Genomic DNA, 51,803 nt, shown 5'->3' with positions numbered 1-51,803 from the left:
ATCGACCCATTGAATCAATGACTTAATAAATCTAATTTGTTAAGCACTTTTCCAATCAGTCAGGTGGTCCGTCTCTTGTTAAAGAGAGCATGACCTTTTGTGCATCCGAAGATGCTTCTCTGCCTGAATCCGGTAAGTGCCCACACAGTTTGCTTGGCTTGGTATATTGTTAAAGAACGTTCGCTTTCTTACTCAAGGAGTGTGAAGCGGGATGCGTATTCTACGCTATCCGTGGTTCAGGTCAAGATCCTTTTGGATCTTTTTTTGTGATTTTCATCACAGCTTCTTAAGACTTGAACCGCCGTCATCACTTGGTGACAACGGCGGCGAATTATAAGGATCATGAGCAACGGCGCAAGATCTTTTTTTGCTTTTTTTATCGTTTGGTTTATTTTTACTCAAATTGAACAAAGTTTAGCTATAGATTGTCCAAAAAGACTGCTAATGTTCAAATTCGTCAAATTATTAATATTATAAGACAGTATTAAATCGGGGTGCGCCTATGAAAGTTTTACCAACTTTATTGGCTGCGAGTGTATGTATGTCATGCGCTACTTACGCGGCAGACTCTGCCATCGTTGAGATTACTGACACACAAAACTACGTGTTAGACCAAGAAAATCAACGCCTAGCAGATACATATGCAAGGATGCTTCGTTATTACGACCAACGCAACTTCTCATCAGTAAGAGCGGTTCGTGTGCTAATGGGAAATTATCCTCACCACGTTGAGCCGATACTTTACGCAGCGTTTGAACGCTATCCAAACCACTATCGTCATATTATTAAAGCCGCAATTGATGCCGAGCCGGCTTTTACACGCGAAATTATATCAATGGCATTGAGCTTAAAAGTTGCAGATCCTGCTGATATCGTGCGAATTGCTGTTGAAGCCGAACCCAGCTACGCCGATACAATCGTAGCAACCGTTGATGAAATGGATCCGACGCAGTTTGCTAACGTAGTCCGCGTTGCAGTGTTAACTGAACCACAAACCGCTGATGGTATTTTGCGCTCAAATCGAGATGCGGAAATTGGTAAGCTTGAATCTATTTTACACACTGTCCTATCGTCAGCTCCGACTTTAGGTTCTTATTTGGTAGATACCATAAGTGACTTGATTGGCTTCTCAAAAACTGAGGTTGCGCCACAAAATAAAAATAAACGAGCTATCCAATTAATTCGTTCCGCTTACAACTCGGGCGGATTGGACAAAAGCGAAGTTCAAGTGTTAGCAGCTAAACATGAGTTAAGCGACGAAGAAATCAAATTGATTTTGGGAAACTAACCTTTGACGTTATTTCTAAAGAGTTAAGTATCTAGTACCTAAATTATTAGATCAAAAAAGCCGCTCAATTGAGCGGCTTTTTAATGTAGCTCGTAAAAGCTACTTATTCCTCTACTGCAACTTCTTCAGTCTCAGTAGCGTCTACTTCTGGACGGTCAACAAGTTCAACATATGCCATAGGCGCATTGTCACCGGCGCGGAAACCACACTTCATGATACGAGTGTAACCACCAGCGCGTTCTTGATAACGCGGACCTAATTCATTGAACAGCTTACCAACAACTTCTTGGTCGCGAGTGCGTGCAAAAGCCATACGGCGGTTTGCTACGCTATCTTGCTTCGCTAATGTGATTAGCGGCTCGATAACACGACGCAGTTCTTTAGCTTTTGGCAAAGTGGTTTTAATCACTTCGTGACGAACCAGTGAGCTTGCCATATTGCTGAACATCGCTTTACGATGACTGCTGTTGCGGTTGAGTTGACGACCACTCTTACGATGGCGCATACCTATACCCTTCTCAGTAAATCTCTGTAAAAGATAACTTAGTCGCGATCAACTAAGCTTGCTGGTGGCCAGTTTTCTAGGCGCATGCCTAGTGACAAACCACGTGATGCAAGCACGTCTTTGATCTCTGTGAGCGATTTCTTACCCAAGTTTGGAGTTTTTAACAACTCAACTTCGGTACGCTGCACTAAGTCACCAATGTACTGAATAGCTTCTGCTTTCAAACAGTTCGCAGAACGCACAGTTAATTCCAAATCGTCTACCGGACGTAATAAAATCGGATCGAATTCCGGCTTCTCTTCTTTCTCTTCTGGCTCGCTCATGTCACGCAATTCAACAAAGGCTTCAAGCTGTTGAGCTAGAATCGTTGCTGCGCGACGAATCGCTTCTTCTGGATCTAACGTGCCGTTAGTCTCCATATCAATAACCAGTTTGTCCAAGTCAGTGCGCTGCTCAACACGTGCTGAATCAACACTGTAGGCAATACGCTCTACCGGACTGAAAGAAGCGTCTACAAGTAGAAGACCGAGCGGACGCTCTTCATCGTCAGCAGACTGACGTGCCGAGGCTGGAACATAACCACGACCACGCTCTACCTTGATTGACATTTCAATCTCGGTGTCACCTGTTAAAGTACAGATGAGGTGCTCAGGGTTAAGGATTTCGATATCACCATCATGCGTGATATCGCCAGCCTTGACAGGGCCCGCTCCGGATTTTTTCAAGGTCAGAATCGCTTCATCTTTGCCTTCCATGACTACCGCTAAACCTTTAAGGTTTAACAGGATCTCGATGATGTCTTCCTGAACACCCTCTTTGCTGCTGTATTCGTGTTGAACACCGTCAATTTTAACTTCAGTCACTGCCACACCTGGCATTGATGAAAGTAAAATACGGCGCAACGCGTTGCCCAGCGTGTGACCAAAGCCACGCTCAAGAGGCTCCAACGTCACTTTAGCGTGAGTCGGGCTAATTTGTTCGATATCGACTAGCCTTGGCTTTAGGAATTCGGTAACAGAACCCTGCATTGTGTCCTCTCTTTATGCTTAAGCTTTACTTAGAGTAAAGCTCTACGATCAACTGTTCGTTAATTTCAGCAGACAAATCTGCACGCTCTGGAAGACGCTTAAACTGACCTTCCATTTTAGTGCTGTCTACTTCCAACCATACTGGCTTCTCGCGTTGTTCTGCAAGTTCCAGCGCGGCTGCGATACGTGCCTGCTTTTTAGCTTTTTCGCGAACAGACACAACGTCTTCCGGACGTACTTTGTACGAAGGAATGTTGACTACCTGACCGTTCACTACTACTGCTTTGTGGCTTACCAACTGACGCGCTTCAGCACGAGTTGACGCGAAGCCCATACGGTACACCACGTTGTCTAGGCGTTGCTCAAGCAATTGCAGCAGGTTCTCACCAGTGTTGCCCTTAATACGAGCAGCTTCTTTGTAATAGTTACGGAATTGCTTTTCTAGTACGCCGTAAATACGACGAACCTTTTGCTTTTCACGTAACTGTAAACCGTAATCAGACAAACGGCCACGACGTGCACCGTGCTGACCCGGAGCGCTTTCGAGTTTACATTTCGTATCGATTGCGCGTACGCCGCTTTTTAGGAACAAGTCTGTTCCTTCGCGACGACTCAGTTTGAGTTTTGGACCCAAATATCTAGCCATGTTCTTTCTCCAACTATCGTATAGCGCCTATTAAACGCGACGTTTCTTAGGCGGACGACATCCGTTGTGAGGAATAGGAGTCACATCAGTAATGTTCGTGATGCGATAACCTACAGCGTTCAACGCACGAATCGATGATTCGCGACCAGGACCTGGGCCCTTTACGAACACTTCTAGGTTTTTCAAACCATATTCCTTCGCCATTTCACCCGCGCGCTCAGCAGCAACCTGTGCAGCAAATGGGGTTGATTTACGTGAACCACGGAAACCAGAACCACCTGCAGTTGCCCATGCTAACGCGTTACCTTGACGGTCAGTGATGGTCACAATGGTGTTATTGAAAGATGCATGGATGTGGGCCATGCCATCAGCGACTTGCTTTTTAACGCGCTTACGAGTACGAGTTGGTTGTTTAGCCATTTCTCAACTCCCTACTTCTTAATTGGTTTACGCGGACCTTTACGGGTGCGCGCATTAGTTTTAGTGCGCTGTCCACGTAGAGGCAAGCCACGACGATGACGAAGACCACGGTAACATCCGAGATCCATCAAGCGTTTGATATTCATTGATACTTCACGGCGAAGATCGCCTTCCACAGTAAATTTCGCTACTGCGTCACGAAGTACATCGAGTTTTTCTTCTGACAAAGAGCCGATTTTGGTATCTTCCGGCAGATCGATCGAAGCTAAGATAGCTTTAGAACGAGTACGGCCGATACCGTAAATCGCAGTCAAGGCAATGACTGCATGCTTATTGTCAGGAACGTTAATGCCAGCGATACGGGCCACTAACACGTCTCCTATAGTTTATGGGTGACCGGATTTGAAAAGCCCGTTAGGATACTCAACCAGTCGCCAATTTGCAAACATATCAAAGCCGCAGCCAAAAAAATATTTTTTGGCCGCGGACTTCTTCTTCGAATTAACCTTGCCGTTGCTTGTGCTTAGGGTCACTGCAAATTACACGCACAACACCGTTGCGCTTAATAACTTTGCAGTTACGGCAGATTTTCTTCACGGAAGCACGAACTTTCATTGCTACACTCCGTAATTATCCAACCTTAGCGGCCGAAGCCTTTAAGGTTAGCTTTCTTGAGGACAGAATCATATTGATGAGACATCAAATGAGTCTGCACCTGCGCCATAAAGTCCATGATAACAACTACGATAATTAAAAGCGACGTACCACCAAAATAGAATTGTACGTTCCAAGCAATCATCATGAACTCAGGAACCAAACAGACAAAGGTAATGTACAACGCGCCTGCAAGCGTCAATCGAGTCATTACTTTATCAATGTAACGAGAAGTTTGCTCACCTGGACGAATACCAGGGATAAACGCTCCCGACTTCTTCAAGTTGTCTGCTGTTTCGCGAGGGTTAAATACCAACGCGGTGTAGAAGAAACAGAAGAAGATAATTGCCGCAGCATAAAGCATTACGTACAAAGGTTGACCCGGAGACAATGTCAACGAGACCTCTTGTAAGAAGTTTGCTACCGCACCTTCGCCTTGGCCGAACCAAGTGGCGATAGTGCCTGGGAACAAAATAATGCTTGATGCAAAAATCGGTGGAATTACACCGGCCATATTAACTTTCAATGGCAAGTGCGTGCTCTGCGCTGCAAAAACCTTACGGCCTTGTTGACGCTTCGCGTAGTTTACCAGAATACGGCGTTGGCCGCGCTCTACAAACACTACGAAGTACGTTACAGCCAGAACAATAACACCGATTAGCAATAACAATAATAAATGTAAATCACCTTGACGAGCTTGCTCAGCCGTCTGGCCAATGGCCGACGGTAGACCCGCTACAATACCGGTGAAGATCAGAATAGAGATACCGTTTCCAATTCCACGCTCGGTAATCTGTTCGCCTAACCACATTAAGAACATGGTACCGGTTACTAAGCTAACCACTGCTGTGAAATAGAACCCAAAGCTTGGGTCAATAACAAGACCCGGCATTAGGCTTGGTAAGCCAGTAGCTATACCAATTGATTGGAAAGTTGCGAGTACTAATGTACCCCAACGCGTATATTGGCTGATCTTACGACGTCCACTTTCGCCTTCTTTTTTCAGCTCAGCTAAACGAGGATGAACCACGCTCGCTAATTGCATGATAATTGAAGCCGAAATGTACGGCATAATACCAAGCGCAAATACCGACGCCCGCTCAAGAGCACCACCGCTAAACATGTTAAACATGGCGACGATAGTGTCTTTTTGTTGGTCGAATAATTGCGCCAATACCGCGGCATCTATACCAGGAATCGGCACAAAGGAGCCCGCACGGAACACGATTAACGCGCCGAGTACGAACAGCAGTCGACGTTTAAGCTCCGACGTGCCACCTTGAGCTCTGTTAGATTCCAATCCTGGTTTAGCCATGTGCCCTATCCTTCGATTTTGCCGCCAGCGGCTTCAATAGCTTCGCGGGCGCCTTTGGTGACCTTGATGCCTTGCACTGTAACTTTACGGCTGATTTCGCCCGACTTGATGACTTTTACAGTCAACACGTCGTGACGAATCACGCCAGCTTCTTTTAATGAAGCTAGAGTTACAGTATCACCAGCAACTTTTGCAATCTCTGCCAGGTTTACTTCAGCAGTCGTAAACGACTTACGTGAAGTAAAGCCAAACTTTGGCAAACGGCGTTGGATTGGCATTTGGCCGCCTTCAAAACCTGAACGGATTGAACCGCCAGAGCGTGAAGTTTGACCTTTATGACCACGTCCACCAGTTTTACCAAGGCCAGAGCCGATACCACGGCCGAGACGCTTTTTGCTAGTTTTCGCACCAGGTGCAGGGGAGATAGTATTTAAGTACATGTCTTAGTCCTCCACCTTTACCATGTAAGTGACTTGGTTCACCATGCCGCGGACGGCTGGAGTATCTTCCAGCTCGACCGTGTGACCAATGCGGCGCAGACCAAGACCACGAAGTGTAGCTTTATGTTTCGGCAAACGACCGATTGAGCTACGCGTCTGGGTTACTTTGATTGTCTTTTTCGCCATTGCTCACTACCCCAAAATTTCATCAACGCTCAATCCACGTTTAGCCGCTACTTGCTCAGGCGACTTCATACCGTGAAGTGCCTTAATAGTGGCACGAACAACGTTGATTGGGTTGGTTGAACCATATGCTTTTGACAGCACGTTGTGTACACCTGCTACTTCAAGTACTGCACGCATCGCGCCACCGGCGATGATACCTGTACCTTCAGAGGCTGGTTGCATAAATACCTGTGAACCTGAGTGACGGCCTTTAACAGGGTGCTGCAAGGTATCACCTTTCAGCTGCACGGTTACCATATTGCGACGTGCTTTTTCCATTGCTTTTTGAATAGCAGCTGGGACTTCACGTGCTTTACCATAACCGAAACCCACTTTACCTTGACCATCACCAACCACAGTCAGTGCAGTGAAGCTAAAGATACGACCACCTTTAACAACCTTCGCTACACGATTTACTGTGATCAGCTTTTCTTGCAGGTCACTTTGTTGAGCTTCTACATTTGCATTTGCCATGTTCGTCTCCTAGAACTGAAGTCCAGCTTCACGAGCAGCGTCAGCCAAAGCGGCAACACGACCGTGATAACGGAAACCACTGCGATCGAATGCAACGCTTTTAACGCCTTTTTCAATCGCCCGTTCAGCGATCAGCTTACCAACTGCTTTAGCTGCTTCTACGTTACCAGCAGATTTAAACTGCTCACGCATAGCTTTTTCTACAGTTGATGCTGAAGCAAGTACTTCAGAACCGTTCGATGCAATTAGCTGAGCGTAAATGTGCCGTGGTGTACGGTGAACGACCAGGCGGTTTGCACCCAACTCTTGCATTTTCTTACGAGGGCGCGTTGCGCGACGTAAGCGAGCTGTTTTCTTGTCCATAGTCTTACCTTACTTTTTCTTGGCTTCTTTACGGCGCACTTGCTCATCGGCGTAACGTACACCTTTGCCTTTGTATGGCTCAGGTTTACGGTATGCGCGAATGTTAGCGGCAACTTGACCAACTAACTGCTTATCGACACCTTTAACGACTACTTCAGTTTGTGCTGGGACTTCGATAGTAATTCCCTGAGGAATATCGAACTCAATTGGGTGTGAGAAACCCAGCGACAGATTCAATTTAGAACCTGCAGTGTTAGCCCGATAACCAACGCCAACTAGCTGTAATTTTCTCTCATAACCCTGCGCAACACCAACCACCATGTTTTGTAGTAACGCACGTGCTGTACCTGCTTGCGCAGTAGCGTTTGCAACGCCTTCACGTGGAATAGTACGGATAACGTTGTCTTCTTTAACAACTTCAACCGCTTCGTTAACTACACGGCTCAATGAGCCTTTGGCACCTTTGATTGTTACTTCCTGGCCATTTAGCGTAACTTCAACGCCAGCAGGAATGGCAATCGGTGCTTTAGCAACTCGTGACATTTCCTAACTCCTCGTTACGCTACGTAACCAATAACTTCACCGCCAAGACCCGCTTTGCGAGCGGCACGATCAGTCATTAGGCCTTTAGAAGTTGAGACAACTGCGACACCTAAACCACCCATAACTTTAGGTAGTTCGTTGCGTTTCTTATAGATACGCAAACCAGGGCGACTTACGCGCTCAATTGATTCGATAACAGGCTTACCTTCAAAGTATTTCAATGTAACTTCTAGTTCAGTTTTCACTTCACCAGAAACACTGAAATCCGCGATATAACCTTCTTCTTTCAGAACTTGGGCAATAGCCACTTTCTGTTTAGAAGCAGGCATGCGCACGGCAACTTTGTTAGCACCCTGAGCGTTGCGGATGCGTGTGAACATATCCGCAATTGGATCTTGCATGCTCATATTTGCTTTCTCCCGTGACTCGTGGCTTACCAGCTAGCTTTTTTCAAGCCAGGAATTTCACCGCGCATCGCTTTCTCACGTACTTTGATACGGCTCATGCCGAACTTACGTAGGAAACCGTGTGGGCGGCCCGTTACGCGGCAGCGATTACGCTGACGGCTTGGGCTCGAATCACGAGGAAGACTTTGCAATTTAAGCACGGCTTCCCAACGCTCTTCGTCCGAAGTGCTCGGATCGCTGATCACATTTTTCAGTGCGATGCGTTTTTCTGCGTATTTAGCTGCTAGCTTTTGACGCTTCAGCTCACGCATTTTCATTGACTCTTTTGCCATAACTCTACACCTTACTTCTTGAACGGGAAGTTAAAGGCAGCGAGCAAAGCGCGAGCTTCGTCATCAGTGCCTGCAGTAGTGGTGATAGTGATGTCAAGACCACGAACCTTATCAACTTTATCAAAGTCGATTTCAGGGAAGATGATCTGTTCACGCACGCCCATACTGTAATTTCCCCGACCGTCGAAAGATTTCGGGTTCAAACCGCGGAAATCGCGAATACGTGGAATTGCAATCATGATTAAACGTTGCAAAAAGTCCCACATACGCTCGCCACGCAGAGTCACTTTACAGCCAATTGGGTAGCCTTCACGGATTTTGAAGCCAGCGACAGATTTACGAGCTACAGTGCGTACTGGACGCTGACCAGAAATAGCTTCTAGGTCGGTTACTGCGTTGTCGAGAATCTTTTTGTCTGCCAGAGCTTCACCCACACCCATATTGAGTGTGATTTTTTCAATCCGAGGGACTTGCATGACGCTGTTGTAGCCGAACTGTTTAACCAGTTCAGGAACTACTGATTCTTTGTAAAAATCATGCAGTTTCGCCATCGTAAAACTCCAAATTAAAAATTAAATGATTGCGTTGTTAGACTTGAAGAAACGAACTTTTTTGCCGTCTTCAGTCTTGAAACCAACACGATCTGCTTTACCAGTCTCTGGGTTGTAAACCGCAACGTTAGAAACGTGAATTGCTGCTTCCTGCTCCACGATACCGCCAGCTACGCCCAATGCAGGGTTTGGCTTTTGGTGTTTCTTAACGATGTTTACGCCTTCAACGAATACACGATTCGAAGCGGTATCGACTTTCAGCACTTTACCGCGCTTACCCTTGTCTTTACCTGCCAGGACTACTACTTCATCATCACGTTTGATTTTTGCCGCCATATCTGGACTCCTTAAAGTACTTCTGGTGCCAGAGAAACAATCTTCATGAACTGCTCAGAGCGCAATTCACGAGTCACTGGTCCAAAGATACGAGTGCCAATCGGTTGCTTGTTATTGTTCAACAAAACAGCCGCGTTGCGGTCAAAACGGATGACTGACCCGTCTTGACGACGGACGCCTTTCTTGGTGCGAACGACCACCGCATTCACAACATCACCTTTCTTCACTTTACCGCGAGGAATCGCTTCTTTAACAGAAACTTTGATGATATCGCCAATGTTTGCGTAACGGCGGTGCGAGCCACCCAGAACCTTAATACATTGTACGCTGCGTGCGCCGCTGTTATCAGCCACGTCCAGAGTAGTTTGCATTTGGATCATTGCAGTGCTCCGCTTTATGTAAAAAACAGACCCTCTCGGGTCGCTGTTGTCCAGTTACTCGCCAATACCCTTTCAAATACAGCTCGAAAGAATTTAGAGAATAAAAGACTTCCCCTTATAAAAAGGGCGGCGAATTGTAACAGATAAAATTTTCAGATGGTAGTGCGATGTAAGAAATAAACTAAGAAAGTTTATTTCTATGTGCAGAAGGATTCTCGAGCAAGGATATTCGATAGGAGAACTTGGTTTCACCGCTTCAAACACGAGCGACAATTTTAACACATAGTGCAAACTAAAATCACTAAATTACTGTACTTATTTATGAGATCAGATATTTCGAATAGCACGATAATTGGCTATGTTACAGCGTCGATTCAATTGGCAAGCACATGAGCTAAGTGGTAAATTCTTTAACATATTCGACTGTAAATTAAATTTTCTCGCTTAAGGGTACACATGAGTCTAGCCATAATTGTGTTAATACCGTTCATTGCCGCTGTATTGCCTTTACTTGCGCGCCAACGTTCACGATTGATGATTACGACCCTCACCGCGACTGCAACCGCTACGAGCTTCGGTCTATTGCTAGCCTTAGCGCCCGCAGTGCTTAATGGCGAGACGCCACAATTTTTCGCTACTTGGCTGCCAAGCCTTGGCTTGGATTTCAGCTTACGACTTGATGGTCTTTCGCTGCTTTTTGCGACATTAATTTTGGGAATTGGTCTACTCATCATCATTTACGCCCACTATTATCTCAGTGAGAATGATGATAGCGGTCGTTTTTTCGCATGCATGTTGTTGTTTATGGGCTCAATGCTCGGCATCGTCACATCCGACAATCTCATTTTATTATGGATGTTCTGGGAATTAACGAGCATTTCTTCCTTCTTACTTATCGGCTACTGGTTCCATCAAAGCAATGCACGGCGTGGCGCGCGAATGGCGCTAGCGATAACAGGGGCCGGTGGTCTTGCCTTGTTGGCCGGTATTTTGCTAATCGGAAACATTGCCGGTAGCTATCAACTTGAAGCTATTTTTGCTGCAGCCGACGAGATTCGTTCTCACAGCCTTTACTTACCAGCTTTGCTTCTTGTGCTTTTAGGGGCGTTTACCAAATCTGCGCAATTTCCGTTTCAATTTTGGCTACCCCACGCTATGGCTGCGCCAACACCAGTAAGTGCATACTTGCACTCAGCGACCATGGTTAAGGCGGGAATATTTTTATTGGCGCGACTATATCCAGTTTTAGGTAGCACTCCAGAGTGGTTTACCATTGTTACTTTAACTGGCTTAGCGACCATGCTGTTTGGCGCGTATTTCGCACTGTTTAAAACTGACTTAAAAGGATTGCTAGCGTTTTCAACAATAAGCCACTTAGGGTTGATTACCATGTTGTTAGGCTTAGGAACAGCCGGCGCATTATTAGCAGCATTATTTCATATTCTTAATCACGCGACGTTCAAGGCCGGCCTATTTATGATAGCCGGCATCATTGATCACGAAACCGGAAGTCGCGATCTACGAAAACTAAGTGGGCTGAGGAAGGCTCTGCCGTTTACCATGGTATTGGCTGTGATCACGTCTGCCTCAATGGCCGGCGTGCCTCTGTTTAACGGTTTCCTATCGAAAGAAATGTTATTTGTAGAGTCAACCGAACAACACCTGTTCGGCGGCTTGTCATGGCTAGTTCCGGTGTTAGCAACCATTGGCGCTATGCTGTCAGTTGCTTATTCAATTCGCTTCGTGCACGGCGTGTTTTTCGACAAGGTTGCTACTAACCTACCAAAGCAGCCACATGAGCCGCCTCTAATGATGCGTGCTCCTGTCATTCTTCTAGCAATGCTATGCGTGGCAGTGGGTATAGCGCCGATGTTCTTTGCAGCTGATATACTCTCTGCAGCGATGACGATAGTAAGCCCTTACTCGTTTGAAGTTGATATTGCTATTTGGCATGGTTTTAATTTGCCGTTATTAATGAGTGCTCTTGCGCTCATTGGTGGTGTTGCCATTTATGCTAACCGCGACGAATTACTATCGTTTAGTCGACAGTTTGAACACCACGATGCCAAGGATGTTTTTGCGCGAATTGTCAAAACTGTAACGAATACCTCAGATAACCTTATGAACCGTATTGAAACAGGTTCTCTGCAACGCTACATAGCCGCCATGTTAGGCATCACAATAATTTTTGTACTACCTGAGCTGTATAATATTGTGCAGCTCGACGGTGGCCGCGAACATATGCCAGTCAATGCCGTCAGCATTGTCGGCGCCATTATTGTCGTTTTAGCCGCAATCGGCACCGCCGCTTTTCATCACCAGCGCCTAACCTCGTTGATGATGTTGTCGGTTGTTGGTCTTATGGTCTCGTTAATATTTATCCACTTTTCCGCGCCCGACTTAGCAATGACACAGTTAGTGGTTGAAGTTGTAAGTATTATTCTGATGATATTAGCGTTGTTTTTTATGCCACAACGCATACCAAAGGCATCAAGTGGTGGCCGTGTCGCTCGAGACATACTGCTAGCTGGTTTTGTCGGCGGTATTGTTGGTAGCCTCAACTATGCAATATTAACTCGACCCGCTAATAGTATTTCGGAATTCTTCTTAGCTAATTCCGTGTCCGGAGGCGGTGGAACAAATGTGGTTAACGTTATCCTCGTTGATTTTCGTGGCTTTGATACCTTAGGAGAAATAACCGTTTTAGCTATTGCTGCTGCAGGTATTCACAAGCTACTTAATAATTTGCGGCCGTTTATGCCATCCAGTGATGTCGACGGTAGACCATGGCATCGTGTGAAACATCCACTATTGGTGCAAACCGTTTCACAGGCTATTCTACCGCTAGCGCTGATGGTATCTGTTTATATATTCCTGCGTGGTCATAATCTTCCTGGCGGAGGATTTATTGCAGGGCTGATTACTGCTGCAGCAATGATCTTACAGTATATGGCGAACGGCGTAGACTGGGTTAAACATCGTTTTGATTATAACTATCAAACGCTTGCATCAGTGGGCGTCATGATAGCGCTGTTCACGGGGCTGGGTAGCTGGGTCTTTGGCAAAAATTTCCTAACTTCATGGTTCACCCACGTGCATTGGCCAATTGTTGGCGAATTTGAAATTGCCACTGCAATTTTGTTTGACTTGGGTGTCTATTTAACAGTTATTGGCGCTACCTTAATGATTCTAGCCAACTTTGGTCAAATGACGACTCGTCACCGCCCACGTCAGGAGAAGCACTAATGGAAGCTCTTTACGCAACAACCGTCGGTATGCTCACCGCATGTAGTATTTATTTGATACTGCGCGGCCGGTCCTTCCCTATTGTTATTGGCATTACGATGCTGTCGTATGCGGTTAATTTATTCCTATTTTCAACGGGCCGCTTAGTAATGAATGAATTACCTATTATTGGCAATCAAGCCAGCTACACCGACCCACTCCCACAAGCGCTTGTTCTTACAGCAATTGTTATCGGATTTGCTATGACCGCTTACTCAATTATATTGGCCGTACGGGTTCGTGGAGAACTAGGCACCGATGAAGTAAATGAGCCGGACTCTAGCGATGCGGAGGGGCAACGTTAATGTTATCTCAGCATCTAGTCATACTGCCGCTACTAATTCCAATGGTAACGGCGCTTCTGCAACTTTTGCCTTGGGGAGAAAGCCCACAGCGCTATCGTCGCGCGCTTGGCATGCTCTCGTGCACTTTGTTAATTGTGTGCGCCACATTTTTACTTATCTCGTCAGCTTCGTCACCGCTAGTGTACGCTTTAGGCAGCTGGCAAGCCCCATTTGGCATTGTGCTAGTTGCCGACGGCTTATCTTCTCTGATGGTGCTATTGACAGCAGTGCTGGCATTCCCGGTATTGTGGTTTGCCTGTTACGGCGAAGATAACTTAGGCTCGCATTTTCAAGCGCTATTTCAGTTTCAATTGCTTGGTATTATTGGCGCATTTTTAACAGGCGACTTGTTTAATCTGTTCGTGTTTTTTGAAGTACTACTTATTTCTAGCTATGCATTATTGATGCACGGCGGTGGCAAGTTGAAATTAAGAGCCACCTTACATTACGTACTTTTAAATTTAACCGGCTCTGCCGTTTTCTTAATTTCCTTAGGCGTGCTCTACGGCATTACTGGCACCCTAAACATGGCCGATTTAGCCTTAAAAATTGCTACGCTAGAAGGCGATAATGCAAGTATTGCAAGAGCCGGCGGCTTGTTACTTCTTATTGTTTTCGCTTTAAAAGCCGCATTACTTCCTCTCTACTTCTGGTTACCTCAAGCCTATGCCATGACTACCGGCACGGTCGCTGCATTGTTCGCGATTATGACTAAAGTTGGTATTTACGCGATTATTCGGGTATTTACCTTGATATTTGGTGATGATTCGGGGGCAGCAGCCTTGCTAGGTTACGATTGGTTGTGGTGGCTTGGCCTCGGTACTCTTGCTATTGGTGCCATTGGTGTGCTCGGCAGTCGCGATTTACGTCTCGTTATTTCCTATTTGGTGGTGATATCTGTAGGGACCATGCTTACCGTATTCAGTATGAACTCAGAGCGCTCTATTTCCGCCGTAATGTATTACATGCTGCACTCCACTTTAATTACCGCTGCGTTATTTCTGCTTGTTGACGTGATAGCCAAGCAACGCGGTAAAACAGCATCGCGCATTATTAAAGGGCGTCGTATGGCGCAGCATGCAGCCCTAGGCATCATGTTTTTCATTGCGGCCATTGCAATTATTGGCATGCCACCATTTTCAGGCTTTATTGGGAAACTACTTATCCTTGAAGCGGCTCGCACGGGAGCACAAGTTGCCTTGCTTTGGCCACTGGTGTTAGGAAGCACATTTTTAGTGATGGTTGCCTTATCGCGAGCAGGGAGCCGCATGTTTTGGCACACATTTGAGGGCAAGCCTGGCGATGTCACTCATCCGCAAGGCCAACTCATTCCAATTGGTATGCTGTTAGCAGCTATTATCGGCATTACCGTGTTTGCCGACGTTATTAATCAATTTGTCGAACGTATAGCCTATGATGCTATGCACCCTGCCGCTTATATCGAAGCTGTATTGGGAGGGCCTGATGTTAAATAAAATACTACCGGCACCTTTTTTAAGCCTATTTTTGCTCGTTTTTTGGCTGTTACTGCAAAATACCATTAGCGCGGGGCTGCTCATCCTAGGCGTCATTTTAGCCATTCTCATACCGCTATATACCAATAGAGGCAGGGATTTCCCTGCGACCATCTACCGTCCGTTTAAAGTGGTTGAGTATTTTGTATTGCTGCTGATCGATATTCTTATCTCTAATTTGAACATCGCTGCAATTATTCTTATGCCGTCACGAAAAATTAAGCCGGCACTTATTGAATTCCCACTAGATATTGTCGGTGAAGTACCAATAACGGTGCTGGCAAGCACCATTAGTTTAACGCCTGGAACCATTACCGCAGAAATTCGACGTGATGGCCGAGCATTGCTCATTCATGCACTTAACGTACATGACCCTGATAAACTGATCCAATCGATTAAGCAGCGTTACGAAATGCGATTAAAGGAGATATTCAAATGCTAACCTTTGCCGTGCAGTTTGCGTTTGTAATTTTTTGTATCGCGCTACTATTAAACTTATGGCGATTGTTCCGCGGGCCTGATTTACCAGACCGCATACTAGCGCTAGATACAATTTATATAAATTCATTAGCATTACTCGCTCTTTTTGGCATTTGGCACAGCACCCCGTTCTATTTTGAAGCGGCATTATTAATTGCCATGTTAGGGTTTATTGGCACCGTCGCCGCAGCGAAGTTTCTGCTTCGCGGTGACATTATCGAGTAACGTAGAGGTACAATATTGTGACACAACTTCCTAGTTGGGCTGAGTGGCTTGTATCTAGCTTAATTATTATCGGCGCGTTATTCGCGTTGGTCGGTTCTATCGGTTTAGCACGGTTGCCGGACTTTATGGCGCGTTTACACGCCCCGACAAAAAGCACAACACTTGGTGTCGGGGGCGTTATTTTAGGCTCCATTGTTTACTTTTCAGTGTCGTCAACGTTTTCGTTCCACGAACTGCTGATCACTATATTTTTGTTTTTAACGGCACCAATTAGTGCGCACCTGCTTGCTAAAGCGGGCTTACACCTTGAACTGCGGCGCGTTGAGAACACCCGCGACTTGCGCAGTCAACCGCGTCAATATTCAGATGAAGATGATTAGCGATTCCTTCTTGAGAGGTCATGTATTGATCAAGCTGAACATACAGAACTTTGATTTTATTGGTTAGCTCGTCTATCGCGTTGAGTTGTGTGTTTGAGTGGAAACTGTCAGTGACCAAAGCCTGAGGGTAATCTATTCTTGCGGTCTGTAATGTATGTGTTTCAACTGCTCCCACCCGCGTACCAGCATTCACAATCAGCTCATCATTGATGCCAATTTGACCAACGTTATTGATGTTATAATTATTCATATCAAGCGCCGTGGTAATACTCGTATTAATAAATCGAGCTATTAACGATGGTGGAATCGCTGTATCACTCATAGGGCTTAAATCGACGTCTAACGTTGCAGCTTGGTTTCCAGTTACATAGGGTACCAGCCCTCGTGCAAGCGTTTTTTTCTCATCTATAGTCACCTCAGTTAAACGAACTCGGAATCCTTCTGGAATTCTAAATCCATCAATAAATGAGGGCTCACTCTGCAGTCCAAATTCATTACGAACGTCGACCAGATCATCTGGCCATTGCCCCCTAACTCGGTAATATTGAATCACTGCTTGCTGCCAATGCCACCACGTCATATGTTTATATCTTAGTTTTTGCGCACTTAAACCTGCCTCTGAAGGCAGCCAAGCGATAACAGCAAGCCCCAATAGAGCAGACAATACAGCAACAATAGGTAAGGCAATTCCACGATTATTCTTCATGACCGTTGGCACCTTTAGTGAGGCCATCCGCAATACCATGCAAGCGCAACAACTCACGTAATAGCAACTGATATTTACCAACTAAAACCTGGTCATGTTCGGTGGTTAAGTAAGCACTTCCGCTAAGTAACGTTTCGCTTGCGTCTCGCAGTTTTACAGCGGTTAAATTATGCCAAATAGCAATATTTTCGGGCTTGATAGACAGGCACTTCTGGTAAGCATTGTTGGCAGCTGTGTACCGATGTAATCGATAGTGAATATGGCCGAGCTGACACCATGCTTCAGAGTGTTCAGGCATAACTCGAACTACGTCTGACCACAGTCCCTCAGCAGAGTGTAAATCGCCATTAATATAGGCTTGTGTGGCTAGCTCTTGCATCTGCGCAATAGTCTCAAATGAAGCATCATTGGTTTTACAGCCCAGCAACTCAAAGCTAATTAATAATACAATTGCCCATTTAAAGTTATTCATAGCATAGCTCCTTGTTGGCGAACTCTAAATAATCACCTATCCATGTTTCTAACGGTAGAGGGCAGCCGGCTTCGCACTCAATAATTGAGTCGACACCTGCTAATCGAACCACTTGCGCCGGCTGCACATTTCTAACCACAGTTGCAATGCGAAGTTGCTTATCTAAACCAATAACATCAATTGCGAAACGCATTCCCCACGTGTGAATTGCGTTGCACCGAGGAAACCAAAAAGCCCGTTGGGGAGACGCTACACGCAAATACAACATACCTACTAAACGTTGCGGAAAGTATTCCATAACTTTGACTTCTCGCCATATACAACGTCCGGACTTACGCAGAATAAAACGTCCTTGTTTCATATCACTCCTCCAGTTATAAACCCAATGAAAACCGGCCCTAGAATTAGCAACATAGTGACCGGGAAAAAACAAAATATGAGTGGGAACATCAATTTCACTGATACTTCTTGTGCCCGCTTTTCAGCTTCTAATAGTTGTTGCTGTCGACATTGTTCAGCTTGACGCTGCAACGTTTTGGCGAGCTCGCCTCCAGTTACTTGAGCTTGTTTCACTGCACCAACAAACAATTGAATCCAGGGGTGGGAAACTCTTACACTCAGAGCATCTAAAGCCTGCTCTAGCGAATAGCCACTTTGTTGTGCACGTTGCACGCGGGTCATTTCCCGTAAAGCAGCTGAATTGTTGGGCGCGCATTGAAAGGCATGTAACGTGGCTCTAAATGAAAGGCCGGAGTGCATTAGCATTGCGGTCATATCCAGTGAGTTTGGCCATTCACGGAGAACCTTACGCACATACTGTTTACGGAGCTTTCGGTGATAAAGCGTGTACCAAACCAAAACAACCAGAAAGCCCAATTTCAATGAAAAACTAATAGGTAAGAGTACTAGCAAAGTCAGTGACACCAGCTGTCCTAACCGTAACGCTATCCATTGGGTAATCGTTTTATCTGTGGTCTGAGTAACTGCGTAATAACGCAGACGCTGCAGCCAAACACTTGGCAGTTTCGAAACCCAAATATTCAGGCGACTATGCAACCAAGTACTGTGTTGCAGCTTGGTCAGTAAAAACCACCAAAGCCCCGATAATATGAGGCTCTGCAAGACAATTGTAGTGATTAGCGCTAACTTAGTCGGCATATGCCATTCCTAATACTTTTCGAATGATGATATGTCCGCATATCATCAAACCTAAGCAGGCTATCAACAACAGGTTGCCAACAGAAGTTTCAAGCAAGGTCTGAGTGTTTTCAGGATGCATATAATGCAGCACAGCAAAGAGTCCAACCGGTAGCAGCAACATAACCTTGCCTTGCATTCGGGCTTGTGCAGAAAGACTCTTCACGCGCTCTACAGCGTAATGTTGCTGCCGCAGTGACTGGGTAAGTCGCTGCAGTACAACCACTTGCTGAGCACCATGCTGTAGGCCGAGATGAACAGTTAGCAAAAACTGTAGCACTGGTTCACTACTAATACGCTGGTAAAAGTTTGCTAATGCTGGATAAATTCCGTCCCCGGTTTTGGTTAAACGCACCATCAGTGCCCATTCTTGTCGAAGCGGGCGTGGTATCTGCGGCGCTGTTTGCTCTAAGGCAGCTTGAAAACTTAACCCTGCGCTTATTGCTGTGACTAGCAAATCGAGACCATCTGGTAACTGGCGACTTACTTGATTTAACCGTCGCGCAAGTAAGGCGTTTTTTATAAAGTAAGTACTTATCACGCCGGCCGCGGCAACTGCAGCGCCAACAACAAAAGAGAATGACAAGCCAACAATCACGGCAACTGGCGCTAGTATTATGGAAAATTTAGTCCAGAATTGGCTCGCCGGCATATAGATAAGAAAATCAGCCAAAGACTGCTCGGTGCTCTGCTTTAACCATTCTCGCAAGCGAGGTTGCCAGAAGCGTACCGTCACAAATAGTACATAGGTAAAACACAGCCAACACGTCAGTATTAGTGCGCCCAGAATCAATTGCTGATTTAATGCCATTCAGATAATACTCCCGTATTTTCAAGACCAGTCTGACGGCGCACAAACATCTGGCTCAACTGAATAACTTGTGCATCAATGCCAGTAACCTCACAAATTTCAGCAACTACGCGACGCCCATCGCTTTGTCGCTGAATCTGCACGATCACATCGATTGCCGATGCAATTTGTTGTCTTATAGCCATTAACGGCATATCAAAACCAGCCATCAACACCATAACTTCTAGGCGTTGCAGAGCGTCACGCGCAGTATTTGCATGAAGGGTTGTTAATGAACCTTCGTGTCCGGTGTTCATTGCCTGAAGCATATCTATGGCTTCAGCACCTCGGCATTCGCCAATAATGATTCGATCGGGACGCATCCGTAGCGCATTGACCAGTAAATCACGAATAGCAATAGCTCCTCGGCCCTCAGCATTTGCTGGCCGAGCCTCTAACGCAATTAGGTTGCTATGCGTCAACCTAAGTTCGGCTGCATCTTCAATGGTAACTAAGCGCTGAGCAGGGTTAATGTGACTTGCTAAGGTATTGAGTAACGTAGTTTTTCCAGTGCCTGTTCCACCAGCGATCAAAATATTTCTGCGCTCGCCAATAGCCTTTTGCAGATAACTAACTGCCGACTCTGATAGTGAGCCTTGATTAACTAATTCAGCAAATTGCAATTGGCGAGTTAGAAACTTCCGCACCGTCAAACAACTTCCGTTTAACGCTACTGGAGATAGAACCGCATTGATACGTGAACCATCGGGCATTCTTGCATCAACCATAGGTTGAGAACTATCAAGACGGCGGCCGAGCGGCGTAATGATTCGATCAATTACTTGAATAAGCTCTGCTTCATTTTTGAATACCTTATCTGAAACCGACAGCTGTCCATTTTGCTCAACAAAAATAAGGTCGTATCTATTTACCATAATTTCTGAAATGTTAGGCTCATCAAGCAACGTGCTTAGCGGGCCGAAACCGACACAATCGTTAACAATATCAGTAACGAGAGTCGACCAATTTTCTGTTTGCTGCTGAACCTCTAGTGACCAATAATCATGGATTAACTTAGTCGCATAATTCATTAGCTGTGTGTGGTTCATTTGCTCAATGTTTTTTTCACTGCGCTGAAGAGCTTGCTTTAAAAGCTCATGAGCAATTTCTTTGTTAAAGACCATCAATTAACCCCACACATGAAGCTTGCATGCGAAAATCGTCGATAGCGGCTTGGGCATTTTCGATGCGAACGTTATGTTGATCGATATCGTCTTTGAATTGCGGGCTAACGATGACAAGCAGCTCAGTTTCTGCTGAACGAAACTGCTTAGACCTGAACAATCCACCAAGAATGGGTAGCTGATTAAGAAACGGAAATAGGTCGGCTTGGGTTGATTGCTCTTGACTCAACAATCCAGATAGAACTATGAGTTCTCCACTTGCTGCGGTAATAGATGAGCTAACGCGGCGGGTTAACATTCCAGGAATACCATTGACACTAGTTGCTGGATCGATGGTGCTGATTTCAGCTTTTATTGAAGTAGATATGCCTTTCTGTCCTAAATCGACAGGCGCCATATCTAATGCTATCCCGTACTCTCGGAAAGATACATCTTGTAAACCTTGGCCAACAACTTGGGGGATTGGGAACTCTCCTCCGACCAAGAATTCTGCTTGTTGCCCACTAGCTGCAACTAATTTCGGCTCCGCCAGTATGCGCGCATGTCCACTCTGCTCAAGTAAGTTTAAGGTTGACTGAATCTCTACCGGCAAGGTTATCCAGTTTTCGGCACTCTCACTAATTTGCGGCCCAGTGTAAGAACCTGGCCAACGAATACCCAATTGGCGCGCATATTGCCTTTTCACCTCTAAAATCTTCACTTCTAGTTCAATCATTCGCCCCTGTTTCTCGGGTTCAACGCTGACCTGTAGCAACCAATGTTTGTGTAAGGCTGATTGCTGTTTTAATAACTCATATTTTGACTTAGAAAGTGAGCCAGAAATAAGCACAAAATTTTCATGTTCACTAATTGATAACTCTGGCATGTGCTCAGACAACCAAGCAAGTTGCACTTGTTCATTTGTAGGAGCTAAAGAAGCAATAGATATACTTATCCGGTGTAGTTTATTTTTATCTTGATAGCGAAGTAGTAATTCTGTGTGCCCATTTTTCAATGCCTTAATTACTAACAGTTCTTGATCTACTAGCTGTACGGAAAGCAACTCTTCATTGCCAACAATGACGTCAGACACATCACCGACATCAATTACATGAACTTCACCAAGCTTTAGTTGAATTGCCTGCTCACGCACAGAACTAGCAACACTAACGTGCGAATACGCTGCTAATAGGAATATTGTGGCTAATAGCCTAGCTAAGCTAAAAAATATTGGCATTCGCGACCTCCTTGTCGGCGTTTAGGTAATGAATTGCTATAGTTTTGGCTCGGGTGGTTGTTTGAATTTGGCTTTGCGGATGTTGCAGCCAAACAGCAAATCCTTGTCGTCGCATTTGCTCAAAAGTAAGCGCTTGTGCGGTGGAAAAAGCAAAGGTTATCGTGCTTGGAAGGTAATCATTATTGGTCAAAGCTAAGTGGTTAGGTTGGCTGTAATAATCTAGCGCTAACACTTCAATATTATTTAACATCAAACCATCTTCTTGAGCATTAAAACCTGCAGAAACCAAAGTGACTTGGTCACCAATCTGCAACAATCCGTTATGCAGTTGAGGTTTTGAGATCATACTGGTTACCGCGACATACTCGCGCTCTAAGTTTTCAGAAAAAGTCTTTGCCGCTAATGGTTCTAGTGTATCTGGAGATAATGGCTCGCCCTTTTCTATAAAACGCGCAGCTGCTAGTCCGATTATTAGCTCAGCATCTTCTGGACGTAACCAACTATCTTGAACTAAGGTTTGAGGATAGCTGCGCTTAGCTAACACAGCCGATTCAATAATGTCACCAGCAACAATACTTTGACGACTAACAAGTACATCAATGAACTGCTCTTGATGTTGTTGAATTTCCTTACTTGTTTGCTCCGCAACATATTCTTGAACAAGCTCATAACTGGCAAGACTAAGTAACAGTGCGAAGCTAAAAATACTAATGATTTTGATGCGCTGCGCGGCCATGACTCCCCCTTAAAACACTAATGGATTTAGCAGAAATCGATTCCATATCCATTGAAAGTGGACAATCGAGCTTTCTGCAATGTGACTAAGCAGTTGCCATAATGTATGACCTTCAGCGGTAGCGGGAAGCCACCATATAGCGCCAAGTACCGCTGTAAGCATTAACACTTCAATCATGCTCTGCCCGCTTTGAGCGCACCACAAAGGTGTAGGTAGAGTTGCCTTGCGCAACAACGAAAATGTCGGCTTTGGGGGTATGTGTAACCAGGTGATAACGTCCATGTTCAATCTCCCTGAAAAACTGGATTCGGCCACTATTGCGCAGTCGAAAGCCCCTTACTAGGGCGTCAGCGCTGTAGCCACTCGAATACGTGATCATAACTAAGCTATCGATATGCTGTTGGCCAACTTCAAGACCAAACCAAGGGTGTCGTTCAACACTTTGTCGCTGCAGTTCTTTTTTAAATTCGCGAACATAATGCTGTTGCCCTAGCGACGTAACCACCCAAATTGATGTCGACGTTACACACCACAGGGTGTTTGCCATTTCTGTGTAATGCTGGCAGCCTAAATTGGTTGTTAATTCCAAAGCAGCATAGTTTCTGTTCAACTGCCAAAGTGGTAAGCCATCCATATTATTAATCTGCTGAGCATTTGCCCATAACCAAGCTGCTGCTACTGACATTCTCTGTCTCGGCAGGTAGCACTTTCAGGAACAACATCGACATCTACTTTTCCAAGATGCAAATCACTCGAACGTAGTTCTTTGGCTAGCGGAATAATACTTACCACATCAAGCAATGCGCTCAGACCAATTCTGTTCAAATGATGAGTTGCCGTAAGTTTCGCTGGACGATTAGATAACTCATCCGACGAAGATGCTTCCCACGCGTGGGTTAGCCGAGCCAGCACATAAGGCGATTGTTCATATCCAACACTTTTTAAGTTATGTACTGGAAAGTCTGCACCAATTAAATAACGAAAAGCATTCGTGACTGGGGCAGCGTTATCAGAGAAAGCATCATTCTCAACCGGCCGCCATTGAGAGTTTGACAAAGGTTGAAATAGGTTATTTCGCATGTCATTTAAATAGCCATGTTGGCTATTTAGCGCTTGATTAACCTCGGCTATTGCCCAAGTTAAAAGACTACTTATTACCCCAAGCGCAAGAATAAACTCAAGCATGCCTTGTCCAGTTACGTGAGCTTTATTCATTATGATTGCGCCGCACGAAATTGCGTAATCATAAGTTTTTCTGCGGTCGTGAGCTGCTGCAGCTCAGGTTGCCACAACGCATTGTATAGGTTCGCTTTTTCTGGCTTGTTATCAGCTCGGGGAAAGACGCTTGCTGGGCGACTATAACGAACTCCGGCTTTTGCCACAGCCTGCTCAAAAATAAGCAATACCTTTGGCCATTCTGCGGCACTCAGATCGTCACGATCAAAGTAACTCGAGCTATTGACTCGCCCCTTCGCCACTTGGTCAGTCAAAGCCCACTGTGTTGCTCGTGGATTAGTTCTCGCGCTAGCTCCAAACTGTGTGGGATCTGCACGGCCAATTCTCTCGCCTCGATAAGAAACGCCATTTCCCCAAGGTATTTCTTCGCGGCGAAATAGCATATCTATATGCACGGCAACAGTATCGAGCGCTTGCCATGACCAATCGCCATGACTTGATATGACCAGTTCCGTGCCACCGGCTTTCTTACCTTTAACTAAACCAGCGTTGAACCAATTAAAAGTACGAGACTTGGAAAAAGGATCACGGCTGCGGCGTATCAGGTTAGCTAACCTTTCATCGTCATTGGTTGCTGATTGTAGTGGGATAAACGTCCACCATAACCATGGAAAATTTACCAGTCCGGGGCTATGTACCAAAGACCATTGTTCGCTCTCAATATTTTGCAGGCGAGCAAGTTGCGCAAGGCTTTCTGGAATAATCTGAGCAAACGAGAACCGAACTGTCACTTGCGCCAGTTGTATAGCGGTAATCAAAGTCTCTTGTAGCGCTAAACCTATTTGAATAAGCTGCTGTAATGGTCTATCGATAGTTGCGATAATTCGCGACAACTGCGCAGTTACTGCATTAACATAGGGAACCCAAAATGTGACCAAAGCTAGACGCTCTGACGCAGAGTCAATATTGCTATACCAGCTGCTGAGTCCAAGCAACTGGGCTTGGGCAACCTGGTTCGCTACGATAGCTCGGTTAAATACTGCCAATATGTTCATCTCACGCGCCATTATTGTGGCAGCACTGAGTACCATAGCGTCCGCCGCACTTTGTAAATGCCAACGCTTTTGTATTTCATGCTGCGATGATGCAATACCCACAAAAAGCGCCAGCAAACCAGCCAGCACCGGTATCATCAGTGTGCTCAAGTATCCGCGAGAGTAATGCACTTTAGTTCTCCGAATCAGTCACTTCGTCGTAATTGCCTAGGTTGACATCTTGTCGCCCCATTGTCTGAGCTCGCCGCGCTGCAGCTCTGGCGCTCGTTAACTGATCAGCTGAACTTTGGCCAGTTATTTCACTTGCAATACCGGCAACTTGCCCACGTACCGTTTTACCAAGCATGGAGTAAACACCGATTGCAGCAACTGCAATTAATGCGACGATAATAATGTACTCAGTCATGCCTTGGCCGCGGCAATAAGCCCGAGAAAAAGTGCGGATGTGAATAGATTGACGCTGAAACATAAGAGCTTCCTCTTGCGGTAAACAATGGAAGCTCAGTATAGAAAGGTAAAAACGGAAGGTTTTGAAGCTGAGGTGTTTACTTACTCAATATTAAGATACTTGTGTAGCTGTACTGAAAGACGCCAATTGCGTTCAATACAAACGCGCATAGCAAGCTCAGTTGCTCGCGGACGCTGACTAATAGGCTGTAAAGCAATGATCGCCTTTGAGTTAGGCGGACACGAACGTAAGAGTTTATCAAATTGATCAATATGCTTTTGCATCGCCACTGGATATTTGATTTCGTTCGCTCGTTTCATACAGTCAGGGCGCACTAAATACCCACCTGGCATATCTAACTTTGGCGATACCGTAACCCACGTATTGTCGGTAGTGCGAATTTCGAAAGTTCCGCTGGTTTCAATTTGCAATTGATACCCAGCCTGCTCTAGCGCCTGACCAAGTGGCCGCAGGTCATACATTGCTGGCTCTCCCCCAGTAATGACAACATGGCGAGCGGTATACCCTTGCTGCTCAAATAAATTCAGCATTTGTTGCGGCGTTACGTTTGCCCAAGTTGAACTGGGGCCTTGCTTTTCCACAACGGCGGTTATCGAAACTTCATCTTCAGGTTTGTGTTCCCAAGTATGTTGGGTATCACACCACGGGCAACCCACTGGACAGCCTTGCAGCCGAATAAACAGCGCAGGCACTCCAGTGAAAATACCTTCACCTTGAATGGTCTGAAAAACCTCGTTAATTGGGTACAGGGTGTTAATGATCTTCTCCAACAATTTTTATTTGTTTTAGGCTACAATATGGCGCCTTATGAGTGGCTATTTTAACGTAGTTTTCGGCAAAAAAGGATCGAGCGATGGCAAAAGTTGTAGTTATTTATTCAGGCGGTATGGACTCGTTCACAGTATTGAACCATGCCATTCATGCTGGTCATGACGTTTTCGCCCTGAGTTTTAATTACGGACAGCGTCATGTGCGCGAGTTAGACGCCGCCGCTGAAGTATGTCAGTCGCTTAAAGTACCTCACAAAATTGTTGATATTACGGCAATGAATAGTTTGATGGCCGGTAGTTCATTAACTTCTGATATTGATATTCCTGAAGGCCATTATGAAGAGAAGTCGATGCAGTCAACGGTGGTGCCAAACCGAAATATGATTTTACTCTCGCTCGCTATCGGTTATGCGGTAAGCATTGGTGCTGAAGCAGTCTATTATGGCGCCCATTCAGGTGACCATGCAATTTACCCAGATTGCCGCCCCGAGTTCGTAAAAAAAATGAACGACGTGAGTTTAATTGCTAACTATGAGCCCGTTCGCATTGAAGTGCCATTTTTGCACAACGACAAAACTGAAATTCTTGCTGCAGGTTTAGCCATGGGCCTTGATTATAGCCACACTTGGACGTGTTATAACGGTCGTGACAAAGCTTGTGGTAAGTGCGGGGCCTGTGTGGAACGGCTTGAAGCTTTTGCAGCCAATCAACAAACAGACCCGTTACCATATGAATAATTGAAGCAAATGCTTTAAATTAGTCGGCAGCGAGCTTTTTTAAAATACCCTGTGCGGCATGCCAGCGTGGATGATTTAACAATACAGAACGTGTCATCCCAGCTGGTTTCGCCAGCAATTCGTAACACTTCGTATTGTGTTTTTGTGATGACTCAAGCCTCTGCTCTAACGCGTCAATGACTTCCACTGCACCAGCTCTATCATTACACACTAGAACCATATCGCATCCGGCATCAAGCGCGGCATGGGCGCGGTCTGTCATAGAACCAGCTACCGTGGCACCAGCCATACCTAAGTCGTCACTAAAAATTATCCCTTTGAACTGCAGTTGAGCTCGCAAGATGTCCTGCAACCAATAACTCGAGAAACCAGCTGGTTTGTCATCAACAGCGGGATAGATCACATGTGCAGGCATTACCGCATCAATACAAGTAGCTAATTCAACGAACGGTGGCAAATCAATGTCACGAATTTCTTCCCAGCTACGTTCGTCAACTGGAATTTCAAAATGCGAGTCAGCACGAACGGAGCCGTGACCAGGGAAATGTTTACCCGTTGCCTTCATTCCGGCTTGGTGCATACCTCTTATGAATGCGCGGGCAATAGGAATAATGTCATGAGCGTGGGAAGCAAATGCGCGATCACCTATCACCTCGCTGATACCATTTACGTCGAGTACTGGCGCAAAACTCAAATCGATATCCATGGCTAATACTTCAGCCGCCATTAGCCAGCCTAACTCTTGCGCCCACTGTAAAGCTTCGTCTTCGTCAGCCGCTCTTTTAAAAATATCAGCCATGGCCGGAATTTTACTGAAGCCTTCGCGAAAACGCTGTACACGGCCACCTTCGTGGTCCACCGCCAAAATAAGTGGGTTACGTGCTGCCGCTCTTGTTTGCCGCACCAACTCCATAAGCTGCTCAGGATCATGATAATTACGACTAAAAAAGATAACGCCACCAACAGCTGGGTGCGCTAATAACTCACGCTCTTCAGCAGTGAGCTCAAATCCTGTTAAGTCAATCATTACAGCGGTCATACATCAATCTCATGAAACGAATCTGGCAGGCAGTGTGCCAAATTTCCTTGCAGGCGTCACTAGGGAAAGTTTGGCGATTAAGTAAAAATCTGTCATCTTTATAGTTAAATCCTGTTGCTTGTAAGAGATACTCCATATGAAATCAATACAGAAGTTTACATTATCTGTGGTAAGTACCGGCCTATTACTTGTTGGTTGCAATAGTGATGACCCAATACCGCCATTGCTTGGCCAATGCAGTACAGCAGATGAACTCAACCAGTTTTATAACTATATGAATGACAACTATTTCTGGAACGACGATATGCCAGCTAACGTCAGTCCAGGGAATTATTCAAATGTTTATCAGTTACTCGAAGCTTTAGTCGTGCCAGAAGACCGATTTAGCTTTATTCTCACCGAGGATGAGTACCAAAGCCGCTTTGTTAATGCCGAATATGTCGGATTCGGCTTTAGTTCACGCCAAGTGGGTAACCAAGTATTTATCAATTACGTATATGCCGACTCGCCCGCTGATTTAGCCGGCATAAAGCGTTCCGATGAACTAACACATATTAATGGCGAGTCGGTCCAGACACTTATTCAACAGGGCCGTTACGATCAAGCATTAGGTTCAGCCACTGTGGGTGTAACGCTCGAGCTAACTTGGCGTGATAGACAGGGAATAAGTTATACCGAAGCTGTAAGCAAAGAACTGGTAGAAACAAACACTGTGCTTGCTGCCGAGGTGCTGGATATAGACGGCCGAGACGTGGGTTACTATGTGCTAAACACCTTTATTAATCGGACCGGAAGTGATTTAAACAATGCTTATAATCAGTTTACTGGTGTTGATGAGCTTATTATTGATGTTCGTTACAACACGGGTGGGCTAACGCGTTACGCTAATCAAGCGTCTACGCAAGCAGCTGGCAACAATGTTATTGGCGAGGTATTCACTAAATACTTGTTTAATAGCAATAACACCGATATGAACTTTATTGAGCAATTTCAACTCTACGATGGAATTCGTCAACTTAATTTAGATCGTGTCTATGTATTAACCACAGCGTCAAGTTGCTCTTCATCGGAGTTATTAATTAACTCTCTTGATCCGTTTGTCGAGGTTGTTGTCATTGGTGAACCTACTTGTGGTAAGCCGGTTGGTCAGATACCTGAGCGTTTGTGTGACAAACGTACTTTTGTCGTTAATTTCGAAACCGTCAACGCGCTCGACCAAGGTCGCTATTTTGACGGTTTAGCTCCGAACTGTTCAGCCAGCGATCAGCTAGTGGGTGATTGGGCATCGCCAGATGATCCAATGCTACAAGCAGCAGCTTATCATATGATTTATAACCAATGTCAGGCAGTTGGTTTTGACGCTCAAAGCAGCAACACAAGTCAGTCTTCACAGGCCGCTGATGCTGATTTCAAACCTAATAATCTTGCAGAACTGTGGCGCTCCGAGCATTAGCCTTTTAGTCTGCTAGCCAACATGGCGACACCATTATCATTGCATAACCAGTCGACACTAACTTGAAACGTATGTGCCAAGTTAGTGTCGCTTAGCACGTCATTTGGATCACCAAAGGCAACTGCTTCCCCTTTGTCGAGCATCAATATTTGATCACAGTATTGGGCCGCCAAAGCTAAATCATGTAACGCAATAACAACCGTGGCACCTTGCTTAACCCGGCTTCTTAGCCAGTCCATAGTTAAGAGTTGATAATATAAGTCAAGCCCTGATACCGGTTCATCAAGTAACATTAATGAACGATTACCTGTTGCCATACAAGCAATAGCGACACGCCGTTGTTCACCACCGGAAAGTTCTGTGATCGGACGGTTACTAAGATTATCAAGCTGGAAGCTTTTCATGGCATTTTTCTGCCAACGTGCAAGCTCAGCTGATGAAGCCCGAATATTCATTTGACTAAGTTGCAGTAATTCTGCCACCGTAACCGGTTCATTAAATTGAGAAAACTGTGGCAGGTAACTTAGCAATTGGCGGCGCTTATAAGCTGAGTAGTGGCGTAAATCAGTCTGCTCATATTCAACCTGCCCTTGCTCAATGTGGGTAAGCCCCGCGATAGCTTTTAGCAAGGTTGATTTGCCCGCGCCATTTGGCCCGATAACGCCAACCAACTGGCCGCTGGGTACGCTAACTGACAACGAGGATAACCGGTTGCTGATGTTTAAATTGACAACCTCAAGCATGTATCCTCCGTTGACGAATTAACAACACCAATAGCCAGGGCGCACCAATTAGTGCAATAACAACACCCAATTGCAACTCCACACGAGTGTTCAAGCTCTTCACCAAGGCATCTACCGCCACAAGCAAAACGGCACCGCCCAGAGCGCTTCCTACAATAATCGATAGCGGTTGGCGAATACCCAATAGACGAATTAGATGTGGAGCAACTAAACCAATAAAACCGATAATTCCTGCGCTAACAACCGACACGGAAGTTAACAAGGCAACAGCTAGAAGTAACATAAACTTGCTGCGCGAGGTCTGAAACCCCATGGTTTCGACAACCTGCTCGTCAAACACTTGAACTTGTATGAAACGTCGCTGCCACCACAATATTAGTCCGCTAACTAAAATGGCCGGCAGTACCAACCAAACATATGGCCAACCTCGGTTAGCGACAGAGCCCATCAACCACAACGCCCACTCTTGAAACGCAAAAGGGTTTGGCGCTAAGTTCAATACGACGGCTATAATGGCACCAAAAATTGCGGCTAAAGCTACACCAACTAAAATAATCCGAACTCCATGCGGATAGCGGCCCGCAAATAGCCATAGACAAAGTAACGCACCTAAACCACCCAGCATTCCAATAAACGGCAACCCAAGACTGATAGGGTCAAACTGCCCCAGATACAGCGCCACCACTGTTGCTACGGCGGCACCACCGGATATCCCCGTAATTCCTGGCTCAGCTAAAGGGTTGCGCAACATGAGCTGTAGCACGGCGCCAGCAACACCCAGTGCTATTCCGTTGCAAGCTGCTAAGACCAAGCGTGGTAGGCGAATTTCCTGCAATATATAACTTTCAAGCGGCGTGTTTGGAATCAACGACCAACTATTACCGCCACTGCCTAAGTGCCAAAGCACAGTAAGGAACGCAATTAATGCAGCCAATATCCATTTCATATACTCGCGGCCTTTTCGAAATATGTGACCGCTTGCTGCGCGGGACAACCACTCACAGCGCTAGAAATATGGCGCAGCTGGCGTTCGTTTAACCAAGGCTGCAACGCGTTGTGCCAAAGCCATTCGTTCGCTCTGGCATAATCGCTAGAGAACCCATCAATAACAACACGTTGCGGTTGTAGTTGAATAAGTTCCTCCAAACCTAACTGATGTAGCACTACATTTTCATCGACTACCATGACCCGCGCGCCGAAAACACGCAGTAAATCAACCGCAAAACTCTTTCCACCCCAGCTGTACTGGTTAGGCATAACAAAGATAATTGATTTGTCAGTCGCCGTTATCGCCTTTATTTGATGAGTTTGCTGCTCAGCCCATTTTTGTACCGGTATCTGCATTTGCAATTGCGTACCTAAGTTATTCAACGTAGCTTGCCACTGCAGCCAACTATTTGGCTCAGTAACCTCGACCGCCATGGCGGTTTTATTGAGCTCAGTAACCAAGCGCCGATTTGTATAAGTACCATAGAGAATTACATCGGGTTGTAACGCTAATAAACGCTCTAACCGGTTACCATGCTGCGTGCTTGGTATAAACTCATGCTCACTTGGCAACCACTGCGGCACCCACTCATCAAAGCAAGGGTTCAGCGAAGCAATCCGAGTAGTGGCTTGCACGTTGCTCACAATGCAAAGCAGCAGAATATTTACCCCGAAAGACACTAGTTTCACAGAGCGTCTACCGCCTCTTGCAAACTTTTCACGCCGACTATGTGCATGCCCTCAATTGTCTCTTTAGGCTTATTAGCAATAGGCACGATTGCGCGCGTGAAGCCATGTTTTGCAGCTTCATGCAAACGTGCTTGGCCGTTTTGTACGGGCCTAATCTCACCTGACAAACCAACTTCGCCAAATACAATGAGTTCACGCGGCAAGGCTTGCTCGCGAAAACTCGACACAATAGCTAACAACAAAGCTAAGTCAGCACCAGTTTCCATAACTCGCACCCCGCCTACCACATTGACGAACACATCTTGGTCGGACATATGAAGCCCACCATGACGATGTAGTACAGCCAACAGCATAGCTAATCGCGTAGTTTCCATACCCACTGCCACACGACGTGGATTTGCTAGCTGGCTTGCATCAACGAGTGCTTGCAGTTCAACCAGCAATGGCCGCGTACCTTCCCAAATAACCATGACCACCGAACCACTACCGTGTTGTTCTCCACGTTGTAAGAATATTGCCGACGGATTGGTAACTTCTTTGAGGCCTTGCCCTGTCATTGCAAAAACGCCAAGCTCGTTTGCTGGTCCAAAACGGTTTTTGTGACCCCGTAATGTACGGAACCGTGAGTCAGTGTCCCCTTCAAGTAAAATCGAGCAATCGATACAATGCTCAAGTACTTTGGGCCCAGCTAACGAGCCATCTTTGGTTACATGACCAACCATAACGATAGCAACACCATTTTGTTTAGCGTAACGTGTTAAAAAAGCGGCGCATTCTCGCACTTGTGAAACACTACCTGGCGCTGATTGAATATCAGCCAAGTGCATAACCTGAATCGAATCGATGACCATGACCTTTGGATGCTCGCGATCAGCCAAATTACAAATGGTTTCTACCGATGTTTCAGCTAGCATGCGCAGTTTATTGGTGGGCAAGTTCAACCGCTGAGCGCGCAGTGCTACCTGTTGTAATGACTCTTCTCCAGTAACATATAACACGTTCATGGCTTCTGCGAGTCGACACATGGTCTGTAACAAAAGCGTACTTTTACCGGCTCCCGGAGACCCACCTATCAAAATTGCTGAGCCGGGCACAATGCCACCACCGAGCACACGATCAAACTCAGCAAAACTACTACTAAATCGAGGGAGCTCTTCTAGGTTTACTTCATTCAGCGTTTGCACTTTGGCTTGCGTTGCCCCCGCGTAGCCTCGGCGTTCCACCGCCGCCGTTTTAGTACTACTTAGTCGTATCTCAGTAATAGTGTTCCAGGCCTTACACTCTGGACATTGGCCTAACCAGCGCGCAAAATCAGCACCACAATCATTGCATACATATGCTGTTTTAACTTTAGCCATGATTATCAAATACCTGTGCTTCAAAATAATGGGCTATTGCCATTAGGTTTGGTTCATCAACCGAAAGGTTTGCATGTTGTTGCAGTGCAGGCTTGGCACAAAACGCGACGCCAAAACCAGCAGCATTAAGCATGGGTATATCATTCGCACCGTCACCCACCGCTAATGTTTGCTGTGTTGGGATTTTTAATTGCTCTGCCCACAGTTTCAAATAATCGGCTTTGGTTTGTGCATCTACAATTGGCGGTACAACAGTTCCGGTTAGTTTATTATTTTTCCAGTTCAAGCAGTTAGCATGGGCAAAGTCTAATCGCAGTTTGTCTTTTACTTGGTCAGTAAACCAGGTAAAACCTCCTGACACCACTGCTGTTGTCCAACCATGCTGATGCAGCCACGCAATAAAGCCCTCAGCCCCTTTGGTAAAGGGAATAGGGTTAAATAATTGCTGTAATTGAGCCTTAGAAATACCCTCTAGCAGGGCAACTCGCTGCGTTAAGCTTTGTGCGAAATCAAGCTCGCCGCGCATTGCGCGTTCAGTGATAGCGCTGACTTCCTCTTTTTTACCTACAAGAGCAGCTATTTCATCAATACACTCAATGCTTATTAAAGTTGAGTCCATGTCAAACACAGCCAAACCTGGTTGGTTAAAATCTAGCATCGACGTTTTGTTCCTACCAATAAGTTGATGATTAGCATTCAGCGCATACACACTGGCTTTTAAATTTGATGTTACATATTGTTATTAAAGATGGTTGCGAAATATAGGCTTAACAACGTATATTGAGCCCATGAAAACATCTGCATCCCATGTTAACACTCTGTTCAAGCTTGTCTATCGGCGCGGGCGCCGGCTGCTATTGGCTGTGCTACTCATTATTTTAATTGAGCAGTTTTGGGGCGCGATGCACACCACTAGTTTACAAGAATTTCAGTCATACAGTCATAAGCTGCTCAATTTAACGACCGAGCAAGCCGCCGCCGAAGCTAGTCACTGGTTAGATGGTAACGATACCGTCAACCTGCAAAGCCTTGTCGATCGACTGCAGCAACAAGACTTTTTTGCCTACGCACAAATATTTAATCGCTATGGCCAAATGGTAGCCGAGTCCTCGGCGAAATTAGATACCGACTCACTTGAACAAGCTTTAGTGCTGGTTGAAGAGATTAAAGTAGAGGGACAGGTACTCGGCTATTTAAACATTACAGTAGACGAATCACTGGTTCTTGCTCAACCCATTAAAACACATGCTTACTTGACATTTTATGGCCAATTTTTGCTTGGTTTCGCCGCCATAGCTGGTATATTTTTAACCATCACTTTCAATCGTTGGCGTTACAAGCGCTTAACTCCGGTAAAATAACCGACAACTATTCTGCCACGTCTGCAAAGCTAGCTCAGTTATTGATTCTGTACGTATTTGAGCGAGCTGATTAAGTATTTTGTCTAGCTGCCCGGGCTCATTACGTTGACCTTGAAAGCCGACAACTGGCATGTCTGGCGCATCGGTTTCTAACACTAAATGCTGAACACTTGCCTGCGCAATGGCTGCTCGCGTTTTTTTTGCCCGATCATAAGTAATAGTGCCGCCAACCCCTAACATGAAACCCAACGCAATCCACTCGTTGGCCTGTTCTACACTACCGCTAAACGCATGAATAACACCGGGCATATCGGGTAGCTTAGTCCGCATTGATTTAATCACCCGCAATAGTTCAGGTTGAGTACGGCGGTGGTGGAGAACAACGGGGCGATGATAATCGGCGGCGAGTTCAACTTGCTGACAAAAGAATTTATATTGACGATCATAGTCGGCACAGGTGGCGTCTAGTCCAATTTCACCAACCAAAGCGTGAACATCTTGCTGTAATTGTGATTCGAGCCACTGCAGATCATCATCGCTATGCTGAGCAATAAAATAGGGATGAAGCCCAAACCCATGAATAACCTCGACGCGGTCACAATCGCCTAACCATGCAGTTTGTTGCGATTGCGAACGCGTCACACCAGGAACAAATAGCGCTCTAACGTTGCGTTTATAGGCATTCTCAATAACAGCTTTTCGGTCTGCATCAAAGGTGGCGAAATCAATATGACAATGACTATCAAATAATTTCATAGCGCCTCTTTCCAAAGCTCCGTTACTTAACATTACCTAGTAAGCTATTAGTGCTCTCGTGTGTGACTAAACACAATATCAGGGTAACGCTCAGTCGCTAAACTCAAGTTAACCATAGTCGGCGCAATATAGGTCAGATTATCACCACCGTCTAAAGCCAAGTTTGATTCAGCTTTGCGACGAAAATCATCCAGTTTCTTCGCGTCATTGCAGCTAACCCAGCGCGCCGTGGCAACGTTGATGTTTTCGTACACGGCATCTACGTTATATTCAGACTTCAGACGATGCACTACAACATCAAACTGCAGCACACCAACTGCACCAACAATTAAGTCGTTGTTGCTAAGCGGGCGAAACACTTGCACAGCACCTTCTTCGGACAATTGTACCAAGCCTTTTAACAACTGCTTTTGTTTCAGTGGGTCTTTCAGACGAATACGGCGGAATAGTTCCGGTGCAAAGTTTGGAATGCCGCTGAATTTAAATGGTTCTCCACCTGTGAAAGTGTCACCGATTTGAATCGTTCCGTGGTTGTGCAAGCCGATAATATCGCCTGGATAAGCTTCTTCAACATGTTCACGATCACCGGCTAAGAACGTCAGCGCATCAGCAATACGAACATCTTTGCCAATGCGTACTTGGTGCATTTTCATGCCCTTTTCGTATTTCCCTGACACAATACGCATGAAAGCCACGCGGTCGCGGTGTTTCGGGTCCATGTTCGCCTGAATTTTGAATACAAACCCTGAAAAGCTTGGGTGCGTTGCCGGAATTTCTTTACCGTCATCTGTTTCGCGCGCTAAAGGCGTTGGTGCCCAGTCCACCAACCCGTCAAGCATGTGGTCGACACCGAAGTTACCCAATGCGGTACCAAAGTATACAGGGGTTAATTCGCCAGCTAAAAACAGCTCTTTATCAAAACTATTTGAAGCCCCTTTTACCAACTCAATTTGCATGCGCAACTCGTCGGCGTAGTCACCAATGCGTGCATCAAGTTCAGGGCTATCTAACCCTTTAATAACGTCGACTTCTTGAATACGGTGGCCTTGACCCGTTTTATAGAAAATAACTTCGTCGTTCAGTAAGTGATAAACGCCTTTAAAGTTCTTACCAGAACCGATTGGCCAAGTTATCGGCGCACACATAATATTCAGAACATTCTCAACTTCGTCTAACAATTCCAGTGGATCACGAATGTCACGGTCGAGCTTGTTCATAAAGGTAATAATAGGCGTGTCACGAAGGCGCGTTACTTCCATCAGTTTAATGGTTCTATCTTCGACACCCTTAGCGCCGTCAATCACCATCAAGCATGAATCAACAGCCGTAAGCGTACGGTAAGTATCTTCTGAGAAGTCTTCGTGACCTGGGGTATCGAGTAAGTTCACCAACGCATCATGATAGGGAAATTGCATGACCGAGGTGGTTACTGATATACCACGCTCTTTTTCCATTTCCATCCAGTCAGATTTTGCATGCTGACCCGACTTTTTGCCTTTTACAGTACCGGCTTTTTGTAATTTTTGACCGTGCAAAAGTACTTTTTCGGTAATTGTCGTTTTACCGGCATCGGGGTGCGAGATGATTGCAAAAGTGCGACGTTTTGCGACTTCTTTTGCAATGGATTTGGCCAAATCTGACATGTGTAAACTCTTTCTCTTAAATAATCACAGAATGAACGAAAAGTGGCGCGAATTCTAACCGAATTCGCGCCACTTTTATATGTTTACTATGTAGAAACAGCTGTTGTGTTAGTGGTGCATTAAGTGATTATCATCAATAACCTTCATTAATGCCGCCACAGCTTCATCAACTGGACGGTTCAAACCTTCAGTGCGTTGCACGATGCGGCCCTTTGTATCAAGGACAGTCACTAGATTACTGTGATCAAAGTCACCGTCAGCGCGTTTACGATAACGCACACCAAGCAGTGTAGCTAAAGCGCGAATGTTGTCATCTTGCCCATGCAAGAATAACCAGACATTTTCACCTAAGCCGTATTTGTTGGCATATTCAGCCAATGCAGCCGGAGTATCACGATCTTGATCAAAACTGACCATCAGTAATTTCACATGTTTACGGTAAGCCTCAGGTAACGCTTGATATACCCGACGCGCGTCATTCACTAAAACGGGGCACGCGGTGGTACAGCTGCCATAAATCATAGAAACCAGTACAGGTTGCCCCTGTAGCTCGGCCAGCTGAATAGTGTCACCTTTGTGAGTTTGCCACTCGCCTTCTAAATGATAAATCGAGTCTTCTTGGCTTACTTGTGCAGCTCCAAGAGTGGTGTGGTTTTTATGGTTATGATGATGGCTGTGATCTTGCGCCATCGCTGAACCAAATACCAAGCTAGCGGCTGCAATTGCAATCATGAGCGGTTTCATAGTCATTACTCCATATCATAGGCACAACGGAAGCCCAAAGTGCTTGTTGTGCTTTGTGCGCGGTAGTTACTGCGCGATTGATAGCGAAAAAAAGTAGCGTAACTGGCATCGCCAAAGTCCGCCATAAAGCGCGCGCTATCACCACAAGAACTCGATAAAATATCGTTGTTGTCACCAGAGGTTAACATCAACTGGAAATCTTCAACCCATTCGTTAACTCGGTTATGCATGTGAGCAAGCGCTTTGCTGTTAACGTCCAATGGTTGTTGGCTATAAGCTGTCGGATTGCTATGGCGACCAAATAACATTTGGGCATAGTCTTGATCAGACAGTTGTTGCTGCTGCAAGTATTGGCTTGATGCGTACTCCCACTCATCAAGAGTTGGTAAACGGCCGCCTTTTGCGCTGCAGTATGCGCGTGCTGCAAACCAAGAAACTTCTGTTACAGCGCGCTTAGCGTACCCTTCAGGTATTTCAGTATTACCAGGCCAGCTGATTAAATAATTGCCGTCATGGAAAATGGCAGCAGCATTAGCGCGCTGCCATTTTGGATTTGCCTTCACATATTCTAGATACTGGGCATAAGTGACCGGTGTTGCATCGAGTTTAAAATCCGCCATAACAAGGGTTTGCACCGACTCGTCTAACAAAATAGCAGGAGTATACTCACCGCCAGATACCAATACAGGCTCGGCATTTGCTGCTACCGCGATAAACCCAAGAACACTCAGCCACTTAGTCATGATTCACCTGCCTCTATTATTTTTTACGAGGGCCGGCATACAATGCGCCAGCTGCACCACGTTCTGCGTCAGCAAACTCATGGTCAACCAACTTGTACACGCCTTCCTCTGGTACGATGAACTCAACAGTTGCACTGCTGCTTGCACCCAGAAGTACTGTTTGCATGCCGTACCAAGTGTTACGTGGGTCACCTTCAGCCCACACCATATCGAAAATTGCACCGATAACGTGGAAGCTTGAAGTGCCTGACGGACCAGCATTTAAGAAGTGAATACGTACGCGGTCACCTTCGTTTGCTTTCAATGGGTTTTCACTTAGCGCAGAAACATGGCCATTGAATACAACGTGACTTGGGTCACGCGCTAACGCTGCTGAGTGGTCATAAATATAGCTGTCACCCATTTGCTCAAGGTATAGCTCTGATTGAACAATAACGTACTCTTGGTCGACTTGGTCGTCAGTTGGGTAACCTTCTTTCGGTGAAACCACAACCGCACCGTATTGGCCCATTGCAGTGTGCATCAAGACGCTTGAAGTACCGCAGTGATACATGTAAGTACCTGCGTAGTTTGCAATCCATTCAAACTCGATAGTTTCGCCTGGTGCAATAGTTGCCCATTTGTCATTCGCTGCTACGGTGCCGCTATGAAAGTCCATAGAGTGTGGCATAGGTGCAACAACTGGTTTGTGTTTTTGCAACTGATTGGCAGCTACTTGATTGTAGTAAGGTGCAGCGCCTTTAAATGGCTTAGTAATAACCACTTCTTCAGTTGAACGGTTTTTCATTTTGAACACAACGCGGTCACCTTCACGCACGTGAAGCACAGGGCCTGGCACGCTGCCGCCAAAAGTCCATGCGTTGTAGCTAACACCTGGCGCTACTTCAACGTTTTGTGAGAATACGTCCATGCGTACTTCGTGTTCTTTATTACCTTCGTAATCAAGTGCAGCTAGGTGTGGAACCATAGTGACATAGTCGCCAACAACTGCTGGGCCACTGTAATCATCACGGTAAATTTTTGCTTTTGGCATGCCATAAATCTTGCCATCGATAACGTATTCGCTGTCGTGCTTTAAAGGTACGTTGGCATCTACAACCCCAGTGCAACCGGCAAAAGAGACTAATAAAGCGCTAGCAAGTGCAGATTTAACAAAATTTTTCATAATATTTCTCCAAGCAACTTAAACGGATAATTTTCTAAAATTAACGAACTGATTTAACTTCTTCTGCCGAGATGGTTTTGCTACCGCCAGCGAAATTCTTGTTAACGAATGCAGCCACTGCAGCAATGTCCGCATCGCTCATATAAGCCATAGGAGGCATCATGCCGTTGTATTCAGCGCCATTAACCACAACCTTACCTGACTTACCTTTAACGATAACTTCAGCAATGTAAGCCGGCTTATCAGTGATGTTGCTGTTACCAGCAAGTGGAGGGAAAACGCCAGCCATACCTTGGCCAGCTGCTTGATGACAAGCCATGCAGTTCTTTTGATAAACAGCAGCGCCAGCATCTGCATTGGCAGCGCCAGAAAACATCGCAATGGCTACGACTGCACTTGCTACCAAGCCTGATTTAAATTTATTAACGTTAGTCATGATGATACCCCTTTTCGGTGTCGTAATCTGATGTGTATAGATTAGCGGAACGGGGCTTTATTACTATTGATATGAAGGAGTAAGCGAGGTCTACCCCTTTTAGGTTAGACCTCTATCACTGTCGGTGGTCAAGGTAGGTGTGAATTAGAAAAACTAATTATAAACAGTTGTTGGTTAACAATTATACTAAGGCATCAAGGGTTAACTGAACCATGCGACTAAAGCCGGTCTGGCGTTCTTTGGCGTCCATCGCTTCACCACGCTCAATATGGTCAGACACCGTTAGAACCGTGAGCGCCGACACACCATGCTCGGCGGCAACCGCATAAAGCCCTGCCGCTTCCATTTCTACACCGAGAATGCCGTAGCGTTTAAACGTCTCGAGAACCGTGGAGTCGGGTTGATAGAACAAATCGGCGGAAAACACATTACCCACTTGAATACTCATTGCTTGACGCTCGGCTTCATTGACAAGTTTACGAAGCAAATCAAAGTCAGCAATGGCAGCAAAATCGAATCCGCGAAAGCGCTGGCGATTGACGTTGGAGTCGGTACAAGCGCCTTGTGCCAAGATAATGTCATGCAACTTGGTTTGCGGTTGTACGGCGCCACAACTACCAACACGCACGAGCTGTTTGACACCATAATGACGCACAAGCTCGGTCGCATAAATCGAACATGATGGTATACCCATTCCGGTGCCCATAACCGAGATTTCTTTGCCTTTATATGTACCTGTATACCCAAACATGTTGCGAACAGAGGTGACACACTTGGCATCGTTAAGAAAGTTATCGGCAATAAACTTTGCCCGCAGTGGGTCGCCTGGCAACAAACATAACGATGCAAATGCACCTTGCTCTGCAGCTATATGAGGTGTGGTCATTTATTTTTACTCAGTTAAAAATGATGTTCCGTAGTCCATAGCAGGTAATTTCAACCAGCTTGCTATGGTTTGGCCGATATCGGCAAATGTTTCACGCCGGCCCATAGAGCCAGCTTGAATAGCGTGTCCATAGGCTAAAACAGGCACATATTCACGGGTATGATCACTACCCGGCCAGGTTGGATCGCAACCGTGGTCAGCGGTAAGAATGAGCATATCATCATTGCGCATAGCAGCTTTGAGCTTCGGCAACAATTGATCAAATAACTCGAGTGCTGCGGCATAACCACTCACGTCTCGACGATGCCCATACTCACTATCAAAGTCGACCAAGTTGGTAAAAATTATGCTTTGCTCAGGCGCATGTTGCATTTGGTTAATAGTTTCATCAACCAAAGCTGGTATGCCGGTCGCCTTATATTTTTGCGTGATACCTTGGTGAGCGAATATATCTGCAATTTTTCCAATGCTAATAACTTCACCGCCAGCGGCTTTTAGCTTATCTAGTACCGTAGGCGAAGGTGGTGGAATTGCGTAATCACGGCGGTTGCCGGTGCGCTTAAAATTCTCTGCACTGTCGCCAATAAACGGGCGTGCAATAACGCGACCTATGTTGTATGGCTCCAGTAACTCGCGTGCTATTTCGCACAGTTCATAAAGCTTAGCTAAGCCAAAGGATTCTTCATGACAGGCAATTTGAAACACCGAGTCTGCCGAGGTATAGAATATCGGCTTACCCGAGGCCATATGTTCTTGGCCTAACTGCGCAATAATCGTGGTGCCCGATGCGTGACAATTACCTAAATAACCAGGCAGTTGGGCTTTTTCGACAATTTCGTTAAGTAACTCATCGGGAAAAGAATGCTGCGGCTCTAAAAAGTATCCCCAATCAAACAATACCGGTACACCGGCCATTTCCCAATGACCTGAAGGGGTATCTTTGCCAGACGACATTTCTTGTGCCCAACCAAATCGACCTGTCACTTCTGCAGCGGGGGCTATTCCTGCAGGCTGCTCCCCAGTTGCGCCGTAATAGGCCTCACCTAGCCCCAACTCAAGCAGGTTCGGAATCATTAACGGCCCACTGCGATTTTTGTCTGCATTACCATTCGCGGCGGCCGCAGCGATATGTCCAAAGGTGTCAGCGCCTTCGTCACCAAATTTATCGGCGTCGGCAGCGGCGCCAATCCCAAATGAATCAAGCACAACAACTATTGCACGGGCCATTTGTTAACTCCTTACGCAGTCGCTTCGCGAATATGCTTGTAAATAACAGGATGCTGTTCCGAAACGCGCTCACCAATGTGAAAGGCTTGTTTCAGACGCTGAGCTGCATGCTGCCAGCTTTCTTCGCTGTTGGCGTAAATCATTGCTAGCGGTGTCTGTGCATCAACTTTAGCGCCGAGACCAGCAATAGCATCTAACCCGACACTGTAATCTAGCTTGTCAGAGCTGCGCTGACGCCCACCGCCTAATGTAACAACGGCCATACCCACGGCCCGAGTATCGATGCTACTCACAATGCCTGGTTGATCTGCAAACACTGGTTTCGCAACTGTTGCTAGTGGCAAATGCGTGGCGTAATTGGTCAACATATCGCTTGGCCCGCCTAGTTCACGAACCATCTGCGCAAAACGCTCTGCCGCAGCGCCGCTTGCAAGGGCCTGCTCAATCTGAGCCACAGCAGCTTGGGTCGTCTCTGCAAGTTGGCCTAACACTAACATTTCTGCGGCTAAAGCAACGGTTACTTCATGCAAGCGCGGCGCTCTAAAGTCACCGGTTAAGTAACGAATCGCTTCACGCACTTCAACTGCATTTCCTGCTGAAACGGCAAGCGTCTCATTCATGTCTGTCAGTATAGCGCTGGTGTTTAACCCAGCCCCATTTGCGACGGTAACTAAGCTCTTAGCTAATTCATCAGCGCGTTCAGTACTTTGCATCATCGCGCCATTGCCCACTTTTACGTCGAGCACTAAGCCATCAAGACCCGCGGCTAGCTTCTTCGATAGTATAGAAGCTGTAATGAGCGGCACAGATTCTACCGTTGCGGTAATATCGCGGGTTGCATAAAAACGTTTATCGGCCGGTGCCAAATCGCCTGTTTGCCCAATAATAGCCACGCCACTACTTTTTACGACGCGCCGAAAGTCATCCAAACTCGGCATAGTTTGATAACCTGGTATCGAATCCATTTTATCTAGCGTACCACCGGTATGCCCAAGCCCACGCCCAGAAATCATCGGAACATAGCCACCACAGGCGGCAATAATCGGGCCAAGCATGAGGCTAACCACATCACCGACGCCACCTGTTGAATGTTTATCAAGTACCGGACCATCCAAATTCATGTGCTGCCATGACAACACAGTTCCTGAGTCACGCATAGCTAGCGTAAGAGCAACGCGCTCATCAGCTGACATGCCTTGAAAAAACACAGCCATCGCTAACGCAGATATTTGGCTTTCAGAAATACTGCCGGCGGTTAACCCTTTCACAAAATAATTAATTTGGTCGGCGCTTAATTCACCGCCGTCACGTTTAATTCGAATAATTTCTTGTGGTAAATACATTAATAGCCATCCTGTGCTAGCGCTTGCTTACCCGCAAGCGTTTCCGTTAAATTCTTGAGTAAACTACTCGCGCCAAATCGGAAGTTGTCCGCGGTTAGCCAGCCGCTCCCCATAATTGATTCAGCAAGCTCCAAATAAGCTTGGGCCTCGCTAGCCGTGCGCACGCCACCTGCGGCTTTAAATCCACAAGCACTGCCGCTTTGTTTAATACAATGAAGCATCAAATCAGCCGCTTCTAAGGTCGCATTGACGGGTACTTTTCCGGTCGACGTTTTTATGAAATCCGCGCCAGCCCTTATAGCGATATTACTGGCGGTTGTGATCAACTCTGGGGTTGCTAGCTCACCGCTTTCAATAATAACTTTCAATATTGCCCGATCACCGCAGGCCGTTTTGCACGCAGACACTAACTCATGCCCGACCGCCGTGTTGCCGGCCTTCAAAGCTCGCCATGGGAACACCACATCCACTTCATCGGCTCCAGCCGCAACTGCTCGGGCAGTCTCTTCCGCAGCTCGCGTAACATCGTCGCTGCCGTTAGGAAAGTTGGTCACCGTCGCTACTTTTACATGCGTTAACTGTAGCCTTGCTAGCTCGAGTTTGGCCCAAACCACCATTTCGGGGAAGACACATACGGCAGCGGTGCTTCCGTAAGGTGTTTTAGCTAGTTCACAAAGCTGGGTGATTTTGCCAGGAGTGTCATCATTATTAAGTGATGTTAAGTCCATAAAGCGAATAGCATATTTCGCTGCATCAAGTTCTGTCATATTAATCGGCTCGATAATTTTCGATATCAAAATGAAATGCGTGGGGCAGAAGCGAGCTTACCGTCCAGTGCTGCTCGCCGCCGTTACTGGTAGATACCACTGGCGTTTCGGCGCTTAAGAACTCTGCCATAACTTGCCGACAAGCCCCACACGGCGAATACACTTCGTCGCTTGGCGTGTAGATAGTCACTTGTGCAATGTCTTTTACGTCGACACCTTGCGCTATGGCGCTAAATAACGCCGTTCGTTCCGCGCAATTTGATAAGCCATAAGATACATTTTCAACGTTGCAGCCACTAATGGTGTCGCCGTTTTTTAAGGTAAGAACAGCACCGACTTTAAATCGACTATAAGGAGCGTACGCCTGGGCTGCTGCTTTGATTGCAAGCTGTTTAGCGTTCTGCAAATTTGAATTGAATTCGCTCATATTAAAAGTTTGTTGTGTATGGCAGTAAAGCTTACCCCGATCGGCGCTTAAATCCAAGTACACCAAAAGGGAGAGTTATTTCGGTATATTCTAAAATAATGATAAAGATCACTTTGCGAAGAGCCAATCTAGAGCTATCATAATTTAGCATCTTCTAAAGTAAGGGGTTCATTATGAGTGTCGAAAAAGCTTTGACTGCCTTCGCAGGCTTTATGGTGTTATTATCTGTCGCCTTAACTGTATGGGTTCATCCAAACTGGGTATGGTTAACAGTATTTGTTGGTGCTAATTTATTCCAACAGTCTTTTACTGGTTTCTGCCCAGCTAGCTCGTTTATGAAAAAAGTATTTAAACTGAAAACTGAGCGAGAACTGGCGCAACAGAAATAATAAAGAGAGAAAATTATGAGTATGCTGATGGAAGCTGAACTAAATGCTGAAGAAGCAAAAAATGCGGCCGTGTTTCTACGTTCCATTGCTAATGAACACCGCCTACAAATTTTGTGTCATTTAGCCGGTGGCGAAAAAAGCGTTGGTCAACTCAACCAATTTTTCCCACTCAGCGCATCAGCATTCTCACAACATCTAGCCGTTCTGCGCGAACAAGGTTTGGTGAAGTTTCGTAAGGAAGCGCAAACCATTTACTATTCAATTCAAGACCCAGATACCATGCGCTTTATGCAATTGTTACGTGCCAAGTTTTGTCCAACCTATTGCGACTAAGTCTACCGCGACCGTTACTACCGCGACCGTTATTACCGCGACAAAGTTGACTGCGGTTTTCTGCTCATGACAACGGCTGTTTCTCGGCTACCGTCGGGGTTCGGATAATATTCTTTGCGCTCGCCAATTTGGTTAAATCCGGATTGTTTATACAAATGTTGCGCAGCCTGGTTAGACTCACGTACCTCTAATATAATCTCAGCTTGCACTAGGTCAGCAGCCATCGTCACCTGTGTCACCAATTGATAACCGATTCCCTGCCGCTGAAAGTTTGGGTCCACTGCAACATCCATTATCGTCCATTCGTCGCGCAATTGCTGCTGCACAATAATAAATCCCACTATGTTGCCGTCGGCCGTCTTAGCCGCAAAATTTTGATATCCTGAACTAAAGCAAGAGCGCAAATTACTACGAGACCAAGGCATAATAGCAGCGGCGTTTTCAATGAGGACGATCTGTTCATTCCAGTCCGTTAAAATCTCAACTTTAGCTTTACTCATGGCTGCCTCAACTATTCTCCCTGCGCCATGATCCCTTGCCACAAATCACGTTTACACTGTGCTTCAAGCATTCCTGTACTGTCTATCTGGACATGTAATTGCTGTTGCGATGGCCAGTCGGCTTTTTGTCGTGGGGATATTTCGGCAAGCGAAGCTAGCGGAGTGTCCAATGCCAAAGCCAAATCGGACAGCCATTGAGGCTTACTTACAGCTAGTGGTTGCGGCACAATGATAAGCCACGGCCCTAAGCGGTAACAACTTTCAGCTGCGGTTTGGCTAGCGTCGTTCGTGCGTTTTTGCCATAACGGCAAACCCAGCGCTGCCAATGCCCGCTGTTGACTAGTGTTAAATAAGGATGTGTCGCTTTTGTTCATGCGCTTAGCCTATCTGAACGGCTGCGAATAAGGAAGTATTTTGAATAGTGGCAGGGGTGGAGGGATTCGAACCCCCAACCGTCGGTTTTGGAGACCGCTGTTCTACCAATTGGAACTACACCCCTGCAATCAAGGTCTGAATTATACTGGCCACAACAAAGGTGGCAAGTGATTTATGCACTTCGACATACCGACTGCGGCATTTTTCACCACTCTATTAAAATCACAGTGTTATACTGTTGTTTTCAATGTACTTATTTGAAAGGAAATTCATGAGTATAGTTGGCCGCAGTTTTTGTCTATTTTTGCTAGCGTTTGGCGTTTTTTCGCTACTCAGCATGCCGCCTGCTTATGCTCAGTCCTCATGGCAGACTAGCGATGCCAAACTCGCAGTAGTGATTGAAGGTCTTGCCACCCCCTACTCCACAAATGCCTACAGCTATCTAACGCTCGCAGCACTTGTAGATGAAACTGTTCCATCAGTAATCCGAGTTCGCTACTTAGCGCAACAAGGTGAACAAGAAATAAAAACAGCACTACAGCCCTACGGTTTTTATAACAGTGAAGTTACCCACGAAATTATAGAGTCGGAAGATACGTGGACGGTTAAATACCAAGTCAACCCAGGCCCCGTTACAACTTATAATCAAGTGGACATCACATTACTTGGGGGTGCTCAATACGACGCCGATTTCGATAAACTACTACGCAATCACAAGCTACAAAAAGGTCGGCCACTGCATCATCAAGACTACGAAACGTTAAAAAGTGCACTAAGAAACCTCGCAGCCGAGCGGGGCTATTATGATGCGAAATTTACTGCGCAGCATATTGACGTGCTGCGTGACCAACAACTTGCCAATGTGACACTGACGTTTGACTCTGCCGAGCGTTATCTATTTGGCGATACCGTTTTTTGCTGCGCATTTATTTCGAGTAAATTGCTTAATCGTTTTCTTGATCATCAAAGTGGCGAACCATTTAGTACCCGAAAACTGCTTGATTTACAGGTTGATCTTGCCAGTAGCGACTATTTCAGCCATGTCGAAATTTCCCCACTGTGGGATCAAACTAGCAATAATCAAGTTCCTATAGATGTTCGATTGGAGCCGAATAAGCGTGACCGCTACCAGTTGGGTCTTGGCTACGGCACCGACACCGGCGCTCGGGTTACCATGGGCTTTGATCGACGTTGGGTCAATGACCGAGGACATAAACTAAGTAGTGTTGTTCGATTGTCCGAAGTACAAAACACTGGCTTTGTGAGCTATCAAATCCCCGGCAATGACCCTGCACGAGATGTTTATAGTTTTAACGGAGAGATTACCGATCGCTCCTATGAGGAACAACGTTCAACGCTCTACAAAACCTCAGTAAGTGATTTACGTCATTACGACCGTTGGCATCGCACATATCAATTAGCCTATCAACGTGAAGACTTCTCATTCGGCAGTGACCCTACTGAAAGCTCAAGTTTTTTAATTCCCTCGGTGCAATGGAGTTTAATTGAAAGCTCTAGTCTACCGGCAAATCGAAATATTACCGATGACGGCTATCGCCTTTCAATTATGTTGCAAGGCGGCCATGATGGCGCCTTGTCTGAGACAACTTTCGCATCGTTGAAAGTAAGTGCGAAATGGGTTCATCGACTGAATGACGATTGGCGTATTTTACTTCGTTCCGAAGTTGGTGCATTACGGGCCGATAATTTTGAGTCATTAGGTCCCACTCTACGCTTCTTCGCGGGCGGTGATCATAGTGTGCGCGGGTATGCGTATCAACAACTAGGCCCAACGAATGACGAAGGTGTCGTTGTAGGTGGAAGGTATATGACGGCCAACTCAGTTGAACTCGACTATGCAATAAAATCAAATTGGCGTGTTGCGCTCTTTACCGATATTGGTAACAGCATGATGGACTGGAACGAGCGCTTGAAACAAAGCGCTGGTTTCGGTGTTCGTTGGATATCGCCCATAGGTCCTGTTCGTTTGGATTTAGCAATGGCACTTGATGAGCCAAGTAATCCGTGGCGACTGCATTTAACAATAGGTCCGGACTTATGAAGTTTGTTAAATATCTAGCTTGGACAATTGTGTTACTGTTTGTGCTTATTCCAAGCATTCTATATGGTCTGGTGGCGACTAATACCGGCTCTGTTTGGTTGATTACTCAAGCCGTTAAATTTACCGACTATGAATTAAGCTACAGCGATATTAGTGGGAATTTAATCTCCGAATTACGTATCAATGACGCAAAAATTAATAATAGCTCTTTGCGTCTTGAAGCCGGTTATATTGCTTTAGCGTGGCAACCTACTGCGCTTTTCGATAACAAATTAATATTGAAAAAAGTCGTTGGTGAACAGGTTACTATTTGGCTGCCTGCTTCTTCCAACACTGAAAGTGACGATTCACCAGTGATATTACCGGAGCTCTCACTCCCTATTGAATTGCAGGTTCAGCAATTAAGAACGCGGGAAGTTACCCTTGTTTTTGGCCAAAGTGATAGCCAAGTAAAAGAGCAGTCACTGCCCGATTTAGATCTCCAACTAACCTGGTTTGAGCAGAAATTAAACATTAAACGTCTACTGTTAAGTTATAAAGAAAGTGAGATTTCAGCTAAAGGAAATATAATAACTGCTGGGCTTTTCCCGCTACAATTAAGTGCAAACTGGCGTGTATCTAATGCAATATCACAAGCCGATATTGGCGAAATAATTGGTACAGCCAACATTAGCGGCAATAGCCAAGCGCTTGAGTTAATTTCGAAGTTTAATTTAAACAACGCCCCCCAGGAGCAGCGAGTTTCCGTTCGTATTCAAGACTTACTAAGTCAACCCAAGTGGCTTGCACAAGCTGATTTAACGAACTTTAAAATTGCGCCGTTGCTCGACCTCATTTTTCCACCAAATAGCCCTTGGAACAGCTTGCTATCACAAGCAACGGTAATGGCAAAATTAACCCTTGATCAAAACCAGATCGTGGTTGAGCGATTGTCAGCTAATTTAAACGACGCTCAGCAAGGAAAGTTAATCGCAAGCAGTACCGTTACTAATTACTTAGATGCTTTAACAGCTCCTAACAAAGCACAATTGAATGTGGCATTAGTTGCCGAAAATATTCAGCTACCTAATCTCATGCCAAGTAAAGTGGTGTCCCTCAATAGCCTGTCGTTTCAAGCCAATGGCGATTTATCTCAGTTTACCCATCAAATAGATTTAGTCGGGGATTTTGATGATTATAAAGGTCTCGCTATCTCAAGCATTGGGTCAGGCAGCTTAGAACAGGTTATTATTGATGACCTAACGGTCATGTCTGAATCGGTCAATGCCAAGCTAAGTGCTCGCATAGGGTGGGCTGATGGCTTTGCTATGGAAGCCACAATTACTGAGCTTTTGGCATCAATACCTGAATTAGCCGCCTATTCCTCCGAACCCGTTTCTGCGCGGGGACAAGTTGTTTATAACAAGCAACGTATCACAGCGACTGACTTCCAGTTAAGTTGGAATGATACTTTTGTTGAACTTGACGGCTCGATGCACAACGACGACCCGCTTATTGTATCCCTAGCTGTGCCGCAGCTTGATGCGCTTAATCTAGGTAGCTACGTGGTTGGTAGCGCGGAGGGAAAATTCGAACTTACTGGCGCACTTGACAAGAATATTAGCATTACGTTATCCGAGCTTAATATCAAACACCCTGACTTTGGCGACTGGCAAAACAAAGGGATTGGAAAAGTCACAGTTCCGGTCGCTACGCCTATGGCATTTTCGGCAACGGGTATTTGTATCGCGGCAAACAGTCGTAGAAACACTGCCGAGTTATGCGCTGACACAACCTCCGAAAATAGTATTCAGAATACGACCATCACAGGAACCGCTTTACCATTATCTCTAATAAATCGTTTTCGTAACGCAACGGTTGCTGAGCGTATTTGGGGTTTGGCAAACTTAGAGGCCCAGCTTAGTTATGATGCATCTAATTTTACGTTAGTCAGTACACAAGGTCGGCTTTACAGTGAGCGAACTATTCTGTTTGCCCTAGATGAAGAAGTGAGTACTCGTTTTGAGTATTGGGAAATTGATTGGAATGGGAATCAACGCAATGTTGATGCGGCTTTAATAGCAGAACTTGAACATCAAAAAGGAACCTTACTCGGCGAAATCGCCATTGAAGAGCCGTTTAAACAAGCCAAACTTGACGGTGAAATATTACTCGATATACAAGATCTCACTATTCTGCAATGGGTGCTACCCGATTTACGCTACGAGAATGCTCAAGCCGTTGGCGCTATCAATATTAGCGGCACAAAATTAACACCAGAAATAGAAGGTTCAGTCGAACTGGCCGCACAGGAAGTGGGTTTTGCGCAAACGGGACTTGTCCTTTCAAACGTGCGCATTGCAGCTTTCGATAACTCAAGTTCGAACGATACTATTACTTTGAACGGACAAGCAGAATCGGGCGATGGTTGGATTAGCATAAAAGGCGATATACAGCCATTAATGCCGGCCTTAGATATAAAAATTCAAGGTGATAAATTTAGGGCCGTTCAATTACCGACTATCACCGTTGATGTAAGCCCTGATATTGATATCAAGCTTGCTAATAAGCGCATTGATATAACGGGAAAAATTGAGATTCCAACAGCTATCATTGACCAACCGGAAATTGAGGGTACGACCACTACACCATCAAGTGACGTTCGAATATACGAAAACGGTGAGCGCGTAGAATCCGATCCCACAAGTATTTATCCGCTGTTTGCCAACGTTCGGGTGACATTAGGCGAAAATGTGAAAGTCACAGCATTTGGTTTTGACGGTCAACTAAGCGGCAATATTCGTGTTGATGAGGCGCCTAACCGCGCTTTAACAGCGACAGGTAGTATTCAGGTTAAAAAAGGTTTTTATGAGCTCTATGGCCAGCGTTTAGAAATCGATCGAGGCTCGCTTATTTATAGTGGCGGGCCTATAAGTAATCCTGGACTTGATTTACGGGTGTCCCGTGCCAAAGAAAACATGATGACGACAGAAAATATCACCGTCGGCGCTCAAGTGAGTGGCACTATGCAAGAACCTGATTTTCGTCTGTATTCAACGCCGGCGATGCCTGATAGCGAAATACTTTCTTATCTAATCTTAGGTAGAGGGTCTGGAAATACCACCGGCGGCAATGAAAATTTGCAACTGCAAGCCTTGATACTTCTCGGTTCCAAAGGAACAGATATATTGGGTGAGTCTTTACAGGAGACTTTCGGCTTCGATGAGTTCGGCATTGATTCAACCATGAACCCCAACGACACATCGTTTTATATCGGTAAGTACCTTTCGCCTAAGCTTTACGTGAAATATGGTGTTGGGTTATTTGAAAACACCAACACTTTCCTCATTCGTTACTTACTGTCTGAGCATTTTATTATTGAGAGCACTGCTAGTGGCGAGGCTCAAGGTGGCGATATCTTTTACACTATCGAAAAGTAAAGCAAAAGGGATATTAACTAAGAGCAAAAGCGATATTATCTAAGAGCAAAAGCGATATTAGCTGTTGGATATTAGATATTAGGGAAGTGCGGTGGGCGTGACCAACAGCGCAGCGTACGAACCAGGCTTCAGAAACGAAAAAACCCCGAGCATTAGCTCGGGGTCTCATCGTTATTAAAAGCCTGGCGGTGTCCTACTCTCACATGGGAACTCCCACACTACCATCGGCGCTGAAGCGTTTCACTGCTGAGTTCGGAATGGATCAGGTGGTTCCACTTCGCTATGGCCGCCAGGCATAAACTGTTAAACAATAT

Annotated in this window: 64 protein-coding genes, 1 tRNA gene and 1 rRNA gene; 14 read left to right on the top strand and 52 right to left on the bottom strand. The window is 45.8% G+C overall.

Annotation, left to right across the window (positions count from 1 at the left end; translation table 11 throughout):
- Window positions 1–502: 502 nt before the first annotated feature.
- The gene (locus tag ASC40_RS10845) at window positions 503–1,288 is read left to right on the top strand and encodes a hypothetical protein (protein ID WP_055439835.1); all 786 of its coding nucleotides are present in this window, start codon (window positions 503–505) and stop codon (window positions 1,286–1,288) included.
- A 103-nt stretch (window positions 1,289–1,391) separates the two neighbouring features.
- Here ASC40_RS10845 and rplQ read toward each other — a convergent pair whose 3' ends face one another.
- From rplQ to rplN, 17 genes are all read right to left on the bottom strand, one after another.
- Window positions 1,392–1,793: a 50S ribosomal protein L17 gene (rplQ, locus tag ASC40_RS10840; protein WP_055439834.1), complete on the bottom strand. Its 402-nt coding sequence runs from the start codon at window positions 1,791–1,793 to the stop codon at window positions 1,392–1,394.
- Between the two features lie 38 nt (window positions 1,794–1,831).
- Window positions 1,832–2,821, bottom strand: coding sequence for a DNA-directed RNA polymerase subunit alpha (locus ASC40_RS10835; protein ID WP_055439833.1), 990 nt, complete (start codon window positions 2,819–2,821; stop codon window positions 1,832–1,834).
- Between the two features lie 25 nt (window positions 2,822–2,846).
- Window positions 2,847–3,467, bottom strand: a complete 621-nt coding sequence (gene rpsD / locus ASC40_RS10830) for a 30S ribosomal protein S4 (protein WP_055439832.1) — start codon at window positions 3,465–3,467, stop codon at window positions 2,847–2,849.
- A gap of 30 nt (window positions 3,468–3,497) precedes the next feature.
- A complete protein-coding gene (gene rpsK, locus ASC40_RS10825) occupies window positions 3,498–3,887 on the bottom strand; it encodes a 30S ribosomal protein S11 (RefSeq protein ID WP_034734070.1) in 390 nt (129 codons plus the stop codon).
- 11 nt (window positions 3,888–3,898) lie between these two features.
- Window positions 3,899–4,255, bottom strand: coding sequence for a 30S ribosomal protein S13 (rpsM, locus tag ASC40_RS10820; protein ID WP_055439831.1), 357 nt, complete (start codon window positions 4,253–4,255; stop codon window positions 3,899–3,901).
- 133 nt (window positions 4,256–4,388) lie between these two features.
- Window positions 4,389–4,502, bottom strand: a complete 114-nt coding sequence (rpmJ, locus tag ASC40_RS10815) for a 50S ribosomal protein L36 (RefSeq protein WP_055439830.1) — start codon at window positions 4,500–4,502, stop codon at window positions 4,389–4,391.
- Window positions 4,503–4,527: 25 nt separating this feature from the next.
- Window positions 4,528–5,856, bottom strand: a complete 1,329-nt coding sequence (gene secY / locus ASC40_RS10810; RefSeq protein ID WP_055439829.1) for a preprotein translocase subunit SecY — start codon at window positions 5,854–5,856, stop codon at window positions 4,528–4,530.
- Window positions 5,857–5,861: 5 nt separating this feature from the next.
- Complete coding sequence (gene rplO, locus ASC40_RS10805; protein WP_055439828.1) at window positions 5,862–6,296, bottom strand: 50S ribosomal protein L15; 435 nt, start codon at window positions 6,294–6,296, stop codon at window positions 5,862–5,864.
- 3 nt (window positions 6,297–6,299) lie between these two features.
- Window positions 6,300–6,482, bottom strand: a complete 183-nt coding sequence (gene rpmD, locus ASC40_RS10800; protein ID WP_055439827.1) for a 50S ribosomal protein L30 — start codon at window positions 6,480–6,482, stop codon at window positions 6,300–6,302.
- Window positions 6,483–6,488: 6 nt separating this feature from the next.
- Complete coding sequence (rpsE, locus tag ASC40_RS10795; RefSeq protein WP_055439826.1) at window positions 6,489–6,995, bottom strand: 30S ribosomal protein S5; 507 nt, start codon at window positions 6,993–6,995, stop codon at window positions 6,489–6,491.
- A 9-nt stretch (window positions 6,996–7,004) separates the two neighbouring features.
- Window positions 7,005–7,358, bottom strand: a complete 354-nt coding sequence (gene rplR, locus ASC40_RS10790; protein WP_055439825.1) for a 50S ribosomal protein L18 — start codon at window positions 7,356–7,358, stop codon at window positions 7,005–7,007.
- 9 nt (window positions 7,359–7,367) lie between these two features.
- Window positions 7,368–7,901: a 50S ribosomal protein L6 gene (rplF, locus tag ASC40_RS10785; protein WP_055439824.1), complete on the bottom strand. Its 534-nt coding sequence runs from the start codon at window positions 7,899–7,901 to the stop codon at window positions 7,368–7,370.
- 14 nt (window positions 7,902–7,915) lie between these two features.
- Window positions 7,916–8,308: a 30S ribosomal protein S8 gene (gene rpsH, locus ASC40_RS10780; RefSeq protein WP_055439823.1), complete on the bottom strand. Its 393-nt coding sequence runs from the start codon at window positions 8,306–8,308 to the stop codon at window positions 7,916–7,918.
- 26 nt (window positions 8,309–8,334) lie between these two features.
- On the bottom strand, window positions 8,335–8,640 hold the full coding sequence (rpsN, locus tag ASC40_RS10775; RefSeq protein ID WP_055439822.1) for a 30S ribosomal protein S14: 306 nt from the start codon (window positions 8,638–8,640) through the stop codon (window positions 8,335–8,337).
- 11 nt (window positions 8,641–8,651) lie between these two features.
- On the bottom strand, window positions 8,652–9,191 hold the full coding sequence (gene rplE, locus ASC40_RS10770; protein WP_055439821.1) for a 50S ribosomal protein L5: 540 nt from the start codon (window positions 9,189–9,191) through the stop codon (window positions 8,652–8,654).
- Window positions 9,192–9,212: 21 nt separating this feature from the next.
- Entirely contained in the window at window positions 9,213–9,527 is a 315-nt protein-coding gene (rplX, locus tag ASC40_RS10765) for a 50S ribosomal protein L24 (RefSeq protein WP_055439820.1), read from the bottom strand.
- Window positions 9,528–9,538: 11 nt separating this feature from the next.
- Window positions 9,539–9,907 carry a 50S ribosomal protein L14 gene (gene rplN, locus ASC40_RS10760; protein ID WP_055439819.1) on the bottom strand — a complete coding sequence of 123 codons (369 nt, stop codon included), beginning with the start codon at window positions 9,905–9,907 and terminating at the stop codon, window positions 9,539–9,541.
- 456 nt (window positions 9,908–10,363) lie between these two features.
- On the opposite strand from rplN, the gene ASC40_RS10755 reads away from it, so the two are divergent.
- The 6 genes from ASC40_RS10755 to ASC40_RS11810 are packed head-to-tail and all read left to right on the top strand — an operon-like array spanning window position 10,364 to window position 16,135.
- Window positions 10,364–13,153, top strand: coding sequence for a monovalent cation/H+ antiporter subunit A (locus tag ASC40_RS10755; protein ID WP_055439818.1), 2,790 nt, complete (start codon window positions 10,364–10,366; stop codon window positions 13,151–13,153).
- Window positions 13,153–13,497, top strand: a complete 345-nt coding sequence (locus tag ASC40_RS10750) for a Na+/H+ antiporter subunit C (protein WP_055439817.1) — start codon at window positions 13,153–13,155, stop codon at window positions 13,495–13,497. The genes ASC40_RS10755 and ASC40_RS10750 overlap by 1 nt, the downstream gene beginning before the upstream one ends.
- Window positions 13,497–15,011 carry a monovalent cation/H+ antiporter subunit D gene (locus ASC40_RS10745; protein WP_055439816.1) on the top strand — a complete coding sequence of 505 codons (1,515 nt, stop codon included), beginning with the start codon at window positions 13,497–13,499 and terminating at the stop codon, window positions 15,009–15,011. The genes ASC40_RS10750 and ASC40_RS10745 overlap by 1 nt, the downstream gene beginning before the upstream one ends.
- Window positions 15,001–15,492 carry a Na+/H+ antiporter subunit E gene (locus tag ASC40_RS10740; RefSeq protein ID WP_055439815.1) on the top strand — a complete coding sequence of 164 codons (492 nt, stop codon included), beginning with the start codon at window positions 15,001–15,003 and terminating at the stop codon, window positions 15,490–15,492. Before ASC40_RS10745 ends, ASC40_RS10740 begins: the two co-directional genes overlap by 11 nt.
- Window positions 15,486–15,755, top strand: coding sequence for a K+/H+ antiporter subunit F (locus ASC40_RS10735; RefSeq protein ID WP_055439814.1), 270 nt, complete (start codon window positions 15,486–15,488; stop codon window positions 15,753–15,755). Before ASC40_RS10740 ends, ASC40_RS10735 begins: the two co-directional genes overlap by 7 nt.
- A 17-nt stretch (window positions 15,756–15,772) precedes the next feature.
- Window positions 15,773–16,135 (top strand): Na+/H+ antiporter subunit G, encoded by a 363-nt coding sequence (locus ASC40_RS11810; RefSeq protein WP_141656149.1) that lies wholly within the window; start codon window positions 15,773–15,775, stop codon window positions 16,133–16,135.
- Here ASC40_RS11810 and ASC40_RS10730 read toward each other — a convergent pair.
- The 14 genes from ASC40_RS10730 to queE form a co-directional block, all read right to left on the bottom strand.
- Window positions 16,044–16,841 (bottom strand): hypothetical protein, encoded by a 798-nt coding sequence (locus tag ASC40_RS10730; protein ID WP_055439813.1) that lies wholly within the window; start codon window positions 16,839–16,841, stop codon window positions 16,044–16,046. The two genes, ASC40_RS11810 and ASC40_RS10730, sit on opposite strands and share 92 nt — an antisense overlap.
- Window positions 16,831–17,313 carry a tetratricopeptide repeat protein gene (locus ASC40_RS10725; RefSeq protein WP_055439812.1) on the bottom strand — a complete coding sequence of 161 codons (483 nt, stop codon included), beginning with the start codon at window positions 17,311–17,313 and terminating at the stop codon, window positions 16,831–16,833. Before ASC40_RS10725 ends, ASC40_RS10730 begins: the two co-directional genes overlap by 11 nt.
- Window positions 17,306–17,674 (bottom strand): DUF192 domain-containing protein, encoded by a 369-nt coding sequence (locus ASC40_RS10720; protein ID WP_055439811.1) that lies wholly within the window; start codon window positions 17,672–17,674, stop codon window positions 17,306–17,308. The genes ASC40_RS10725 and ASC40_RS10720 overlap by 8 nt, the downstream gene beginning before the upstream one ends.
- Entirely contained in the window at window positions 17,671–18,471 is an 801-nt protein-coding gene (locus tag ASC40_RS10715) for a type II secretion system F family protein (RefSeq protein ID WP_055439810.1), read from the bottom strand. Before ASC40_RS10715 ends, ASC40_RS10720 begins: the two co-directional genes overlap by 4 nt.
- Window positions 18,461–19,321 carry a type II secretion system F family protein gene (locus ASC40_RS10710; RefSeq protein ID WP_055439809.1) on the bottom strand — a complete coding sequence of 287 codons (861 nt, stop codon included), beginning with the start codon at window positions 19,319–19,321 and terminating at the stop codon, window positions 18,461–18,463. The genes ASC40_RS10715 and ASC40_RS10710 overlap by 11 nt, the downstream gene beginning before the upstream one ends.
- On the bottom strand, window positions 19,312–20,484 hold the full coding sequence (locus ASC40_RS10705; protein ID WP_055439808.1) for a TadA family conjugal transfer-associated ATPase: 1,173 nt from the start codon (window positions 20,482–20,484) through the stop codon (window positions 19,312–19,314). The genes ASC40_RS10710 and ASC40_RS10705 overlap by 10 nt, the downstream gene beginning before the upstream one ends.
- Entirely contained in the window at window positions 20,474–21,700 is a 1,227-nt protein-coding gene (locus ASC40_RS10700) for a type II and III secretion system protein family protein (protein WP_055439807.1), read from the bottom strand. Before ASC40_RS10700 ends, ASC40_RS10705 begins: the two co-directional genes overlap by 11 nt.
- Complete coding sequence (locus ASC40_RS10695; RefSeq protein WP_055439806.1) at window positions 21,684–22,436, bottom strand: SAF domain-containing protein; 753 nt, start codon at window positions 22,434–22,436, stop codon at window positions 21,684–21,686. Before ASC40_RS10695 ends, ASC40_RS10700 begins: the two co-directional genes overlap by 17 nt.
- 9 nt (window positions 22,437–22,445) lie before the next feature.
- The gene (locus ASC40_RS11895; protein WP_157558845.1) at window positions 22,446–22,613 is read right to left on the bottom strand and encodes a hypothetical protein; all 168 of its coding nucleotides are present in this window, start codon (window positions 22,611–22,613) and stop codon (window positions 22,446–22,448) included.
- Window positions 22,606–23,121 (bottom strand): hypothetical protein, encoded by a 516-nt coding sequence (locus ASC40_RS10690; RefSeq protein ID WP_055439805.1) that lies wholly within the window; start codon window positions 23,119–23,121, stop codon window positions 22,606–22,608. Before ASC40_RS10690 ends, ASC40_RS11895 begins: the two co-directional genes overlap by 8 nt.
- Window positions 23,112–23,651: a hypothetical protein gene (locus ASC40_RS10685; protein WP_055439804.1), complete on the bottom strand. Its 540-nt coding sequence runs from the start codon at window positions 23,649–23,651 to the stop codon at window positions 23,112–23,114. The genes ASC40_RS10690 and ASC40_RS10685 overlap by 10 nt, the downstream gene beginning before the upstream one ends.
- On the bottom strand, window positions 23,651–24,838 hold the full coding sequence (locus tag ASC40_RS10680) for a hypothetical protein (protein ID WP_141656148.1): 1,188 nt from the start codon (window positions 24,836–24,838) through the stop codon (window positions 23,651–23,653). Before ASC40_RS10680 ends, ASC40_RS10685 begins: the two co-directional genes overlap by 1 nt.
- Window position 24,839: 1 nt before the next feature.
- Window positions 24,840–25,136, bottom strand: coding sequence for a Flp family type IVb pilin (locus tag ASC40_RS10675; RefSeq protein ID WP_055439802.1), 297 nt, complete (start codon window positions 25,134–25,136; stop codon window positions 24,840–24,842).
- 80 nt (window positions 25,137–25,216) lie between these two features.
- On the bottom strand, window positions 25,217–25,909 hold the full coding sequence (gene queE / locus ASC40_RS10670) for a 7-carboxy-7-deazaguanine synthase QueE (protein ID WP_055439801.1): 693 nt from the start codon (window positions 25,907–25,909) through the stop codon (window positions 25,217–25,219).
- Window positions 25,910–25,989: 80 nt separating this feature from the next.
- Between queE and queC the strand changes: the two genes are divergently transcribed.
- Window positions 25,990–26,643, top strand: a complete 654-nt coding sequence (gene queC, locus ASC40_RS10665) for a 7-cyano-7-deazaguanine synthase QueC (protein WP_055439800.1) — start codon at window positions 25,990–25,992, stop codon at window positions 26,641–26,643.
- A gap of 19 nt (window positions 26,644–26,662) precedes the next feature.
- On the opposite strand, the gene nagZ is transcribed toward queC, so the two are convergent.
- Window positions 26,663–27,682, bottom strand: a complete 1,020-nt coding sequence (gene nagZ, locus ASC40_RS10660) for a beta-N-acetylhexosaminidase (protein WP_055439799.1) — start codon at window positions 27,680–27,682, stop codon at window positions 26,663–26,665.
- 136 nt (window positions 27,683–27,818) lie between these two features.
- On the opposite strand from nagZ, the gene ASC40_RS10655 reads away from it, so the two are divergent.
- The gene (locus ASC40_RS10655) at window positions 27,819–29,135 is read left to right on the top strand and encodes a S41 family peptidase (RefSeq protein ID WP_055439798.1); all 1,317 of its coding nucleotides are present in this window, start codon (window positions 27,819–27,821) and stop codon (window positions 29,133–29,135) included.
- Here the strand turns inward: ASC40_RS10655 and ASC40_RS10650 are convergent.
- Genes ASC40_RS10650 through serB form a run of 5 tightly spaced genes read right to left on the bottom strand, consistent with a single transcriptional unit; the run spans window position 29,132 to window position 33,571 of the window.
- Window positions 29,132–29,878 (bottom strand): ABC transporter ATP-binding protein, encoded by a 747-nt coding sequence (locus tag ASC40_RS10650; protein ID WP_055439797.1) that lies wholly within the window; start codon window positions 29,876–29,878, stop codon window positions 29,132–29,134. The two genes, ASC40_RS10655 and ASC40_RS10650, sit on opposite strands and share 4 nt — an antisense overlap.
- Window positions 29,871–30,824 carry a FecCD family ABC transporter permease gene (locus ASC40_RS10645; RefSeq protein WP_055439796.1) on the bottom strand — a complete coding sequence of 318 codons (954 nt, stop codon included), beginning with the start codon at window positions 30,822–30,824 and terminating at the stop codon, window positions 29,871–29,873. The genes ASC40_RS10650 and ASC40_RS10645 overlap by 8 nt, the downstream gene beginning before the upstream one ends.
- Window positions 30,821–31,555 carry a substrate-binding domain-containing protein gene (locus ASC40_RS10640; RefSeq protein ID WP_055439795.1) on the bottom strand — a complete coding sequence of 245 codons (735 nt, stop codon included), beginning with the start codon at window positions 31,553–31,555 and terminating at the stop codon, window positions 30,821–30,823. Before ASC40_RS10640 ends, ASC40_RS10645 begins: the two co-directional genes overlap by 4 nt.
- Window positions 31,552–32,913 (bottom strand): DNA repair protein RadA, encoded by a 1,362-nt coding sequence (gene radA, locus ASC40_RS10635; RefSeq protein WP_055439794.1) that lies wholly within the window; start codon window positions 32,911–32,913, stop codon window positions 31,552–31,554. Before radA ends, ASC40_RS10640 begins: the two co-directional genes overlap by 4 nt.
- Window positions 32,906–33,571, bottom strand: coding sequence for a phosphoserine phosphatase SerB (gene serB / locus ASC40_RS10630; RefSeq protein WP_055439793.1), 666 nt, complete (start codon window positions 33,569–33,571; stop codon window positions 32,906–32,908). The genes radA and serB overlap by 8 nt, the downstream gene beginning before the upstream one ends.
- Before the next feature lie 130 nt (window positions 33,572–33,701).
- Here serB and ASC40_RS10625 point away from each other — a divergent pair, with 130 nt between their 5' ends.
- Window positions 33,702–34,274 carry an AhpA/YtjB family protein gene (locus ASC40_RS10625; protein WP_055439792.1) on the top strand — a complete coding sequence of 191 codons (573 nt, stop codon included), beginning with the start codon at window positions 33,702–33,704 and terminating at the stop codon, window positions 34,272–34,274.
- On the opposite strand, the gene ASC40_RS10620 is transcribed toward ASC40_RS10625, so the two are convergent.
- The 11 genes from ASC40_RS10620 to ASC40_RS10570 form a co-directional block, all read right to left on the bottom strand.
- The gene (locus ASC40_RS10620; RefSeq protein WP_055439791.1) at window positions 34,257–35,030 is read right to left on the bottom strand and encodes a TatD family hydrolase; all 774 of its coding nucleotides are present in this window, start codon (window positions 35,028–35,030) and stop codon (window positions 34,257–34,259) included. The two genes, ASC40_RS10625 and ASC40_RS10620, sit on opposite strands and share 18 nt — an antisense overlap.
- A 47-nt stretch (window positions 35,031–35,077) precedes the next feature.
- Entirely contained in the window at window positions 35,078–36,673 is a 1,596-nt protein-coding gene (prfC, locus tag ASC40_RS10615) for a peptide chain release factor 3 (RefSeq protein WP_055439790.1), read from the bottom strand.
- Between the two features lie 108 nt (window positions 36,674–36,781).
- Window positions 36,782–37,417, bottom strand: a complete 636-nt coding sequence (locus ASC40_RS10610) for an SCO family protein (RefSeq protein WP_055439789.1) — start codon at window positions 37,415–37,417, stop codon at window positions 36,782–36,784.
- 5 nt (window positions 37,418–37,422) lie between these two features.
- Window positions 37,423–38,160, bottom strand: a complete 738-nt coding sequence (locus ASC40_RS10605) for a formylglycine-generating enzyme family protein (RefSeq protein WP_245622264.1) — start codon at window positions 38,158–38,160, stop codon at window positions 37,423–37,425.
- Between the two features lie 16 nt (window positions 38,161–38,176).
- Window positions 38,177–39,325, bottom strand: coding sequence for a multicopper oxidase domain-containing protein (locus tag ASC40_RS10600; protein WP_055439788.1), 1,149 nt, complete (start codon window positions 39,323–39,325; stop codon window positions 38,177–38,179).
- A gap of 40 nt (window positions 39,326–39,365) precedes the next feature.
- Complete coding sequence (locus tag ASC40_RS10595) at window positions 39,366–39,761, bottom strand: c-type cytochrome (protein WP_055439787.1); 396 nt, start codon at window positions 39,759–39,761, stop codon at window positions 39,366–39,368.
- A 181-nt stretch (window positions 39,762–39,942) separates the two neighbouring features.
- On the bottom strand, window positions 39,943–40,647 hold the full coding sequence (gene deoD / locus ASC40_RS10590) for a purine-nucleoside phosphorylase (RefSeq protein ID WP_055439786.1): 705 nt from the start codon (window positions 40,645–40,647) through the stop codon (window positions 39,943–39,945).
- A 6-nt stretch (window positions 40,648–40,653) separates the two neighbouring features.
- Window positions 40,654–41,874, bottom strand: a complete 1,221-nt coding sequence (locus ASC40_RS10585) for a phosphopentomutase (RefSeq protein ID WP_055439785.1) — start codon at window positions 41,872–41,874, stop codon at window positions 40,654–40,656.
- 11 nt (window positions 41,875–41,885) lie between these two features.
- A complete protein-coding gene (gene deoA, locus ASC40_RS10580; RefSeq protein WP_055439784.1) occupies window positions 41,886–43,217 on the bottom strand; it encodes a thymidine phosphorylase in 1,332 nt (443 codons plus the stop codon).
- Window positions 43,217–43,984 carry a deoxyribose-phosphate aldolase gene (gene deoC, locus ASC40_RS10575; RefSeq protein WP_055439783.1) on the bottom strand — a complete coding sequence of 256 codons (768 nt, stop codon included), beginning with the start codon at window positions 43,982–43,984 and terminating at the stop codon, window positions 43,217–43,219. Before deoC ends, deoA begins: the two co-directional genes overlap by 1 nt.
- Before the next feature lies 1 nt (window position 43,985).
- Entirely contained in the window at window positions 43,986–44,474 is a 489-nt protein-coding gene (locus ASC40_RS10570) for a cytidine deaminase (RefSeq protein ID WP_342666861.1), read from the bottom strand.
- 110 nt (window positions 44,475–44,584) lie between these two features.
- On the opposite strand from ASC40_RS10570, the gene ASC40_RS10565 reads away from it, so the two are divergent.
- Both ASC40_RS10565 and ASC40_RS10560 read left to right on the top strand, forming a co-directional pair.
- Window positions 44,585–44,800 (top strand): YgaP family membrane protein, encoded by a 216-nt coding sequence (locus ASC40_RS10565; RefSeq protein WP_055439781.1) that lies wholly within the window; start codon window positions 44,585–44,587, stop codon window positions 44,798–44,800.
- A gap of 15 nt (window positions 44,801–44,815) precedes the next feature.
- The gene (locus ASC40_RS10560) at window positions 44,816–45,133 is read left to right on the top strand and encodes an ArsR/SmtB family transcription factor (protein ID WP_055439780.1); all 318 of its coding nucleotides are present in this window, start codon (window positions 44,816–44,818) and stop codon (window positions 45,131–45,133) included.
- A 32-nt stretch (window positions 45,134–45,165) separates the two neighbouring features.
- Here ASC40_RS10560 and rimI read toward each other — a convergent pair whose 3' ends face one another.
- The 3 genes from rimI to ASC40_RS10545 form a co-directional block, all read right to left on the bottom strand.
- The gene (gene rimI, locus ASC40_RS10555; RefSeq protein ID WP_055439779.1) at window positions 45,166–45,633 is read right to left on the bottom strand and encodes a ribosomal protein S18-alanine N-acetyltransferase; all 468 of its coding nucleotides are present in this window, start codon (window positions 45,631–45,633) and stop codon (window positions 45,166–45,168) included.
- A gap of 11 nt (window positions 45,634–45,644) precedes the next feature.
- Window positions 45,645–46,007 (bottom strand): hypothetical protein, encoded by a 363-nt coding sequence (locus ASC40_RS10550; protein ID WP_055439778.1) that lies wholly within the window; start codon window positions 46,005–46,007, stop codon window positions 45,645–45,647.
- Window positions 46,008–46,055: 48 nt separating this feature from the next.
- Window positions 46,056–46,132 (bottom strand) — tRNA-Trp (locus ASC40_RS10545).
- A 147-nt stretch (window positions 46,133–46,279) separates the two neighbouring features.
- Here ASC40_RS10545 and ASC40_RS10540 point away from each other — a divergent pair.
- On the top strand, window positions 46,280–48,070 hold the full coding sequence (locus tag ASC40_RS10540) for an autotransporter assembly complex protein TamA (protein ID WP_055439777.1): 1,791 nt from the start codon (window positions 46,280–46,282) through the stop codon (window positions 48,068–48,070).
- Entirely contained in the window at window positions 48,067–51,489 is a 3,423-nt protein-coding gene (locus ASC40_RS10535; RefSeq protein WP_055439776.1) for a translocation/assembly module TamB domain-containing protein, read from the top strand. The genes ASC40_RS10540 and ASC40_RS10535 overlap by 4 nt, the downstream gene beginning before the upstream one ends.
- 180 nt (window positions 51,490–51,669) lie before the next feature.
- Here the strand turns inward: ASC40_RS10535 and rrf are convergent.
- A 5S ribosomal RNA gene (gene rrf / locus ASC40_RS10530) occupies window positions 51,670–51,783 on the bottom strand.
- Window positions 51,784–51,803: the final 20 nt, after the last annotated feature.

This window comes from Pseudidiomarina woesei, assembly GCF_001418345.1.
Classification (GTDB): domain Bacteria; phylum Pseudomonadota; class Gammaproteobacteria; order Enterobacterales; family Alteromonadaceae; genus Pseudidiomarina; species Pseudidiomarina woesei.
The sequence above is the reverse complement of the archived record's forward strand: the minus strand, read 5'-3'. Positions and strand labels throughout refer to the sequence as shown.

What these genes read in the sequence shown, in the direction of transcription:
- ASC40_RS10845 (WP_055439835.1), top strand. Translation starts at nt 503, where the DNA reads ATGAAAGTTTTACCAACTTTATTGGCTGCGAGTGTATGTATGTCATGC.
- rplQ (WP_055439834.1), bottom strand. Translation starts at nt 1,793, where the DNA reads ATGCGCCATCGTAAGAGTGGTCGTCAACTCAACCGCAACAGCAGTCAT.
- ASC40_RS10835 (WP_055439833.1), bottom strand. Translation starts at nt 2,821, where the DNA reads ATGCAGGGTTCTGTTACCGAATTCCTAAAGCCAAGGCTAGTCGATATC.
- rpsD (WP_055439832.1), bottom strand. Translation starts at nt 3,467, where the DNA reads ATGGCTAGATATTTGGGTCCAAAACTCAAACTGAGTCGTCGCGAAGGA.
- rpsK (WP_034734070.1), bottom strand. Translation starts at nt 3,887, where the DNA reads ATGGCTAAACAACCAACTCGTACTCGTAAGCGCGTTAAAAAGCAAGTC.
- rpmJ (WP_055439830.1), bottom strand. Translation starts at nt 4,502, where the DNA reads ATGAAAGTTCGTGCTTCCGTGAAGAAAATCTGCCGTAACTGCAAAGTT.
- secY (WP_055439829.1), bottom strand. Translation starts at nt 5,856, where the DNA reads ATGGCTAAACCAGGATTGGAATCTAACAGAGCTCAAGGTGGCACGTCG.
- rplO (WP_055439828.1), bottom strand. Translation starts at nt 6,296, where the DNA reads ATGTACTTAAATACTATCTCCCCTGCACCTGGTGCGAAAACTAGCAAA.
- rpmD (WP_055439827.1), bottom strand. Translation starts at nt 6,482, where the DNA reads ATGGCGAAAAAGACAATCAAAGTAACCCAGACGCGTAGCTCAATCGGT.
- rpsE (WP_055439826.1), bottom strand. Translation starts at nt 6,995, where the DNA reads ATGGCAAATGCAAATGTAGAAGCTCAACAAAGTGACCTGCAAGAAAAG.
- rplR (WP_055439825.1), bottom strand. Translation starts at nt 7,358, where the DNA reads ATGGACAAGAAAACAGCTCGCTTACGTCGCGCAACGCGCCCTCGTAAG.
- rplF (WP_055439824.1), bottom strand. Translation starts at nt 7,901, where the DNA reads ATGTCACGAGTTGCTAAAGCACCGATTGCCATTCCTGCTGGCGTTGAA.
- rpsH (WP_055439823.1), bottom strand. Translation starts at nt 8,308, where the DNA reads ATGAGCATGCAAGATCCAATTGCGGATATGTTCACACGCATCCGCAAC.
- rpsN (WP_055439822.1), bottom strand. Translation starts at nt 8,640, where the DNA reads ATGGCAAAAGAGTCAATGAAAATGCGTGAGCTGAAGCGTCAAAAGCTA.
- rplE (WP_055439821.1), bottom strand. Translation starts at nt 9,191, where the DNA reads ATGGCGAAACTGCATGATTTTTACAAAGAATCAGTAGTTCCTGAACTG.
- rplX (WP_055439820.1), bottom strand. Translation starts at nt 9,527, where the DNA reads ATGGCGGCAAAAATCAAACGTGATGATGAAGTAGTAGTCCTGGCAGGT.
- rplN (WP_055439819.1), bottom strand. Translation starts at nt 9,907, where the DNA reads ATGATCCAAATGCAAACTACTCTGGACGTGGCTGATAACAGCGGCGCA.
- ASC40_RS10755 (WP_055439818.1), top strand. Translation starts at nt 10,364, where the DNA reads ATGAGTCTAGCCATAATTGTGTTAATACCGTTCATTGCCGCTGTATTG.
- ASC40_RS10750 (WP_055439817.1), top strand. Translation starts at nt 13,153, where the DNA reads ATGGAAGCTCTTTACGCAACAACCGTCGGTATGCTCACCGCATGTAGT.
- ASC40_RS10745 (WP_055439816.1), top strand. Translation starts at nt 13,497, where the DNA reads ATGTTATCTCAGCATCTAGTCATACTGCCGCTACTAATTCCAATGGTA.
- ASC40_RS10740 (WP_055439815.1), top strand. Translation starts at nt 15,001, where the DNA reads ATGTTAAATAAAATACTACCGGCACCTTTTTTAAGCCTATTTTTGCTC.
- ASC40_RS10735 (WP_055439814.1), top strand. Translation starts at nt 15,486, where the DNA reads ATGCTAACCTTTGCCGTGCAGTTTGCGTTTGTAATTTTTTGTATCGCG.
- ASC40_RS10730 (WP_055439813.1), bottom strand. Translation starts at nt 16,841, where the DNA reads ATGAAGAATAATCGTGGAATTGCCTTACCTATTGTTGCTGTATTGTCT.
- ASC40_RS10725 (WP_055439812.1), bottom strand. Translation starts at nt 17,313, where the DNA reads ATGAATAACTTTAAATGGGCAATTGTATTATTAATTAGCTTTGAGTTG.
- ASC40_RS10720 (WP_055439811.1), bottom strand. Translation starts at nt 17,674, where the DNA reads ATGAAACAAGGACGTTTTATTCTGCGTAAGTCCGGACGTTGTATATGG.
- ASC40_RS10715 (WP_055439810.1), bottom strand. Translation starts at nt 18,471, where the DNA reads ATGCCGACTAAGTTAGCGCTAATCACTACAATTGTCTTGCAGAGCCTC.
- ASC40_RS10710 (WP_055439809.1), bottom strand. Translation starts at nt 19,321, where the DNA reads ATGGCATTAAATCAGCAATTGATTCTGGGCGCACTAATACTGACGTGT.
- ASC40_RS10705 (WP_055439808.1), bottom strand. Translation starts at nt 20,484, where the DNA reads ATGGTCTTTAACAAAGAAATTGCTCATGAGCTTTTAAAGCAAGCTCTT.
- ASC40_RS10700 (WP_055439807.1), bottom strand. Translation starts at nt 21,700, where the DNA reads ATGCCAATATTTTTTAGCTTAGCTAGGCTATTAGCCACAATATTCCTA.
- ASC40_RS10695 (WP_055439806.1), bottom strand. Translation starts at nt 22,436, where the DNA reads ATGGCCGCGCAGCGCATCAAAATCATTAGTATTTTTAGCTTCGCACTG.
- ASC40_RS11895 (WP_157558845.1), bottom strand. Translation starts at nt 22,613, where the DNA reads ATGATTGAAGTGTTAATGCTTACAGCGGTACTTGGCGCTATATGGTGG.
- ASC40_RS10690 (WP_055439805.1), bottom strand. Translation starts at nt 23,121, where the DNA reads ATGTCAGTAGCAGCAGCTTGGTTATGGGCAAATGCTCAGCAGATTAAT.
- ASC40_RS10685 (WP_055439804.1), bottom strand. Translation starts at nt 23,651, where the DNA reads ATGAATAAAGCTCACGTAACTGGACAAGGCATGCTTGAGTTTATTCTT.
- ASC40_RS10675 (WP_055439802.1), bottom strand. Translation starts at nt 25,136, where the DNA reads ATGTTTCAGCGTCAATCTATTCACATCCGCACTTTTTCTCGGGCTTAT.
- queC (WP_055439800.1), top strand. Translation starts at nt 25,990, where the DNA reads ATGGCAAAAGTTGTAGTTATTTATTCAGGCGGTATGGACTCGTTCACA.
- nagZ (WP_055439799.1), bottom strand. Translation starts at nt 27,682, where the DNA reads ATGACCGCTGTAATGATTGACTTAACAGGATTTGAGCTCACTGCTGAA.
- ASC40_RS10655 (WP_055439798.1), top strand. Translation starts at nt 27,819, where the DNA reads ATGAAATCAATACAGAAGTTTACATTATCTGTGGTAAGTACCGGCCTA.
- ASC40_RS10650 (WP_055439797.1), bottom strand. Translation starts at nt 29,878, where the DNA reads ATGCTTGAGGTTGTCAATTTAAACATCAGCAACCGGTTATCCTCGTTG.
- ASC40_RS10645 (WP_055439796.1), bottom strand. Translation starts at nt 30,824, where the DNA reads ATGAAATGGATATTGGCTGCATTAATTGCGTTCCTTACTGTGCTTTGG.
- radA (WP_055439794.1), bottom strand. Translation starts at nt 32,913, where the DNA reads ATGGCTAAAGTTAAAACAGCATATGTATGCAATGATTGTGGTGCTGAT.
- serB (WP_055439793.1), bottom strand. Translation starts at nt 33,571, where the DNA reads ATGCTAGATTTTAACCAACCAGGTTTGGCTGTGTTTGACATGGACTCA.
- ASC40_RS10625 (WP_055439792.1), top strand. Translation starts at nt 33,702, where the DNA reads ATGAAAACATCTGCATCCCATGTTAACACTCTGTTCAAGCTTGTCTAT.
- ASC40_RS10620 (WP_055439791.1), bottom strand. Translation starts at nt 35,030, where the DNA reads ATGAAATTATTTGATAGTCATTGTCATATTGATTTCGCCACCTTTGAT.
- prfC (WP_055439790.1), bottom strand. Translation starts at nt 36,673, where the DNA reads ATGTCAGATTTGGCCAAATCCATTGCAAAAGAAGTCGCAAAACGTCGC.
- ASC40_RS10610 (WP_055439789.1), bottom strand. Translation starts at nt 37,417, where the DNA reads ATGAAACCGCTCATGATTGCAATTGCAGCCGCTAGCTTGGTATTTGGT.
- ASC40_RS10605 (WP_245622264.1), bottom strand. Translation starts at nt 38,160, where the DNA reads ATGACTAAGTGGCTGAGTGTTCTTGGGTTTATCGCGGTAGCAGCAAAT.
- ASC40_RS10600 (WP_055439788.1), bottom strand. Translation starts at nt 39,325, where the DNA reads ATGAAAAATTTTGTTAAATCTGCACTTGCTAGCGCTTTATTAGTCTCT.
- ASC40_RS10595 (WP_055439787.1), bottom strand. Translation starts at nt 39,761, where the DNA reads ATGACTAACGTTAATAAATTTAAATCAGGCTTGGTAGCAAGTGCAGTC.
- deoD (WP_055439786.1), bottom strand. Translation starts at nt 40,647, where the DNA reads ATGACCACACCTCATATAGCTGCAGAGCAAGGTGCATTTGCATCGTTA.
- ASC40_RS10585 (WP_055439785.1), bottom strand. Translation starts at nt 41,874, where the DNA reads ATGGCCCGTGCAATAGTTGTTGTGCTTGATTCATTTGGGATTGGCGCC.
- deoA (WP_055439784.1), bottom strand. Translation starts at nt 43,217, where the DNA reads ATGTATTTACCACAAGAAATTATTCGAATTAAACGTGACGGCGGTGAA.
- deoC (WP_055439783.1), bottom strand. Translation starts at nt 43,984, where the DNA reads ATGACAGAACTTGATGCAGCGAAATATGCTATTCGCTTTATGGACTTA.
- ASC40_RS10565 (WP_055439781.1), top strand. Translation starts at nt 44,585, where the DNA reads ATGAGTGTCGAAAAAGCTTTGACTGCCTTCGCAGGCTTTATGGTGTTA.
- ASC40_RS10560 (WP_055439780.1), top strand. Translation starts at nt 44,816, where the DNA reads ATGAGTATGCTGATGGAAGCTGAACTAAATGCTGAAGAAGCAAAAAAT.
- rimI (WP_055439779.1), bottom strand. Translation starts at nt 45,633, where the DNA reads ATGAGTAAAGCTAAAGTTGAGATTTTAACGGACTGGAATGAACAGATC.
- ASC40_RS10550 (WP_055439778.1), bottom strand. Translation starts at nt 46,007, where the DNA reads ATGAACAAAAGCGACACATCCTTATTTAACACTAGTCAACAGCGGGCA.
- ASC40_RS10540 (WP_055439777.1), top strand. Translation starts at nt 46,280, where the DNA reads ATGAGTATAGTTGGCCGCAGTTTTTGTCTATTTTTGCTAGCGTTTGGC.
- ASC40_RS10535 (WP_055439776.1), top strand. Translation starts at nt 48,067, where the DNA reads ATGAAGTTTGTTAAATATCTAGCTTGGACAATTGTGTTACTGTTTGTG.